Here is a 57,671-nt window from a genome sequence, read left to right as displayed (position 1 = left end):
AGCTTGAAGGCGCCGGCCGCCACCGTGGTCTTGGTGAGCGTCACGTTCTTGCGGTCTGGCGTCACCGTGAAGTCCGACTCCAGCGTGGTGCTGTCGCCGAACACGAAGCCGTCGAGCTCCGGCGGGTGCGGAGGGACGAAGCCCTGGAGCTTGGCCAACAGGTGCCCGCTGATGGGCTTCGGCTCCACCGCGCGCTCGAACACCAGATGCGCCTTGCCGCTGGCAACCACGTCCTTGATGGGGAGCTTCACGCCGAAGGGGCCGGCGAGCTTGTCCAGATCCACGGGCGCAAGCTCCACGTCCGCCGTGGGCGCGGGCAGCGCGTGCTGCACCCGGATGCGCACCGGCGCGTTGCCCACGTCGTCTTCGCCGAAGCCCAAGGCCACGTCGGCGTCGTTGGCGGTGAAGGCGGCGCCCACCTTGCCCACGTCGAAGCCCAGGGCCTTGGCCGCGTCCGCGTGGAACGTGGCGCCGCCGGTGGTGGGCGTGAGGCTGCCGCCTTTCAACGTGAGCCACGGGTCCTGTCCCGCTGCCGGGCGCCAGCTGACGTTCACTTCCTGTGCCTGCGTCGGCAGGCGGTACGCCTCCGGAAAGCGTTTGGTCCATTCGGTGACGGCCAGGGCCAGCATTGGCGCGGAGCCCACGGCCTCCACGCTGACGCCTCGCGTCTCCACGCGCTTCGGCGTGAGGAAGTCGAGGAACACCTCCGTGCTCTCGGCGGTGCCGCTCACGCCGGGCACACCGATCAAGCGAAAGCTCGAGCGGTCCACGCTGACGTGACCGAAGGCCACGTTGACCTCGCCGGGCTCGAGCACGACGCCGCGGCGCGCGGCCTCGTCGATCACGTGCTGGCGCAAGAATGGCTTCGCCAAGATCGCTCCCGCCACCAGCGCCGCGACGAGGCAGCCCGCGACGAAGAACACAACGAGCTTCAGCACTCGGCGCCGTTTCTCACCCATCGACACCTTTCTACCGCCCCGGTACGCCCGTTGCACGTTCTCGAAGCATGAGCATTCCCGTCACTCATCCGTTTTGGCTCGCCCTCGCGGTAGCCGTGCCGGTGGCGGTGATTTCGGGCTTGGTCGTTTACTTCCAGGCCTGGCGCGCCATCACGCGGGTGCCGGAGGCTCGCGATCGCCTAGAGTCCGTGCGTTCCACCGCCGGCCTCGCTGCTGCCTTCCTCGCGCTGCTCGTGGGCGTGGGCGTAGGTCTCGGCTACGGCGCGTTGGATCGCCTCACCAGTGGCTACGCCGCGGGGCTCTACCTCGCCGTGGGCGCCGTCGTGTTCTTGGTGCTCTCCGCTTGGGCCATCGGCGGGCGGGCGCGCCGCGGTGCCGCGTTCGCCACGGTCGCGCTCAACGCGGTGTGGGCCATCGCCTACGGCTATGTGCTTCCGCTGATGATGCACTCCGCCTGATGCGCAGCGAATGCGCTCTGTGCGCGACCGAGCGCATCCGTGGCGCGAGCTTCAGGCGTGGGGTCGCCGCGAATCGTAGAGGCCGGCCAGATCCGGCGCCTTGGTCCACGTCTCATGCGTGTGGTCGTAGGCGCCGCCACGTGCGATGGCGCAGTCGTAGCAGAGCAACTCTTCTCCGAACACGAAAGGTCGCCCCGTCGAGACGTCCAATTCGGCTCCACAGCTGATGCAACGCTCCAGGTCGGCTTCTTGTCGATGCACGCGGGACCTCCTTCCAGCTCCGTCACAGGCAAGCGCCGTTCCCGCGCCGCGCCAACAGAAAACGAACGAAGCCGGTCGAGGCTTCTGCTATTTCTTCGGCGCCCATGCCCATCTACCTGACGCCCGAGGGCGCCAAGCGCCTCGCCCAGGAGCTGAACCAGCTCGCCTCGGTGGAGCGTCCGCGGGTGGTGCAGGAGGTGAGCGACGCCGCCGCCCAGGGGGACCGCAGCGAGAACGCCGAGTACATCTACGGCAAGAAGCGCCTGCGGGAGATCGATCGGCGCATCCGCTTCATCACCAAGCGGCTCGACAACGCAGTGGTCGTGCGCGACGGCGAGCGCAAGAAGGAGGGCGTGTTCTTCGGCGCCACCGTGGAGGTGGAGGACGAAGACGGCCAGCGCAAGAGCTACACCATCGTGGGGCCCGACGAAGCCGATCCCGGCAAGGGCATGGTCAGCTTCCGTTCGCCCATGGGGCAGGCGTTGATGAAGAAGCGCGTGGGGGACGTGGTCGTGGTGCGGCGCCCAGCCGGGGAAATCGAGCTGGAAATCGTTTCGATCCGCTACTGACGAGGGATGTTGGTGCGGCGCGATCCCCGTCGCGCGTAGGATACGTCGATGCGAAGCGTGGTCTCGGTGCTGGCCGTCGGCATGGCGATCGCCATGGGCGGCTGCGGAAGTGACGACGAGCCCGGCGGCGCCACCGGCGGGTCGGCGGCGCCGCTGGCAGCGGCGCGGCGTCGAGTGGCGGCGCGGGCGGCACGGGCGGAAGCAGCGGCGGCGGCAGTGGCGGCGCGACGGGCGGCGCCGGGGGCAGCGCGGGCAGCGACGGCGGCGTGGACGCCGGGCCGCCCGACCCGTGTGGCGGCGCGCTGTTCTGCGAGACCTTCGACGACTACCCCGCCGTCTCCGACATCAGCGACAAGCAGCTGTTCGGCCCGTGGCGCGCGGCGCTGACCGCCGGCGCCACCATGAAGCTCGACGGCACGCACACCAGCAGCGGCGCGAGCGCGCTCCACGTCCACGTGGACGACGTCGTCAAGGCCGGCGGGCGGCTGTTTGCCGACGGAAACGAGCCCATTTTCAAGGACACGCCGACGCACGTGTACGGCCGGCTCAGGATGTACATCGACCCGAACGGCACCAGCGTGCACTGGACCTTCTTCGGCGTGAGCGGCGACGCCGAGCCGAGCTCACCCGCCGTCGGGCGCAACGCCCAGTACATCTTGAGCTCCCTCGCCGGCAACAGCCCCAACACCTACAGCTTCGTGTACGGACTGCAGGCTCAAGGCAGCGACGGCTACCACGACTGTTCGTCCAAGAGCAAAACCGAGATGCCCACCGGCTGGGCGTGCATCTCCTTCGAGCTCGACTCCGTCGCGCGCAAGCTCCGCATGTACAAGGACGGCGCGACGGATCCGATCCTTTCGGTGGACGACCACGGCAACGGCTGCGTGGCGCCCACCGACAAGACGTCCCCCTGGTACGGCCCCGCGGTGAGCCGACTGTTCGTGGGAGCCTGGAGCTTCCACGAGATGAAGGGCCCGCTGGACGTGTGGATCGACGACCTGGTCGTCGACACGAAACCCGTTGCCTGCCCCGCGCCCTAGCGGTTGCGTTCCGCGAGCAAGCGCTCGAGCTCGGCCACGCGCGCTTCCGCCGCATCGCGGGCGGCGCGCTCGGCTTCCTTCTCGTGGCGTTCGGCTTCCATCTCACGGCGCGCGGCTTCCATCTCGCGGCGCGCGACTTCCATCTCGCGGCGCGCGGCTTCCTTCGCGCGGCGTTCGGTCTCCTCCCGGGTGAGCCAAACGCGGGCGCCCTCGGGGTCGTCGGAAATGCGAATCGGGTCGCTCCACAGCCACGCCCCGATGGCATCTGAATGCACGGGACCGGCGCCGAAGTGTACGCGCTCGAGCCGGCTTGCGCTCCGCACCCACTGCTGGACGGCCACCGGGCCTCCGTGCGAAGCAGGGCCGTAGAGCTCCGGGTCGAGCACCCACAGCTCGCCCGCGCCGCTGGCGGCGTAGCGCTCTTGGATCTCGTCGTAGTCCTTGTAGGGATGGTTCGGGCTGACGATCTCGACGGCCAGGCGCGGCGGCGCGTGCCCCGGCTTCCAGGTGCACAAGCTCGTGAGCTCACTTGGACTCGCCGGAGCGGGCGTGACGAGCATCACATCCGGGTCGATACCAACGCTGGGTCGAGCCGGGTCCCATCGCAGCGCCAGATTGCACGTGACCAGCGCGTCCAGTGCGGAGCGCTGTACCCACGCCTCGAGCAAGGCTGCAAGAAAGCGAGCGAGCTGGTTGTGTGCGTAGGACTCGGGCACGGAGATCTCCGGCAAGACCCACGCGTCGGTCCTCGGCTCCATCGCGACGACATGTCGAGATCCGCTCATTGGCTTCAGTGTACCTCGCAGGGACTTGGTTCGCCTGCTGCCACTGCACCCGCTGTACCAGCGGAAAACCGCGCGTTTCGCGAGAATTCGGGCTGGCGAAACGCGTGGCCGCCGGCGGCGGGTCGCCACGCGACGGGGTTCGCGCCGCGCCCCAAGCTCTCGGATACCTGCGACGAGATCTGGCGCAGCACAGCAAGCTCCGCTACTCCTGCGACAGGATCTGGCGCAGGGGGTCCTACCTGCGCGCCACCGCTGTCGTGGCCGCAACTATCGGAATACGTTCACAACTCGAGTTGCGTTCCGCCAAGTGCGTGGAGCAGCGCTCGTACAGTCACCCACAAAAGTGATCGCGGGAGCCATTCCGTCCTCGCTCTCGCGACGAGAATTGGCGAAACTTGATTCCGGCGGAGGGCGAAGGGCGCGAGCCGGGAGGGCAACAGATGACACAGCAGACGCACGCACGCACGCACGCAACTCGTAGGCCAGTTGTTCATGGTGGCGGGGCTGGCCGTCGCGCTTGGCGCGGGATGCGCCGCTGAGCAAGAACCGTCGCCGCCGGAGGAACCCACCACAACCGCATCGCAGGCCATCAGCAACGGCGATCCGGCGCCCAACGCTTCCAATGTGGTGTTTCTCAACTTCGCATCCACTTCAAACGGCGCCACCTGCAGCGGCGTGCTCATTACGCCTGCCCATGTCCTGACTGCCGCGCACTGCTTCAACGGCTCGTACAACTGGCCGCTGGCAACCAGCGACTTCGGTTTGTTTCCGGGCGCATCGGTGCGCATTCAGTTTTCGCACCTACCCAATACAGGGAGCTACTATCCGCAACCGGGCGATGTGACGTCGTACACGCCGAGTCCAGGACACCAGATCAGTGTGCTGACATCGGTAAGTCCCATGAACTTCGATCTGCCGATGATGTCGACTGACGACCTCGCCATCGTCCCGCTGGACAAACGAGTTCCGGGCTTCGTCGCGGTCCCCGCCAAGCTGCCATTCGGCCCCACTCTCGCGAGCTTGACGGCGTGCTCCTCGACCTTCAACGGCACGTACCTGGGCTTCGGTGGCGGTGGGCTTTGGGCCGACCCCGGTGCCGGCACCCGTCGGTCGGGCTCCCGTGAGGTGTATCGCAACGGCACGACATCTTCCTTCTTCGGCGACGTCTACGTTGGAGAGTTCACGCTCTACTCACAGTTCTTTGACGGCCTTCCCGTCGTTGGCGACGTGGTCAACTTCTTCCTGGGCGACGGCGACAACCAGACGCTCCAAGGCGGCGACTCGGGTGGTCCCTTGTTCCAGAGCGGAACCCTTTGCGGCATCAACTCGTCGCTCCTGCCACTCGTGCCGAGCTGCAGCTTCAACATCAACCCGCTGGACGGACCCATCGGGTACACCTGCGACCTGACGGTGCAGAACCACCACACCCGCGTGGACACCACGGGCCACGCTGCTTGGATCTTGGATCACATCGTCGACAGCCGCGGGCACTTCGTCGGTACCTGCGGCGGGGAGGGCGAGCCTGCCTTCCAGGACGTCGACAGCGACGGCGACTTCATTCCGGATGCCTGCGACCCGTGTCCAAGCGTGCCCGATGACGGCTACCGGGACACGCACGTGGTGCAGACCGAGCCAGACTTCGACAAGGACGGCATCCTGGACTTCTGCGACAACTGTCCCGATCGAAAGAACCCCTTCGAGGCCAGCGGCTTGGTCTTGTGGCAGCCCGACGTGGATCACGATGGCGTGGGCGACGCTTGCGACTCCTGCCCCCGGAGCGAAGCAAGGGGGGTAAAGGACTTCGCCTGCTGCAACTCGCACGCGGACTGCGGCAATCCGTACGGCAACCCGATCTACTCTCGCTGCTTCCCCATCGATCTCGGACCGGACGAGCCGCCCCCTTGCCCTGGCTTCGCCGGTCGCTGCTCCCTCGGCGTGGACTCGGACCGCGACCTCATCGCCGACAACTGCGACAATTGCCGGGAGGACGACAATCACAACCAGGAGGACGCAGACGACGACGGCGTGGGGGACGTGTGTGACAACTGCCCCGGCCTTGCGTGCGAAAACTGCAGTGAAGCCGGCGGCCCTCACCCTCAAGACAAGAACGACATCCCTGCCCTCGAGTGCACCACGGATGCCGAGTGCGTGTCGATCACGGGGAATCCCGAGAGCATCTGCGTTCCGGGCAAACTCGTCGATCCCCCGGGCGTCGTACTCCCATCCCACTGCAGCAAGATGGCAGATCCGGACCAGGACGGCATCGGCAGCGCCTGCGACAGCTGCGCGCTGACGGCCAATCCAGTGCGCTACGTCGGCGGCGTGAACGGCCAACCCAACTGCAACCTGGACACCGAGATTGTCAGAGGCGAACCGTACCCGTACGTCGGCGATGCGTGTGATCCCAACCCCTGTACGCGGACGTTCGAAGCCTTCGTAGATCTCGTGCAGACGGACCACACATGGGTTTCCATGTCGTACAACCCGCAGCTGCTGCCCCCGAGCTACCCGGGGGTATTCGCGACTGGACAGGCTTCGTTCGATCGGACCTACACCGGAACGCCCGCCGCGACAGTGGGCGGGAGGTTCTGCGACTGCATCGACGCGCTGAATCCATCCAACGTCCTGAGCGCGCTTGAATGCAACAACCGCGGGCTGTGCTCGATTGACGCGAACCAGTATGGACAGTCAGCAGCCGATTTCTACGGAGTCAGTCTGGTGCCACTGCCCTCGGCCGGCGCTACGCCACCAACAGCACCAACCTCAGCCGACTACGCGCCCGGCTCCGAGCTCCCCGCTCTCGCCATGGAAGCGCCTTGGGACGTGACGCCGTTCGCCTTTGAGAACCTGGCGCCCATCCATGAAGCGCCGAGCTTCCTCGCCTGGGATATCACGGCGGACGGTGCGGGCCTGGTACCCGGATTCCCGCTGACCTTCGGCAAGCTCGGCGTGTACTGGGCTGCAGTGCGGGACATCCCGCAGATGCAGCCCGCGTCGGTGCAGTCGTTCACTGCACTGTCCAACCACTACCAGTCGGCCTTCTTCGGCAAGCCGACGCAGAACGTCTTTGGAGGCAAGGCCATCAGCCAGTGCAAGATCTGCGACATCGAGCCCTGCGCGGTGTGCAAGATGCTGCTGGACGCAAAGTCCCTGGTCATCGATCCGACGAACCTGGTCGTCAGCGCCCTGAACAAGGACCAGCTCACGGACGTGACGGCCGGCTTCTCGGCGTCTGCCATCCAGTCCTTCACACTCACCAACGTGCGCTGGCTCGGTGTGGCGGAAGGCGGCGGCTGGTTGCGCTCAGGGGACGTCGGCTTCGCGGCCCTCTCGAGCGACGGCGCCGTGGTCCGAGAAGTCCTGGCCCGCCGCGGCCCGCAGATCCAATCGCTGCTTCGCCGCAGCGGCCCCGTTGGTGCCGCGGCAGCGCCGGCAGCCACGGATCCTGACACCGGCGGTCCCGCCCCTCGGACCGACTTCGGTGCGGTGTTGAGCGCTCGCGAATCCGCCATCTTCGTGACCGGGGGTAGGAGCACCGCCGACGGCAAGCTGACCCGCGACCTCTGGCGCTACGATATTGGCGAAGATCGCTGGTATCCGCAGCTCATCGTCGGCCCCAAGCCGCGGCGCGTGCTGGCTGCCACGTACCGACCCGAAGACCGCTCGATCCTCATGATCGACACGCGCAAGCTGGGTCCCATCCACCAGGCGCGGCTCTTGCGCTACGACATCCGGACGGACACGATGAGTGTCATGGGAACGTGGCTTCGCACGGGCCTGATGGACCGCGTCGACCTGTCCGCCGGGCCGGACGGCGAGCTCGTGATCAGTGGCTCCTCGTCCAAGCTGAACCGCACCTTCGGCGTGATCGTCACCTTCAGCGGTAACAGTCCGAAGGTCATCGGCGGTTTCGTGGAGCAGGGCGTGCTCGGTCTCGAGCCCACCCTCACCTTGCGCGGACTCACCCTGCCGCTCCTTAGCCAGCCCGATGGCCTCCATCACGTGTTCCTGAGGAACGATCAGCTCTTCCCCGCTGCGCACGATCACGGCAAGCACCACGGCAAGTGGGGCAAGGGCGACAAGGACAAGGACAAGGACAAGGGCAAGGCCGACGACAAGGGCAAAGGGAACGGGAACAGCAACGGTGGCGGCTCGAGCGAGCCCACCGTCCCCGGGATCGGAGAATGTCTGTAGCTCGGCTTGCCATCTTCGCGCTCGCGCTCGCTGCCCTGCAGTGCACGAGCAACGACGCCGCGAAACCGGACGCCAGTGCCGCGGCCGGCGGCACTGGCGCCAGCGGCGGCGCGGGCGGCACCGGTGGCAATGCGGCCAGTGGCGGCAGCTCCGGAACGGGAGCTGCCGCCGGCTCCGGCGGCAGCGCGAGCGATTGGGGCGCACTGCCTACCTGGACGCCGATCCCCGGCACTGTCGCCGGCTGCTCCCTCGAGCGGCTCGCCAATCCCGGAAAGGTCCGCCTGTTCAAGTGGAATGCGTGCTCGTTCGCTGCGAACTGTGAGGAGGCGGAGTTCGGACCAGCGATGAAGTGGCTCGGTTTCAATCCCACGAGCATGGTGCAAGACGACGGGACCACGGTACGAGTCGCACTCTCATTCTCAGCGGCGGTGTTCGTGACGGGCCCGGATGGTGTCGTTGTCGATGGCTTCCAAACACACACACCGGACTGCTCTCTGAGCTCCGCATCTGTTCGGAGCGCGCGATTTGCCGTCCATGTCGCGAGCCAGGGCGCAACCGTATTCGGGGGAGTGCTTGCGGAGATTGGCACGGAATCCGTCGAGACTGTCACCCTGACCACCCCTCCGCCCGGTGTACCCGGACCGTGGTATCCACTCGGACCAGAACGCTGGGTCTGGGGTTGGGCGCCGAACAACCGTCTCTCTTCTACCGACCTGTCTGGCGGTGACTTCCAACTGTTTGCACCGGTGCCGCTCTCTGGTCCCGCCCTTGCTTTTCTAAGTCCGGTCTCTGCAGGCTCGATCTTTCTTTTCCAGGAGTACGATACGAAGGACGGCGGGACGTTTCAGGGCAAGATCGCTTGGTCGGATGGAATCAAAGCTCCAGAGAGCTACCTGGTGCCACCGTCGTCAAACGACGATTACGGATTCCCCGCCTACGCCCACACCCGCGTCGGCTTCCTGAAAGGCATCGGGCGAAAGGACGTCAACTCCTTCGATAGTGTCGAGCTCTGGTCGACACCTTTCAGCGAGGATCCAGCTCAGCTCGCTCCACAGCTCGTCACCAAGCTGCCCGCAATCAACACGAGCATGAACGACACCATTGGCGGCTTCGGACGAATCAGCATGCCAATCCTCGTCGCACCCAAACAGATCGCCATTGGCAGCTGGGATCTCAAGACCGGAGACTCGACCACGTTCCAGCTACCAGACGACCACAAGTTCAAGTTCCTCGCCGGGCTCACCCGAACCCACCTCTGGATTGGGGCCGCGAAGCCCAACCTTGGAATCGTGTCCTATCTCGTACGCTTGCCCGTGAAGTAGTGGCACATGTGCCGACGGCGTTTGCGATGCGCCCCGCTCGTTGGCAAGGGCCGAACCGGGGCGCCACGCGACGGGGTTCGCGCCGCGCCAACAAACCCATGTAGAGGGCGAGTCAGCGCGGGGCGGTGGGAGCGAAGCTGGTGCGTCGCTTTTCGAACAGCTTCGTGCCGTCGAGGCTACCTTCGACCAGCTCGTAGCCGAGCAGCGCTACGATGCGGTTCTTGAAGAAGAGCGGGCGCGCGTTGCCGTACCAGTCGACGCAGGACGCTCGACAGCCATCGTCCTGTCCCACTCCGGCGTGCGCCTGCAGCGTGCCCAGCTCGCTGAAGCTCAGCCCGACGTTCTTCAAGAACAACACGGAGGCCGAGCCTTCGTGCAGCTGGCGGTAGCCCGGACGACCTGCGCCCACGATGGGCAGGCCGAGCAGGCCCTGGCCTTCGCTCTGGGATTTGTAGAAGAACCCGTGACTGCGCGTTTCTCCCTGGCTGGCCCCGGCCCGCTTGTAGGCCGGGCGCAGCGCCGGGGTCTCACCGAGGGCTACGGGAGTGAAGTAGAGATCGGTGCCGTCCGAGCCTACGGCTACGGCATCGCGACCCACGGCTTCGATGCGATCCACGCCGTGGGGTAGCGGCAGCGCCGCCGTGGGCCCGCCGCCGGCGTAGCGGTAGACGTAAAGGCTGCTGTCCCTAGGCGTGGTCGGTCGTCCCCAGGTGCTGCCCGTCCCGTACAACACGTAGTCCCCGACGAAGCGGTTTTGCATGGCGTAGCCCTGGGGCCGCGGCAAGGTCGCGTAGCTCTCCGAAGGCGCTTCCGCGTCGCCGCCTCCGAAGGATGAGAGCGGTACGCGCAAGAGCGCCATGTCGCCGGACTTCACCTCCGCACGCCACATGGTGTCGCCGCCGCCATCGGCCCGCACCACCACGTTCAGGAAACCGTCACTCCCTTCCAGGAACGACATCTGATCGATGGGGGTGCCCTTCACGCGCAACGCCGAGGGCGCGCTGCCGTCCAGCGGCATGCGATACACCAGGGAGCGGGGCGCGCGACCTTCTGGGTCGCGTTCCCAGTGCGTCATCCAGACGTAGACGGCACTCGGCGAAACGTAGAACACGCGCCCGGCCGGGCCCATGACGCTGGTCGCGGCGCAGGAGAGCTCGGGCGTTCCCAGATCGCAGGTGGTCACCGTGTGCAGCGCCAGGAACGAAGACTCGATCAACGGCCGGTAGATGCGCTGGGGCGTCACGATGCGCTTGAAATCGGCGGCCGTGGCGCCAGTGTGCCAGCGACGCAGGGCGGGGAAGGAGTCCCGCTTGTTGTCCAAGTGCAGGTAGAGCGGCGAGTAGAAGATCAGCTTCTTGCCCACCAAGCGGCTCGCGTAGTTGCGGGACGAGTAGTAGTCGTTGGAGCGCAGGTGGTAGGTCGCGCGGTAGCTGAGCTTGCCGTCGCTCGCCATGTCGAAGATGCCGAGCTCGGTCCCGCCGCGCTGGTAGCTGTAGCCCACCACCACGATGGTGCCGTCGCTCACCAACATCTCGTCGTACCAAGCGCCTCCTGGCGAGATATCCGGTCCGAAGGCGTCGATCTGACTGACGGGAGTCAACGTGTCGTCGTCCATCCGAATCGTGAACAGGCGGCCGCGGCGCAACACCACCAGGTGCCCGCGGTGCAGCTTGACGATCCCGCCTTCGTCGACGCCGGCGTGCTGCACGTTGGTGACCGATTCGTCCGACTTCGCCTCGGCCTCCGCTGCCGGCTCTTCTGCGGGCGATGGTGCGGGCTGTGCGCCGGCGGCCCGCGGGCGGCGCGCTGCCTTTTGCTGCTCGCGGAGATGCGCGAGGAATGCGTCCAGGTCCGCCTGGTCCTTGAATGCCGTGAGTGTGCGCGGCGCGTCGCCGGCGACGACGTGGTTCGAGCTGCTGCTCGCCGTCGTTCCAGGGTCCGCCTTGGTCTTGCTGCAGGAAGAGCAGGCGGAGCAAAGCGGTAGCAAACACAGCAGAAGGGCGCGGAGGAGCTTGGTCATGGCCACCCCAGACTACGCTTCAGGGGGCCGGAAGATCTGGAGCAGGGGCTCACCATGGGGCACTTTTCAGTGCGCGCGGCGCCAGCGAGCGAGCGCTTGCAGCGCCGCCGGGTAGAGCCCCAGCTGGGCGCAGTGATCGGCCTTGGCACCGCCGGCGTAGCCGCGCACGTGGAGGGAGCCCCGGCTGAAAGCGTGAATCAACGGAATGCCGGGTGGATCGCGGCGCTCCACCTGGATGGCGCGAGTCGACAGCGCCGAGAGCCAGCGATGGGTGCTCTCCGTCGTCGAGGCGTAGCCGTCCGGCACTACCGACGAGTGCGTGGCGAACACGAACACCTCGCCGGCCAGGGCGCGCTTGGCGAGCTCGACGAAGGGGCGCAGCTGGAAGTCCGACACCTGCTCTCGCCGCGCGACGTGGACGCCGTCGAGCAGGATCACGGCGTCGGCGTCGACGTCCTTGCTCTGTTCCAGCAGCGTGGAGATGGCTTCGTAGCCTCCGCTCCAGGATCCGAGCGCGACGTGGCGGGCGTGGACCTCGCGCCCTTCGGCTCGGCCCAGCGTCTGTTCCATGGCTTCCACCAGGTGGCGGTAGGCATCGGGGCCGCCGAGCTGGCTACGCCAACCCATGCCCCGCTCGCTGCGTACTCCGAGCATCACCATGGGCACGTCGGCCTGCACGAACTGAAGCCAGGCCAGGTCGTGCCCCTGGAAGTGGATGAGCAAATCGAAGTTGCCGTCGGCGTCGACGGCGCCCGCTCTGGGCTGGCTGTAGAACCCCGCGGGGGAGGCGGACTTCCAGGTCGTGAAGTTACCCGGGCCGGTGTCCTTGGGCGCGCATGGTTCGCCGCTCGCTTCCGTGATCACGAAGCCGCGTGCACGATGCGCCTCGGTGGGAGGAGCCGGCGCGAGCTCTCCGTTGGGCGCCGCGTACAGGCCCTTCGGTCGCTGCCGGAGCTTCTCGCGCACTCGGAGAGGCCGCCGAGCGTCGAGGGGATCGGCGAGCTCGGCGATTCGAATCTCGGGCACGCGGGCGTCGCCCAGACCGAGGCCCAGGACGCGCACCGGTCCCGAGCGCAGGTACCCGTATCCCGAAAGCGCCAGAGCTACCGTGCTGCCCGCCAGGAGCTGAAGCTGGCGGCGCGTGAATCGGGGGATCGCCATGGGATGCGACGCGCCGTCGCCGGCGGAGTTTGCGTCGTTCGACGAGCCGAGTCAAAAGCGCGACCGCGCGTTGACCCCAACGCCCTTGGCTTGCATGGTCGCCCCGATGCGAACGCGCTTCAATCTCCTGCCCGTCCTGCTCGCCTGTGGCTGTGCTTCCGCGGCGGCGCCGGCTACCAAGGTGCCCGAGTGTCCGAGCTCCGAGAGCGCGGTGGAGCCCGTCGCTCCGCCGGCCGCGGAAGCCTCGACGAAGCTCGTGCTGCCGAAAGCCGTGGCGAGCTTCCAGCAGTTGCTCGCCCGCCTCGAGAAGCGCGAGTGCGACGCCATCTATGCGTCGTTCAACGACAACATGCAGAAGGCGCTGGGCCCCGACAAGACCAAGAAGATCTGCACGGACCTGTCCAAGCTCGCCCCCTTCCAGAGCTTCTCGCTGACCAAGAGCTCGAGGACCACCTCGGAGTTCGAGGTGACCCACGAGAGCGGCAAGCTCGAGGCCAGTCTCACCCTCGACGATGCGGGCAAGATCGGCGGCCTGTGGTTTCGTCCTGCCGCCCCGCCGCCGGCGCCCGTTGCCGAGTCCAAGACGCTCTTGCGCTTGCCCTTCGAGGGCAAGTGGCTGGTGTTCTGGGGTGGCGACAACCTGACGGACAACAAGCACATCACCAACAAGAACCAGCAGCGTGCGGCAGATCTCGTCGTCGTCGACGAGAGTGGGAAGTCCCACGCGGGGGACGGCAAGCAGAACAAGGACTACTATGCCTACGGCAAGAAGGTTCTCGCGGCTGCGGATGGCGTCGTCGTCAGCGTCATCGACGGCGTGCCCGAGAACGTGCCCGGGGTGATGAACCCGTATTCCGCCGTCGGCAACGCAGTCATCGTGAAGCACTCCGACACCGAGTTTTCGGTCTATGCGCACTTCCAGCCGGGGAGCATCCGCGTCAAGCCCAAGGTCCGGGTGAAGGCGGGGCAGGTCTTGGGCCTGTGCGGCAACAGCGGCAACTCCAGCGAGCCACACATCCACTTCCACATGCAGGATCGCGCTGACCTCGCCACTGCCGTCGGCGTTGAGCCCATCTTCGCCAAGGTCGAGCGTGAACGTGCGGGAAGCAGCGCGGAAGCCGAGGGTTATCGCTTCCAGAAGGGCGACCAGATAGCGCCGCCCTGATGCGTCAGGCCATCGCCTGACTGGGGTCGGCCATGCCCTCCTTCACGCCGTAGTGGATGAGCAACACGTTGACCGGGTACGCGGCCATCAAGCCGATGGTCAGGGAGGTGAGCATGGATGCCCAGAAGATGGGCTCGCGAAACGTGGCCGAGCCGGCCAGCAGCTGATCCACCGCAATGGCCACGGCTTCCATCACCACGATGGACGCGCTCTCGCTGATCACGGCGTCCTTGAATGCGCTCGGCAACGCTTCGCCGTCTTGCATCAGCGGGACCACCGTGAGCGCAAGCCCGAAGCAATAGGCGAACGCGAAGGTGACCAGACTCACCCCCAGCTGTCCGGCCGCAAGCACCACGGCCGCGACCAAGATCCCGACGATCTCCCCCGCGCCGCAGCCGGAGTAGCAGTGCGCGACGGAGCGCACGCCACGCCGCCAAAGGCTGTCGTGGTCGATCTGCTCGCGCCCGGACGAGTAGTAGAGCAAGAGGCCGAGCGGCCCCGAGTAGGCCACCGTGAGGCCCCACACCCATTTCATCATCGGCATGATGGGCTGGCGTCGGACGTCTCGGACCAGCAGCCCCACGGACACCGCCGAGACGGCGACCCAGGTGAACACCACGGACCAATGGTTCAATGCGTCGTGAACGCTCTGCAGCATGCCCATCGCTACAGCAATTGGCGTGCCGCCATTCCGACGTGCGGCGGCCTCACCACTGGTGCAAAACGCCTCAGGTGAGCGGCTACGCGACGCTCAATCCGTGCCGGGTCGCTCTTAACCCCAGTGCTCACCTGAGTCGGTCCTCTCTCACAAGCTGCGGCCCGGCGTCCGTTCGGCGCGGAATCAGCCCGCGCGCATCGCGCCTACCGCGGAACGAGCAATGCCAGTGCACGACGGAGCAGCTCTTCCAGCGAGAGGCTGCGGGCTTCGGCAGCGAGCTTCTCCGTCGCCTTCGTGGCTTCGGCCTTCTTGAAGCCTTGGCTCGTCAGCGCCAAGAGGAGCTTGTCTTGCTTCTCCCGCGCCTCCGCATCCGCAGCGTCCTCGGTGTCTGAACGCCTTCGCTGACGAAGGCGAATCTTCTCTTCGACGTACTCGCGGCCGAAGGTCTTCTTGGCCGCATTCAAATTGTGGCTCCTGCAGTACACCCGACCATTGGAGGCGCCATCGCCACCACCGATGCCGGTGGCTTCGATGTGGTCGTACTGGAGAAACGCCGTCGCCGTGCAGCGCACACCGGACTCCGACACGAAGCAGCACTGGGCCCCGTCGCGTTCGTACACCTCGCGCCGGGCCGCACGGCCGGGCTCGCCCGGCTTCGTTCCGCGGGAGCGGCGCGGCTTGTCCGTAACGCCCCAGCGCTTGTTCGAAAGCTCGCGAATCAGCGCATCCAGCGCACGTTCGACCACGACCTCCAGCTCGCGGCTCACGTGGCTCATCAGGTTCTGGGCGTGCTCGAGCTTCGCTTTCATGCTCTCGCTGGCGCTGAAATGTACCTCGAAGCGCCCTTCCGAGAGCGGCTCCACGCCCGGCGCCGGACCTTTTCCGCCAGTGCGCAGCGGCTTCACCTGGTCCGGAACGTCCGGCTTGGGGAACCAGCGCGCGAGCACGACGCGAATCCCCGCGCTGGTCTTGCCGGCGGCTTCTTCCAGGAGCGCACTGTGATTTTCCTGCGTGAGCCGCGGAGCCAAGAGCGAAAGCCCGGAAAGGTGCAGATCTCCGCTCGCGAGCAGCGTGAGCACGACCGGAAACGAGCGCGCTGCCCGCGCCCCGGCGATGCTCCGATACGCCGTGCCCTCGCTCATCCCGAGGCCACGCACGCAGAAGTCGTACATGGACGAGTATCCCTCGTCGAACACGAGCTCGCGCCGGTCGATTTCGGCGAGGTGGGCGACCAAGTGCGCGGTGGCTTTGCGCCGACCGGCGTTGGCCACGACCGCGCTGGACCAGAGATCGCGATTGGAGAGGTCTTGAAGTGCGGAGAGCGCAGTGCGCTCGGTGGCAGACGGTTCTACGGAAATGGCTTTGGACGATGACATGACAAACCCCCGTGGTTTCCCCGGGCATACCATGGGAAATTTCGCCTTCTTCAGCGCCCTCTCGAGACGCTTTCGCAGACGCGGACAGCTCGAAGAGCGATTTGCTTTCGAACGCGCGCCCAGTGGGCGCACGTGTGCTGCGCAGGCACTGTGCGAACGAGAGCGACGAAGTGAGAGCGCGGAGCGTCCGAAATCTCGTCAACTGAAATCGTCTTCGCGGTGTCGAATTCTGTCGTCCGCTTCGCACTCGTCTCGGATCGCCATCGTTGCAGACATTCCGGCCGCTTGGTCCGCCATCGAGCGACGCGCGGCAGCGGCGGCACCTGTCCGTCGCTCTCGCCGGAGTGGCACCGATGGTGGTCAACCCAGGTGAACAGTGGGTCTAGAGGAAGCGCGGGCTCGCCGTTGGAGCTCGAGCCGCAAGCCACGCACAGCAACAGCACGCCGCCGATGAGCCATCGCATTCCGACAGCTGTCCGGTTTTTGGGTGTTGGCCCGGCGCGATGCCCGTCAGGGACGGGTATCGCGCCGCGGAAAACAAAAGGAAACGTCAGGCGGCGCGGACGGCGGGCGCTGGGGGTTTCGCTTTGGCGAGCTCATAGTCCTGCTGATACTCGGGCAAGACTTCGCCAGCTTCGTCGAGCAACCAGTCCGGCGCGTGGCGGCGCGGTACCCGGATCTTCCCCGGCTCCTGATACGTGCCGAACACGAGATCCCACACCGGGCTGGTGACGCCGTGGTTCAGCTTCGGGTTGCCGAAGTGATGGTAGAGGTGGTGGCGTCGGGCCCAGCGTGAGAACGCACCCCGCGGGGCGTGGGTGTGGGTGCGGCGGTGCAAGATCTCGTAGCTCGCGTAGGTGACGCCGAAGCCCAGCACGTAGGACAGACCGCGGCGCGGGCCGAAGGCGAGGGACGTGGCGGTGCCCAGCACCGAGAGGGCCACCGCGGCGGCCTTCACCTTGCGCGGCGTGGGCGTGAAGTAGCGCGTGTCGGCGTGGTGGGCGAGGTGCTCGGAGCCGAAGTCGCCGTCGAACAGCCGCGGTTTCGCTTGGCTCTTGGGCGGCTTGGGGGCGTGGCCCGCGAAGCGATGCAGGGCGTACTCCGCGAAGCTCCAAGTGGCGGCGCCGGCGGCAAAAGCGGTGGGGGATAGGAAGAGCATTCAGGACCTCCGAGAGCGCGGCTTCGAGCCGCGGCGAGCGAGAGCCGCCGGGGCGGAGACGTTCCGCTCCAGGCGATCGAGAGTTTCGGGCCGGGCACCGAAGCCCAGGAGCAGTGCCCGAGCTGCGGACTTGCCGATGCGCACGGCATCGAAGTACTCACTGTCGAAGCGCGCGAGCTTGTCGAGCTGTGCGGCTCCCTGCAGCGTGGACCACAAAGCGAGGGTGCGATCCGTCGCGCTGCCGGGGGTGAGGGCGCCGCTGTCTTCCGCTGCGGCGAGCAGCGAGCGAACCTCCCCGAGGAAAGCCATGAGCACCGGCGCGCTCTTCAACGCTTCGGCGCCGTCTACCAGGGGCCGCGGATCGGTGAGCATGACGCCGACCAGTCGAAAGCGCTCTGGCGCGGTCTGCGGCAGGGCGAGGTAGAAGCCGACGCCCGCCCATAGCTCCGCCAGCGGCTCCTCTTGCTTGCTGAAGCCCTGCTCGCGCCAGGCCTGGGCGGCGGCCTTGCGTTCCTGCTCGAAGCCCGCCGACAGCTCCTGGATGGTGCGGCGCTGCAGCTCCGCGAGCAGCGCCTCCTTCGAGTCGAAGTAGCGGTACAGGGCCGCGGCCACGTAGCCGAGCTCGCTGGCCACGCGGGCCAGGGTCAGCGCGGGTAGCCCCTCGCTCGCGAGCAGCCCCGCCGCCGCGTCGAGGATTTCTGCCCGCCGCGCGGCCCGCCGCCGGGAGCGGCCGGTTTCGTGAACGCCATTCACAAAGTGAACGATATTCACGAATCAGCGCCCGTCAAGCAATTCCGCATTTCTTCGGCATTTTCGTGTGGTTTTTTCCCGCCGCTCCCCGTCAACGCCGCGGGAAAGATGCTGTAGCGTCGTCGCCCCGAGGCGCGTGCCTCCACCCCAAGATTTTTCCAAACAGGGAGACTGCTCATGGCGGACATCCGTTTCGACAACCGAGTCGCAATCGTCACTGGCGCCGGCGGAGGCCTTGGTCGCGCCCACGCGCTGCTGCTCGCCTCACGCGGCGCGAAGGTCGTGGTGAACGACCTCGGTGGTGCCGTGGATGGCTCTGGCTCCGACAAGAAGTCCGCCGACAAGGTGGTGGACGAGATCAAGGCAGCCGGTGGCGAGGCCGTGGCCAACTACGATGGCGTGGACACTCCGGAGGGCGCCGCCAAGCTCGTGGCCACCGCGAAGGACGCCTTCGGCAAGCTCGACATCGTGATCAACAACGCCGGCATCTTGCGGGACGTGTCGTTCATGAAGATGACCCAGGAGGACTGGGACAAGGTGCTCGCGGTTCACCTCACCGGAACCATGAACGTGAGCAAGGCCGCGTGGCCGCTCTTGCGCGAGAACTCCTACGGCCGCGTGGTGAACACCACCAGCGCCGCTGGGCTGTACGGCAACTTCGGCCAGGCCAACTACAGCGCAGCGAAGCTCGGCATCGTCGGTCTCAGCAAGACGCTCGCGCACGAAGGCGCGAAGTACGACATCAAGTGCAACGTGATCGCGCCCATCGCCAAGAGCCGCATGACGGAGACGATCATGCCGCCGAACGTGCTGGAGAAGCTGCTTCCGGAGTACGTTTCTCCGCTGGTGGCGTACCTCTGCTCCGAGGGCCTCGCAGAAACGGCGCAGGTGTACGCCGTGGGCGGCGGCTACTTCTCGCGGGTCGCCGTGGTGGAAGGCGAGGGCGTCGGCATCGCGGTCGAGAAGGTCTCGCCGGAAACCGTGGCCGAGCAGTGGGCAGCCATCAACGATCTTTCCAAGGCGAAGCCTTACGGCAACGCGATGGAAGCCGCCGGCGCGGCGATGAAGTTCGCGATGAGCTGATGGCCGACGAGGGCGGGGGTGACGCTTTCGAGCGTCGCCCCGCCGCTCCCACATGGAGGGGACGCCGTGGATCCCTACCGCGACAAGCAAGCCCAGCAGGCGATACCTCAGCCGGAGACGGGATTCGTCGCGGAGATGGTCCGGCAGTTCGCCGACCCGTACGCGTTCTGGCGCGAGCTCGTTCAGAACTCGATAGACGCGGGCGCGACCGAGCTCCGCGTGACGCTCCACCGTTCCGCCGACGGCGTGGTGCGCTCCGCTCTCGCGGACGACGGCTGTGGAATGACCCCCGAGGTCGTCGAGGGCAACTTGCTCACGCTGTTCTCGTCCACCAAGGAGGGCGACGAGAGCAAGGTCGGCAAGTACGGCGTGGGTTTCGTCTCCGTGTTCTCCCTGGACCCCGGTCGCGTGGTGGTGGAAACCTGGAGGGACGGCCACTGCTACCGCCTGGAGCTCGGGCGGGACCACAGCTACGAGCTCCTGGAGGTCGAGCCGCGCCAGGGTAGCGGCACCGTGGTCGCGCTGGAGAACACCTTCGACGTGGAAGCGTTCCAACGCCACGTGGAGGCCTCGCGGGCGGCGCTCACGCGCTGGTGCCGGCACGCCCGCGTCCCCATCACCCTGTTCGCCAGCGACGAGACCGGTTTCGGTGACAGCAAGCCCGAGCGTATCGACGTTCCCTTCGGCCTGCCCGCGCTGGTGACGCTGACCCACGAGGCTCTGGGCGAGCGCTTCGTCGTCGGCGCTGGCAGCGTTCCGGAGGCGCCGCCGAGTCTCGAGGCGCACGAGCACTTTTCCGGTTTCTACAAGCGTGGACTCACCCTGTACGAGAGCGATACGGAGCTGTTCAGCGGCATCGAGGGCGTGCGCTTCAAAGTGGAGAGCGAAAAGCTGTCCCACACCCTGAGTCGGGACAACGTGCGGCGCGACGACGAGCTGGTTCGCGTCCTCGAGATGGTGAAGCAGCTGTCGCGGGGGCCGCTTCGAGAGCGACTGGTGGAGCGCCTCGCCGTCGCAGCCCGGGAGCGCGACCGCGCGAGCTACCTGGCGCTGCTCACCGCCTCGTCGCTGCCAGGGTTCGGGCTCGGAGCCGCGGAGGTGACCATCGCCCTCACGGATGCCGTTGGCGGCGCCACGGCGATGACGGTGCGGGAGCTGGAGGCGGCCACGCCATGGCGCAAGCCGGTGCTCACGGCGACGGCACCCGACGCGCTCACCGCGGCGCTGGCGGCGCAGGGACGCCCAGTGGTGTGGACGCCGAGCGGCGAAGTGGAGAGGCGACTGGCGAGCTTCTTCGACCCGCGGGCGCTGCTCAATCCGCGGAGCTGTCGTCCGGCGCACCAAGAGCTCGTGCTGCTCGAGGCGCTGCCGGACGTGCCGCTGTGCCAGCACCTGGCGGCGATCTTGGCAGCGACGTCCCTCGGCATCCGCCGCGCTCGCTTGGCGCGTGTGTGCGGCGAGCTGGACGGTCGCTGCGCGCTGGCGGTGCCTTCCGGCGCGACGCTCCTCGCTCGCAACGACCTCGGTCGGGGCGGGCCCGAGCTGTGGCTCGACGCCAACGCTCCGGCGGTGGTTTTGGCCCTTCGCAAATACGACGCGCAGCCTGCGGAGGTCGCGCAGCTGGTCGCTCGTCTGGTGTTGCTCGAGCTGGGCGGCGCGCTGAGCGAACGCGACGCAGACCATCTGCTGCACGCCAGTATTCGGGAGCTCGGCTGATGGCCCGGGCCATCGCTCGCGGCAAGATCCGCGTCGACGCGCGCCGGGCGCTTTCCAAGCTGCGCGAGCACATGCTCGCCGACCCGTACTCGTATCTCTCGGAGTTGTGCCGCGGTGGCGTGGCCAGCGGCGCCACGGCGCTCCGGGTGGTGACGGACGCGGACGACGTGATTCTCTCTTGGGCGGGCGGTACGCCGCCCGTCGGTCGCGTGCTTCGCCTGTTCGACTACCTGCTGTCGGACGTCGCCAGCGCCGAGGAGCGGCGCATGCGGCTCTTGGCGATCGGCGTGAACGCCGCCCTGGGGCTCGACCCGCGCTTCGTGGATGTGACGTTGCCGGAGCCCGGCGGCCACGTGCGTGTTCGTTTCTCCGCCGCGCAGCTCAGTGGCAGCCCCGACGCCCCGCCGCCTCCGCCGCAGGTCACGCGGGTGCCGCCGCCTCGGGGCGCCTTCGACGACGGCGCGGTGATTCAGGTGCGCAAGCGCGTCGGTCTGGGTGTGGTGAGCCGGGCGCTGTTCGGCGGCGCGCATCCCGAGGTGCGCGCGCTCGCGGAGCGCATCGGCGACTTGCCCATCCCCTGCGAAATGGAGCATGCCGTGCCCGCCCCGCCACGAACGCTGGTGCGCGCCGCCGTCAGCATGGCCGGAGTGCGCTGCGCGTACGTCGAGCTGCTCCCGGCCGGCAATGCGCCGGTTCAGGACGTCTCGGAGCAGGGCGTGCAACTGATTCGTTCCACGTGGCGGCCACTGGAGCTCGAGCCAGATACGCTGATCGGGCTTCCGGCGCGCCTGTACGTGGACGCCGAGGCGCTACCGACGAACGCATCGCGTTCCGTCTTGCGTGAAGACTCGGCCTTCGTCCACGAGCTGGCCGACGCCGGAGCGACCGCGCTGTTCGCGGCGCTCTCGGCGGCGGCATTCGAGGTGACTGGCCGCGGCGAGGTCGCCGATGGCGTGGAGGTGCTGGAACGGGGCGAGATCTTGGAAGACGCCTTGGGCGCCGTGGTGTGTACCTTGGCGTCCGCGGCCCGGCGCGGGCGTTCCCTCGAGCCGCGGCTGGAGAAGTTGCTCGAGCTCGAGCTCTTGGAGGACGCCACCGGTCGCCGTCGGTCGGTCCTCGAGTTCCTCACGGCGCCGCGGGCGTTCGTGCTCCGCGGAGCAGACCCGGTTCCCCCGGAGCTGGCCATGTGGATGGGCGACGTGCTCCGGCTCCGCGGGAGGGTGGTGGAGAGTGCGCTTGCGGGTGTCGAGCTGGCCGACGGCGAGGCGATCCTCGAACGCGCCAAGATGGGCGCCCAGCGATGGCAGCGATGGCTCGGGCACGAGACGAGCGGGCCCGTGGTGCCCGAAAGCGACGATGAGCTGTTCCGTGAGGCCATCGCAGACGAGTGCGGGCTCACGGGACACGTCGCCGTGCGTGACCCCGAGACGGCGCCCCTCGCGTCGGTGGTCCGCGTGTTCCTGCAAGAGCGCCCCCTGGAGCATCTGCGGCTCGACAGGAGTCAGCTGCCGCTGCCCGTCGATGCAGCATTCGCTTGGGACGATCGCCTTCGTCCCACCTTCGACTTCGATGGGGTGGAGCGCAGCGACGACCTGACCGAGGCGACGGTCAACGTGATCCTCGTAGCCCTTCGGGGCGTGGAACACCGCGCCCGGGAGCTCGCCGCCGACGAGCGCGGGCGCCGCGTCTTGTGCGCGGCCCTCTCGACCCTCGCGCGCTTGCCGCAGAGCTTCGGAACGGAAGTGTCGTCGGCCGACTTTCCCGAGCTGTGGCGGGCTCGGGTGTGGTCCGGAACGGATCCCGGTCGGCGCTTGAGCTTGGATCAGCTCGCCCGCTGGGCGGCAAAGCGGCAGGCGCTGTGCTTCGTGGTCGAGTCGTCCGCTGCCCAGGGTGCGGCGCCGGACGGGCGTCCCGTACTGAAGGTGGCGGAAGCCGAGCTCGACGACATCTGTCGCCTGCTCGGCGGAGACATCGAGCGGGTGCCTTACGAACGCGCTTTCGCGGTCACCAAGGACGAACGACGTGCCGCCGTGCGGGAAGTCTTTCGACACGAGCTCGAGGAGCTGAAGCTCAGCGGGGCGCCCACAGTAACGCTCGAGCAAGACCACTTCGTCGCGCTGATCGCGCCATCCCCCGTCAATCGCATGGTGGAAATGCACGCGGGCGTGGTGCTCGCTCGGTTGCCCAAGCACGGGGGGCTGGGCTCCTCGCTGCGCGTGGTGGACGACATGGAGAGCGTGCCCCGCGAAGGGTGGGATGGCATTCGACACAGCCCCACGCGCTTCTGGTGGCTCGAGGCGGAATCCGCCCTGTGCGAGGAGCTGATGACCGCCGCGGGGCGAGGGTCGCTCGCTCCCGTGGCTCGCGTGTTCCTGCTGTCCGCCGCCGCGGAGCTCGCCTCTCGCGTGGAGAGCGCCGAGCGGCGAGGAAGAAAGGGCCGCTGGGAGCAGCAAACCGCCGAGCTCCATCAACGCCTGTGGGAGCTGCCCTTCGTCGAGCGGGTCGGCGCCAACGGAAAGCCCGAGCGCGTGAGCTTGGGTGAGATCTCTTCGCGGGGCCCGATCTACTTCTTGGCGGCTGCTCCGGGTTTCGAGACCGACGGAGCGCGGCCAGTGTTGCTCTCGACGGCCGAGGAACGAGAGGCCCTTCGTCGCGTGTTCCCCAACGCCGTGGACGGTGAGCCGATGCTTGCGGACTGGCGTCAGCGTGCCCTCGCTGCTGAACGTCGCCGAGCCTTTCTTGCTCGAGCCACCCTCGCTCCGGATCGACCCGGACCGGCCGCGGACCCCGACAGCCCCGTCGTCCAGGTTCAGCGCAGCGGTGCGGGAAGCGGAGCCGTGGCCCTCGCCAAGTCCGTTGCGGTGGAAGACCCGGTGGAGGTCACGCATCAAGGGCGGTTGGTGGTGCGGGTGCGCGCCGTGGATCTCAAGATCCCCGTGGCGGCACGGGTGGAGCTGCCGGAAGAGCGTCACTTCGAGATGCTGTCGTCGCTCACGGAGGGCGGCATCGAGGCCTTTTGGCGAGTGTTGGAGAAGGGAGCGCGCGCCCTGGCCCTGGTGCTCATGAAGCGCGGCGACTGGATGGAGGACGCACGAAGCGTCGCGTTGGTCGCGGCCCTTTCGCGCCGGGATCCCCAAGGCGAGGTAGCTGCTGCTGCTCGGGAGTCGCTGCCGGGCTTCCCCACGATTCGCGGCGAACGCGCGCCCATCGCCGCCCTCGCGCGCCAGAACCTGGAGATCTGGTTGTCCCACACCATGGTCGCGAGCTGGCCGAGCACGAGCCGCGACTCCGATCTCGATCGCCCGGTGCTGGCACTTCCGATGGAGCATTCGAGCGCGTGGCAGGAGCTGCTCGTCGCCCTCGGCTACTCCCTCCGAGACGTGAGCGATGCGGTGGCCAAGCTACTCTCGCTCCGGACTTCGGAAGAACGCCCGCCGGCCACGTTGCCCGGGGCGCCCGCGCATCCACTGCTGCGGCGTACGCTGGCGGAGCTCGGCGTGCGAGTGGTGGAAGGCGAAGCAGAGATTGTCGAAGGGCCCGAGTCCGAGGTCACCCTGATGACCCTGGATGGCGGTCTGAGGTCGATCCCCGCAGAGCTCGTTCTGCCCATGCGCTTGATGCTGCGTTGGGACCGCTTGGACAGCTCGCGGGACGCGCAGAAGACGGTGCTCAAGGCGGTGGTGCGTGCTGCGTACCAGTACCTTGCGAGCATTTCGGATCGACTCGACGAGCTTCCGGGGTGGGTGCGGCACCACCTGCGAGGACATTTGCTCCACCGCCAGAAGCGCGGCAAACGGCTGGGCGAGGCCGAGCGAAAGTGGCCAGTGTTCGTGGACATTCGTGGCGCGTGGCATTCCATGGACGATCTCGGGGACGGGCCCTGGCGCTTCACCAGCCTCGGCCCGCCCTATCCCGCCCGAAAGTACCGCTACCCCATCGTCGTGCTCCGGGCCGATGAGGTTCCGCTCTTGTCGTCGCGGGAGAGCCGCGACGTGCACACGATGCTGGTCGGGGACCTGCGCGGCGAGGAGCGCGCGCACGCGGCGCCCCGGGAAACGGTGGCGCTGTCGGCCGAGCAGCGCGCGCGTTGCATGGGAGTGACCTCGTTCTCCGACGGCACGACCCAGGGCGAGGTCGGCCTCGTGCATCCGAGCGCCTTCGACGGTGAGACCGGCGTCGAGCTGCTGACGGGTCGCCGGCCCTTGTGCCGTCTCACGTCGAGCCTCGGCTGGCCCATCGTCGCCGTCGTGGACGACTCGAGCGTCTCGCCCAATCGTTGGTTCTCGAAGCCGCGGCGCAAGAAGGACGGGGAAGTCGTGTTGGCCCGCGTCGAGACGGCGGCGCGACGATTGCTTCGGGAGCTCTTGCCCGCCAGCGGCGACGTATTGGTCAGCACCTGGCTCGATGGCGAGGCCACGCCGGGGGGCCTTCGTCTCACCGGCCGTGTGTGGCTGCCCAAAGAATGGCCACGCACGCCGCGAGTGGATCTGGCCGTCCCGGGCATGGCGCACCTGCTGCAGGGGGGCCTCTCGGTACGTCAGGGCGTGGTCCCCGTCGCCGGCAGCTTGCTCGTGGCACCCGCCAGCGGAGGGAGCGGCGCACTGGCTTTGAACCTGACGCAAGTGACGGGCTCCCTGCTGCTGCCGGCCGTCGTGATGGACGATCTCGGGGCGGCGGTGTTGGCACAAGCGATGAAGCTCACGGAATCGGCCAAGGTACCGATGGAGTATCTTTGGGACTTGGCGCTGTTGGGCGCGGACGTCGCGCCGGAGACCACGACCGTCGACGGCCAGCCCTTCGACGCGGCCCGCTTGCGTGCCGAGTTGTTGGCGGAGGGCGTGTGGCTCACGCGGCACGCGGGCAGCGCGGAGGGGGCGTTCCCGGAGCGCTTCTCCGGAAAGATCCTCGCCTACGACGATCCCCTCGCAAACGTGCTTCGAGCACGCGCGCCGGACAAGGTCCACGAGCTTGGAGGCGCCGCCGCTCCGCGTGCCAATCCGCTGCCGGCGGCGATGCTCCCGCGCCGGGTGAAGACCGCCGACAAGCGCGTGGGTCTTTCGGATCGTGTTCTCGCCGAGCTCTCCCGCCTCGCACTCGCGGGCGCGCCGGCGAAGTCGGTGGAGCTCGGCTCCGGGCGTCGCCCCGTCACCTATCGCGAAGGACACGTGGCGCTGGATCCCGCTCGCCTCGCGGGGCTCGTCCCCCGTGCCGAGCGCGAGCCGTCGGCGCTCACGTTGTTGGTCGCGGCGGCCGTATCGGAGATCAACCGGGAGCTGGGTCCGGTGACGGACGAGGAAGAACGCCGAGCGCTGCTCGAGCTGCTTGCTTCCTTGTGACTCACGGGTTGCAGGACGGGTGGTACCAGCAGTCCTGGCAACCGCAACCTTCGTAGAACGGATTGCAGACCCCGTCGTTCTCGCAGTAGTCGTAGCAGTAGGCCTCGTTCCAGCACGAGGGACAGGTGCAGTCGGATACTGGATCGCCGTTCGCCGGGTCGTAGCAGTAGGTATTGTCGCAGCCGAGGCAAGAGCAGGACGCCTGATCCTGCGCCCAGCACTTCACCTGGAACTCGCCGGGGATGGTGTTGACGTCCACGCACGTAAAGGCGGGGGCTCCGCCGGTGCCGCCGCCGGTGCCTCCCGACAGACCCGCGCCGCCGGTGCCGCCACCCGAGGTGCCGCCACTCGGGGTGCCCCCGGTGTTGCTGCAGCCAATGGTCGTGCAACCCGCATCCACCAGCCCGCCCACGGCGGCCGTACCCCCACTGCCCCCCCCGGCTGGAGGGGGTTTCTTCTCCTCCAAGGGGGCGAGCTCGAAGGTACAACCTCCGACCACGATGGTGATGAACAGCCAGCGCCAGTGCATCGAAGCCCACAATGCCGCGCCGCGGCGCGAGGCCAAAATTCTAGCACGCTGCGCGCGGCCGAAAAATCCAGGCTGAAATGTCGGGCCTCGCGGCCGTATGCTTCGCTGAGTGACGGCCCGTTACGCGCACAACGACCCGTCGCTGCCCTTCCCGGAGCGCGTCGGCCGCTACGAGCTGCTCATGCCCATCGCGAGCGGTGGCATGGCCACGGTGTATCTCGCGCGCGTCACGGGGCTCGCAGGCTTCGAACGCGAGGTCGCCGTGAAGCTGACTCACGAGCACCTCCGGGACGAGCCCGGCTTCATGACCGCGCTGATCGACGAAGCACGCTTCGCTGGACGCATTCACCATCCGAACGTGGTGAGCGTTCACGACGTCGGCGAGTGCAAGGACGGCGTGTTCGTCGTCATGGACTACATCGAGGGAGACTCCCTCGCCGGAATCGTCCACAAGCTGAGCGCCACGGGGAGCCGCATTCCCATCGAGATCTCGCTTCGGATCTTGGACGAGATGCTTGCGGGGCTGCACGCGGCGCACGAGCTTCGCGACCCCACCAACATGCCGCTGCGCCTGGTTCACCGCGACGTGACCCCGCACAACGTACTGCTCGGCATCGATGGCGTGACGCGCCTCACGGACTTCGGCGTGGCCACCGCTGCACGTCGGCTGTCGAAGACCCAGACGGGTCTGGTGAAGGGCAAGCTCGCCTACATGTCACCGGAGCAGGTGCGCGCACGGCCGCTCGACCGTACTTGCGACGTGTGGGCAGCCGGTGTCGTTGCCTGGGAGCTGTTCTGCGGTCAACGCCTGTACGAAGGCTTCAACGACGCAGCGCTCCTGCTCAAGATCGCCAACGATGCACCCACGCCGCTCCGCTACGTACGGCCGGAGCTGCCGGTGGAGATCGAGCAGGCCGTCGCCGGTGCGCTCACGCTGTCCAAGTCCGAGCGCTACCCGTCCGCCGAGGTTTTCGCCGACGTACTGGCCGCCGCAGCGCGCCGGGCGGGCATCACCGCCGCGGACGTGCGAGAGGTCCGCCAGTTCGTCGCGCCCGTGGTGGAAGGCGTCATCACCTCGCGGCGGCAAAAGCTCGCCAAGGTGTACTCGGATCGTCATGGAATTCGTCCCGCGCCGCCGCCTCCGGTGAGCGCGGACGGCCCGGTGACCATGGCGCTGCCGCCGCCGCCCACCTTGCCGCCGCCGCCGTCCCGTCCCCGCAGCGTGCGGCCGAGCTCGGGATCCATCACCGAGACGGATCGTGTTTCCGCGCCTCCGGAGCCGACCTCTGCGGAGACGGTGAACTATGGACCTGTCGTCGAGGCGGAGCAGACGTCCACGCACGGTACCGGCGTGGAGCTGTCCGAGCCGCGGCCCAGCGTGGCTCCGCCGGGCAGCACCGGCCGCGCGCTGACGCAGAATCCGCTGGTGTGGGTGGCGGCCGGCGCCGTCGTCACCTTGGTGTCCGTTACCGGTGTGTACGTGGTGTTGCGTGGCGGGGAGCCGGAGCCCGTGACGCCCGGTGCGGACGACAAGACCCTGGTGATTGCGGCGCCCAGCGCGCCCGCACCGGTCGCCTCCACGCCCCGCGCCGCGAGCGACGCGGCGGACATTCCCGTCGTCGATCCCAATGCGCTCCCCGTTGCTGACGACGAGCCCGACGCCGGCAGGAAACGCACTCCGAGCTGGCGCCCGCCCCGCGCGCCCGCGCGCCCGCCGCCCGAAGAACAGACGAAGCCCGTCGAGCCCACGCCGCTGGGCAATCCATACTGAGCCGGGTATCGCGCCGAGCCGACATTCAAATGAAAATGTCGGTGCGGCGCGGAACCTCATGGCGCGCAACCCATCGCGATCATTTGTCCCAACGCTTGGGACGGGGCGCCACGGCACTCGCGAGAAAACGCCGGGAACCGTTGGGGAACGGAGGTTGCACGACACGGCGCCGAGATGTGCGAGGTCCGGAGTGTGGTGTGTTGGCTCGTGCCGTTGATTGTGTTGCTCCCGGGCGTCGCACGAGCCCAGGAGCGCGAGGTGAGCATCTCCATCGAAGACGCGATCCGCCGCGCGGCCCCCGTGAGCGAGGAAGTGGACATCGCCACGCATGCCGTGCGGCGAGCGAAATCCGAGGCCACCAAGGCTGACAGCGGCTGGTACCCACAGGTGACGGCATCGGCGTCCTACACACACACCTTCAAGTCCGAGTACGACGGACTGTTCGACAACGCGCCCGGCGGTGCGGGTTTGTCGAACCTTCCATTCGGTAGGGACAACACTTGGCGCTTCGGCATTGCCATCCGCCAGAACGTCTTCGGCGGAGGACGGACCCTGGCCGCCGGCAGGAGCGCCGACGCTGCTCGGAGCGCTGCGGCGATTCAGCTCTCGTCCGCGCGCGCTCAGGCTGTTCTCCGCGCAACGGAGGCCTACTACGACGCGCTGTTGGCAGACCGGCGAGTGAAGATCGCGTCGGAAACGCTGGCTCAAGCCGAGCGGAGCCGAGATCAGACCGACGAAGGCTACCGGGAAGGTCGTCTGTCCGAATTCGATCTGCTGCGAGCACGCGTCGCGGTTCAAACCCAGGAGCCGGTGGTGACTCAGCGAAAGGCAGAGCGCCGTCTCGCCTTCTTGCACCTCAAACAGGTGCTCGACATCCCCACCTGGAAGTCCGTTGAGCTCACGAGCGACCTCGCGACGCCGCCGCCGATCGAGTCGGCGGGCAAGAGCACCACGCTCGAGCGTGCGTCGGTACGGCAAGCCCGCGCCCAAGTCCGAATGAGCCGCGCCGCCGTGGATGTGGCCCAGGCAGAGCACTACCCGAGCGTCGATCTGACGATGGATTGGGGGCGTGTTGCATATCCGAAAGGCACATTCCCGACCTGGGACGACTTTCGAACGAACTGGACCGGCGGCGTAATGGTGACGGTGCCGCTGTTCACGGGCTTTCGCATCTCCAAGCAAGTGAGCTCTGCCGAGGAATCGTTGGCTCAATCGCGGGCCAAGCTACGCCAGGCGAAGAAGGCGGCGCGCTACGATTCGGAGAAGGCATCGAGTGACATTTCCACCGCCAAGGCGCTCATGGACAAGAGCAGCGCGGCATTGGTGCAAGCGGAGAAGGCCCATCGGATTGCCGCGCTTCGATATCGAGAGGGCGTCTCCACTGAGCTGGAAGTGAACGACGCGCGCCTGGCGGTAGAGCGCGCCAAGCTGAGCCAGGCTCAGGCCGCACGGGATCTGCGTGTCGCCAAGGTGCGGATGGCACTGCTCGGACAATTGCCGCTCGCAGCGAGAGGTGCGCCGTGAGTCGGATTCTCCTGCTGTTACTCACGGCGCTACTTCTCGGCGCATGTCAGGAAGAACCCAAGGCGGAGCCACGGCGAAAAGCCCCGCTGGAGGTCGGCAAGGAGGTGCTCGCCACCGCTGAAAAGACGACCGTGGAGGCCGGACCCGAGCTGTCAGGCTCACTCGAGCCTCGCGAGCGAGCGGAGCTTCGCTCCGAGCTTTCGGGGTCCGTTCGCGACGTGCGCGTGGACGTGGGCGAGCAGGTGAAGAAGCACCAGCTTCTCGTACGCATCGAGACCAGCGACCTTGGCGAAGCCTACGCTTCCGCGAAGGCGGCGGTGACTGCGGCGGAGCGAAACCGGCGCTTGGCCCAGCGGGATCTGGAGCGAACCCGGCGCTTGCTGACGGCGGGCGCAGTGCCGAGCCGAGACCTCGACGCCGCGGAGAATGCGCTGAAGAGTGCGGAGTCGCAGGTGGAGTCTGCACGCTCGCGCCGTGCAACGGCCGCGAAGCAGTTGGACCGAACCACCGTACGCTCTCCCATCGACGGGACCGTCAGCGCGCGCCCTGCGCACGAAGGGGACGTGGTGAGCCCAGGTAGCCCTCTCGTCACCGTCATCGATCCATCCAGCCTGCGGCTGCGAGCGAGCGTGCCGTCCGACGCGCTGCCGGACATCGACGTTGGCACGCCGGTTCGCTTCCGCGTGCGAGGCCACCCGCACGAGACCTACGACGGCAAGATCCAACGCATCGCGCCGACGGTGAACCCGGTGACACGGCAACTCGACATCCTGGCCACGCTTCCCAACCCGAACGGCAAGTTGCTCAGCGGGCTCTACGCCGAGGGACGCGTAGCGAGCAAGGAGCGGCAGGCCGTCGTCGTACCCGCGAGTGCCGTGATTCGCGAGGGGGCTGGCGAGAGCGCCTTACGCGTCGTCGAGGGCAAGGTAGAGCGAGTGCAGATTGAGACGGGCGTTCGCGACGGTCAGCGCGTCGAGGTCGACACCGGGCTCGAGCCAGGGGATCGCGTGCTCATTGGCCCCGCCCGAGATATCGCCCCGGGGCGCCGCATTCGAGTGACGGATCGCTGAATCATGTGGGTCAGCAACTTCGCCATAGACAATCCCGTCGTCACCACCGTGCTGATGCTCGCGCTGGTGGTTTTCGGTGCCACGGCCCTGGTGGTGTTGGATACGGACGAGTTCCCGGAAGTGAACCCGCCGGTGGTCACCATTTCCGTGCCGTACCCGGGCGCGTCTCCAGAGAACGTGGAAAGAGAGGTCACCGACCCGCTAGAGGAGTCGTTTGCGTCCATCAGTGGCGTGGACAAGATCCACTCGCAATCTCGCGACGGCTACGCGCTCATCATCATCGAGTTTCTGTTCCAAAAGGACCTGGACCAAGCCACGCAGGACGTGCGGGACAAGATTTCCGAGACGCGGCGAGACTTGCCTCCCGAGATGAAGGAGCCCGTGGTCGAGCGTTTCGATCCGAACGATCTCCCGATTGTCTCGCTGACGCTCTCCTCCGACTCACTACCGCCCGACCAGCTCACTCGTCTGGCGGATCCGGGTCTAACGAGCGAGCTGAGAAGCATAGCGGGTGTCGCCGACGTGAAGCTCGTGGGCGGAGTTGAACGCGATCTCTCGGTGGAGCTACACCCCGACGCTCTGGCAGCGAGCGGGACTTCGGTACACCAAGTGGTGCAGGCGGTGGAGGCGCAGAATCTAGCGGCGCCAGTGGGCAACGTGAAGACGAAGCTCGAGGAGCACAGCATCCGACTGATGGGTCGCTTGGAGGGCCCGAAAGACTTCGAGGACATCGTCGTCGGCCATTCCGACGGATCCGTGGTGCGCCTGGGCGATGTGGCCACGGTCAAAGACGGCCACGAGGAAGCGCGCTCCTTGGCGCTGTTCGATGGAAAACCTGCGGTGGGCATCGACATCTTGAAGTCCAAGGGATACAGCACCACCAGCGTCAGCAACGACATCAAGGGGCGTCTTTCCGAGCTGCGCAGCACGCTGCCGAAGGCGACGCGCCTCGACCTTGTGCGCGACGCCGGCGATCGGGTGTCCCATTCGGTGTTCGACGTTCAGCTTGCGCTGCTGGCAGGGGCGATCTTGACGGTGCTCGTCGTGTTCGTGTTCCTGCGTTCCTGGCGTTCTACCGTGATCACGGGATTGGCGCTGCCCGTGAGCGTACTGGCGTCCTTCATCGCGGTATGGGCGTTTGGCTTCACTCTGAATACGATGTCGCTACTGGGCCTTTCACTGGCCATCGGCATCCTCATCGACGACGCCATCGTGGTTCGCGAGAACATCGTGCGTCACATGGAGCTGGGCAAGGACCACCTGACGGCGGCCCGGGAAGGAACCGCGGAAATCGGACTTGCGGTGGCGGCAACCACCTTCTCGATCGTCGTCGTGTTCGTGCCGGTCGCGTTCATGGGTGGCGTCGCGCAGCAGTGGTTCGCCCCATTTGCTCTGACCATCGCTTGCTCGGTCCTGGTCTCGCTGTTGGTTTCGTTCTCCCTCGACCCCATGCTCTCGGCGCACTGGCCGGATCCATCCCTGGAGTCCAAGCAGCAGGGGTTCTTCGCCCGGCGTCTGGAGGGCTTCAACCGCATGCTGGATCGCCAGACGCAGCGATACCAACACGTGATCGCCTGGGCGCTGCGCCATCGCCTAGTCACTGGATTGATTGCCGTGGCGACGTTCGCGCTGGCGCTGGCGGTTCCCGCCACTGGGCTCGTCGGCAGTGAGTTCTTGCCGCCGCAAGATCGCTCGGAGTTCACGCTGAAGCTCGAGACGCCACCGGGATCGTCGCTCGACTTCACCAAGAGCATCGCCGAGCGGGCTGCGCGGATGGCGCGTGAGCGTGACGACGTCAAGTACACCTATACGTCCGTCGGCAGCGAAGGAAACGTCATCGACGAGGCGAGCGTGTACGTGCGCCTGGTTCCCAAGGGTGAGCGCAGTCTTTCGCAGCGCGAGGTCGCGCGGCAGCTTCGAAACCGGATGCAGACGCTCGGCGCTACGGACGTCGCCTTGTCCACCGCCATGTTCGGAGATCAGAAGGCCATCCAACTACAGGTGCGAGGCGCCAACGTCGACGTTCTGTCCAAGCTCGCCTTGAACATCGAGAAGGCGGTCAAGCGAGTGCCAGGGGCCGTGGACGTGGGACTGTCCACCAAGGGTGAGAAGCCCGAGCTCGAGATCGAGGTGGACCGTCGCTTGGCCTCGGACATGGGCCTCAGCGTGGGACAGGTGGCACAGGCCTTGCGCCCGGCGTTCGCGGGTATCGATGCTGGAGATTGGGTGGACCCGAGCGGCGAGACCCGCGACGTGTGGGTGCGGCTTTCGCCCGAGGCTCGCGCCACGGAACAGGATCTAAGGACCTTGCCCTTGGTCGTCCCCAGCCCGAACGGGACACCGGAAACGCTACCGCTGTCCCAAGTAGCTCGCATCGAGCTCGGCAAGGGACCCGCGCAAGTGAGCCACCTGGATCGAAAGCGCGTCATCACCGTTGGGGCCAACACCGAACAGCGACCGCTCAGCGCCGTGGTTGGTGACATCAACGCCCGGGTGAAGCGGATAGACAAGCCCGCCGGCTATACCGTGCGCCAGGGCGGCGAGACGGAGAGCCAGCACGAGGTGTTCGGGCGTCTGGCGCTCGCCCTCGCCGTGGCCATCGTGCTCATGTACCTGGTGCTCGTGATCCAGTTTCGTTCGTTCCTGGATCCGATCGCCATCATGGCGTCCCTGCCGCTCTCTCTCATCGGGGTCATGCTGGCGCTGTTGATCACGGGCACCACGGTCAACCTGATGAGCTTGATCGGCGTGATCTTGCTGATGGGCATCGTAGCCAAGAACGCCATCCTGCTGATCGACTTTGCCAAGTGGCGCGAGGAGGGGGGCATGGACCGAGAGCAGGCCATCATCGAAGCCGGCGCCACACGCCTCAGGCCCATCTTGATGACGACCTTCGCCGTGGTTGCCGGCATGCTGCCGGTCGCTCTGGGCTATGGAGAGGGCGCGGATTTTCGTGCGCCCCTGGGCCGCGCCGTGATCGGTGGCGTGGTCACCAGCACGCTCTTGACCCTGCTGGTGATCCCGACCCTGTACGACGTGCTCGCCGGGCTGCGAGACCGTTTTCGAGCCTTCGTGGTACGCCACACGAAGCACGGTTCGGCTCCCGACGTCGCGGCTGCCGAGTGACCGGGATGGCGATCTGAGCCCCCAGGCCCCACACATGGCCCATGAATGAACTCCCGAGTTGGGCACGCCGAGGCCGCGCGCAGTGGGAGCACACGGGGGAACGGCGGCCGGCCTTCGCCGACACGCCGGGGCCGGGACAGGAGTCGGTGTGGGACTATCCGCGGCCGCCGCGCCTGGAGCCGGATGCCCGCCGCGTGTTGGTGCGCCTGGGCGGCGTGGTGTTGGTGGACAGCACTCGCGCGGTGCGCGTGCTCGAGACGTCGCATCCACCGAGTTTCTACGTTCCGCGAGCGGACGTGCGCATGGACCTGTTGGTCGAGAGCGGGCCCCGCTCGCGCTGCGAGTGGAAGGGCGAGGCGACGCACTGGGACGTGCGTTCGGGGGAGCGCCGGGTGAGCCCCGCCGCGTGGTCGTACGATCACCCCTTCCAGGAGTTTTCGGCGATCGCCGGCTACCTGGCGTTCTACCCGGCGCCCTTCGCTTGCTCCGTCGGCGGCGAACGCGTGCGCCCCCAGGCCGGCGGCTTCTACGGCGGTTGGATCACGCCGGAGCTCGCCGGCCCGTTCAAGGGCGACTACTGAATCAAAGCCCTTCGAGCTGACCCGCGAGCTGCAGGTTCAGCTTCCGCAGCCGCGCGAGAGAAGCGCCATGATTCACGGCGGACTTGGAGTGCAGCGCGCTGGAAAGCTGCTTCCCTGCCGTCTTCAGCTGGACGGAGCTGGCCTTCAGCTTTCCGACGGATCCGGAGAGCTTTCCGATGCTCGCGACGAGGCCGTCTTCGCCGATCAGACCCTCTTCGCCAATCAGACCCTCTTCGCCGATCAGGCCGTCTTCACCGACCAAGGCCATGGCCCCGCCCTTCTTGGCGGCGGGCTGCATGCCGTCTTCGCCGATCAGTCCGTTCGCCACCATGCCGTCTTCGCCGATCAGCGCATTCAACGCTGCGACCTGCGCCTTCAGCACGGCTCGTGAATCCAGTTTGCTGGCGAGCGTGCTTGCCGACTGGAGCGCGCTCTCCACCGCCTGATGGAGCTTCAGTGCTCTCGCCTTCGTGGGGGCGGCCTTCGCCGCCTTCAAGAGTGCGCTGGCCTTGGCGATGCGCGCGCGGGCGACCGCCAGCTGCGAGTGCTTGCTCGACACTCCGTGAGCCTTGGTCAAGGCTTGTTGAAGCAGGTTCAAGGCTCGCGCGCGAGTCTTTGGGGACTGCTTGTACGCCGCCAGCTGCCGGCTGAGCAGGCGAGCCACGTACAGGTCCGAGAGCACGTGGACGGCGGGTCCCGCCGCTGCCTTGGCGGCGGTCGCCTGCGTGGTCGCCACCTTCTTGGACTTGGGTGCAGAAAGGACCGGGCTGCTCACGAGCAGCGCGGTGGGTAGGAACAACCAGCCGGGAAATCTCATCGCTCTCCTCACGAGAAAGGAGTCACCATAACACATGCGAGCCTCTCTTTTAGGGGGATGTCGCTGCGGCGCGGAACCTCACTGCCGCGTGCGGAGGATGCGATACACCGTGGAGCGGGCGACGCCGAGCATGCGGGCGGCGGCACTGACGTTCCCCGACGACGCGTCCAGCGCCTGGCGTACGGCTTCTTCCAGGATCTCCTCGCGGGTGTGCCCTTCAACTTCCACGGTGCGCGACGCGGGCGCCAGCGGCTCGGGAAAATGCTCGCGCCGAAGGGTGGAGCCATCGCACAGCGCCAACGCGTGGCAGAGGGCGCTCTTCAGCTCGCGCACGTTGCCCGGCCATGTATGAGATTCGAGCCAGGAAACGGCGTCGTCCGCCAACGCGGGCGCGCTTCGCCCTTGTTCCTTGGCCGCGGCGGCGAGCAGCGCCCGGGACAGCTCCACGCGGTCCGTGCGATCGCGCAGGGCCGGCAGGCGCAGGCAGGCGCCATGAATGCGATAGAACAGATCCGAGCGGAACTTGCCGCTGTGGACGAGGTCCGGCAGGTCCCGGCAGGTGGCGCACACCAGCCGCAAGCTCACGTGTCGCGCGCGGCTCTCGCCCACACGGAAGTAGCTACCGTCGTCCAGCGCCCGCAGCAGCGCGGCTTGGAAGCCGCTCGAAGTCTCGGCGATCTCGTCCAGGAACAGCGTGCCGCCATCCGCGGCGGCGAGCTTGCCCTCCGAGCCCCGCCGCGCCGCGCCGGTGAAGGCGCCCGGCGCAAAGCCGAACAGCTCGCTCTCGAGCAGGCTCTCGGGTACGGCGCCGCAGTTCATCGCCACGAAGGGACCCGCCGCCCGAGGGCTGGCCTCGTGGATCGCGCGGGCGAACAGCTCCTTGCCGGTCCCAGTTTCGGAGAGCAGCACCACCGGCAGCGGCGTGGCCGCGAAACGCGCAGCGAGGCTCTTGGCTCGGAGCAGCTCCGGATCGCTGCCCAGCACGCGATCGAAGGCCGGATGATGGGGCGCTTGCGGAGGCCGCGAGCGCGGGCGCTCGATGACCCGGGACGCTCTCTGCTTGCTGCTCTGCTCGAGGTACACGACCACCGCCAAGAAGCGATGGTCCGCTCCCAGCACCGGATCCAGCTCCACGCCGAAGGTCTGCCAAGGGGTCTCGAAACGGGCCCGCTGCCCCGTTCGCGCCAGCTCGGAAAGCTCCGCGTAGCTGAGGCCGAAGACGTGCTGGCAGTCGAGCCCAGGATCTCCTTCGCTCACGCCGAGCAACGTGCGCGCCGGTCGATTGGCGACGCGGATGGCGCCGTCCGCTTCCACCACCAGCGCTGCGCCGGAAGAACGGTGCACCAACCGCTGGATGACCGAGAACGCACCTCCCGACGACAGCGCCTGGCGCCGAAGCGCGGCCGTCAGTGCATTCGCCATCAGCGCGACGGTGGCGCCAATGGACGGATCGTGGCGTTCCAGCCTTCCCGTCACGTCCAGCACGCAAGCGAGCTCGCCATGGGCGTCGAACACCGGGCTCGCGAAGCAGAACAGTCCGGCGTTGCGCCGCTCGAAGTGCGCCGGCCCGATCACCCCCACCGCCGCGCGCTCCGCGATGGCCGTGCCGATCGCGTTGGTCCCGCGGGTGCCTTCGTCCCAGCAGGCTCCCGGCACCAACCGCACGCGGGCGGCGCCATCGGCAAAGTCTCCACCCCCGTGATCCATCACGATCACGCCATCGGGATCGGCAACGATGGACACCAGCCCGCGGTCGGCGAAGGCCGGCGTGTCCACCAAGCCGCGGGCCTCGTGCAGCACCGCGTCCAGGCGCGCGCGACGATCCGATAGATCCGACGACCCCGTGCCCGCCGGAAACGCCGACGAGCTCGGGTCCACGCCGAGCGCAGCGGACCGCGTCCAGCGGCTGATGACCGGGTACTCCCGTGCGCCGCCGACGGTGCCGGCTTGAAATCTTTCGCCCAGCTCGAGCGGCGCTTCGAGGAGCAGCACCCGAAGAGTGTCGCACCAACCCCCGAGCGGGTCACGCCACGCGTATCGCCGCGTCGCGTCGTGTTGCAGGACGCTACACGACGCGACGCATCCGAAGCAGCGAGGACGCGAGATCACGACGCTTTTTCTTGGTGTGCTTTCTGCTTCAGCTGCTCCGGCCAACGCACAGGAGGAGCCATGATCTACGCCAAGCCGAATCAAACGGACTCGAAAATCAGCTTCAAGAGCCGCTACGGCAATCTGATTGGAGGGGAATGGTCACCTCCCATGAAGGGGAACTACTTCGAGAACATCTCGCCGGTCACCGGCAAACCGTTCTGCGAGATCCCGCGCTCCACGTCGGAAGACATCGAGCGCGCGTTGGACGCAGCGCACGCCGCCAAGGGGCGCTGGGGCAAGACCAGCGTGACGGAACGCGCCAACATCTTGAACAAGATCGCCGATCGCATGGAAGCGAACCTGGAGCTCTTGGCCGTCGCCGAAACCTGGGACAACGGCAAGCCCGTGCGCGAGACGCTGGCCGCGGACATGCCCTTGGCCATCGATCACTTCCGCTACTTCGCGGGTTGCATTCGCGGGCAAGAGGGCGCCATCTCGGAGCTCGACGAGAACACGGTCGCCTATCACTTCCACGAGCCGCTCGGTGTGGTGGGCCAGATCATCCCGTGGAACTTCCCCATCTTGATGGCTGCCTGGAAGCTCGCGCCGGCCTTGGCTGCGGGCAACTGCGTGGTGCTCAAGCCTGCGGAGCAGACGCCGGCGTCCATCTTGGTGCTCATGGAGCTGGTAGGTGATCTGTTGCCCCCCGGCGTGCTCAACGTGGTCAACGGTTTCGGCGTGGAGGCCGGCAAACCGCTCGCCCAGAACCCACGCATCCGCAAGGTGGCGTTTACCGGCGAGACCACCACTGGGCGACTGATCATGCAGTACGCCTCCGAGAACATCATCCCGGTGACGCTGGAGCTCGGCGGCAAGTCGCCCAACATCTTCTTCGCCGACGTGTTCGCCAAGCAGGACGACTTCGCGGAAAAGGCCCTGGAGGGCTTCGGCATGTTCGCCCTGAACCAGGGCGAGGTGTGCACCTGTCCGTCCCGCGCGCTGATCGACAAGAGCTTCTACCAGGAGTTCCTCGGTCGCGCCGTGGAGCGCGCCAAGACGCACGTACCCGGTAACCCACTGGACACCGCTACTACCGTCGGCGCGCAGGCTTCCAACGACCAGCTCGAGAAGATCTTGAGCTACATGGACATCGGCAAGAAGGAAGGCGCCAAGGTGCTGATGGGCGGCGAGCAGGCCAAGCTCTCCGGCGACCTTTCGGGCGGTTATTACGTGATGCCCACGGTGTTCGAGGGCAAGAACGAGATGCGCATCTTCCAGGAGGAGATCTTCGGTCCCGTGCTCAGCGTGACCTCTTTCGACGGCTACGACGACGCCATTCGCATCGCCAACGACACGCTGTATGGCCTGGGCGCCGGCGTGTGGACCCGCGACACCAACATGGCCTTCCGAGCCGGTCGCGCCATCGAGGCTGGCCGCGTGTGGACCAACTGCTACCACCTGTATCCCGCGCACGCGGCCTTCGGGGGCTACAAGCAGTCCGGTATCGGCCGCGAGACCCACAAGATGATGCTGGACCACTACCAGCAGACCAAGAACCTGCTCGTGAGCTATGACCCGAAGCCCATGGGCTTCTTCTGATCTCGTGGCCAAGCCCAACAGAGTCGAGATCACGGACGCTGCTCGCGAAGTCGTCAAAGAGCTTCGCGAGCAGCACGGGCCGCTCTTGTTTCATCAGTCCGGAGGCTGCTGCGACGGGAGCGCGCCCATGTGCTACCCGGAGGGCGACTTCCGCACCGGGGCTCAGGACGTGCACCTGGGCGAGGTGGAAGGCTGCCCGGTGTACATGGGCCGGGCGCAGTTCGAATACTGGAAGCACACCCAGCTGATCATCGACGTGGTTCCCGGCCGCGGCGCGGGCTTCTCCCTGGAGGCTCCCATGGGAGTGCGCTTCTTGACGCGATCGCGGGTGTTCGACGACGCCGAGATCGCGGCGCTGGAAGCGACGTGACGAGACGGGCTTCGCGCCGCACCAACATCATTCTTTTCATGTTGGTGCGGCGCGCTGGCCTCAAGGGATGGCGGGCTTGACGCCCATTTCCTGGAGCAGCGCGTCGGCGCCGCCCACCGCGTCCATCACCCACAGCACGTAGCGCAGGTCCACGTGGATGGAGCGCGTGATGTCGGGCATGAACAACCAGTCCGACGCCATGGCCTCGTAGTTGCCGTCGAAGGCGAGCCCCACGAGCTCACCGCGGGCATTGAGGGTGGGGGAGCCGCTGTTGCCTCCGGTGATGTCGAGATCTGCCAGGAAGTCCACGGGCACCGAGCCCAGCGCAGGGTCGGTGTAGGGGCCGAACTTCTTCTCCTTCACCAGGGTCAGGAGCTTTTCCGGAGCGTCGAAGGGATCCTTGCCGGTCGCCTTTTTCACGATGCCCTCCACTCGAGTGAAGGGCTCGTACGTCTTCGCGCTCGGCGTGGGCTTGTAGCCGCGCACGGTGCCGTAGGTGACGCGCAGCGTGCCGTTGGCGTCCGGCGCCAGCGGTCCCGGCGTCTTCTCCTTCAGGGCGGCGACGTACAGCGGGCGTACCAGCGCCAGCGCGCCATCCCGGGCGTGCTCTCGCTTGTCCATGTCCAGCAAGAGCGGCGTGAGCTTTGCCGCGGCCTGCAGCAGCGGGTCCCGGCTGGCCTTGATCTGCGCCGGGGTCGCCGTCTTCAGGAGCTTCACCCGCGCCTTGGCGTCGGAGAGCTTGGTCTTGGCCAGAGCGCCCTGAACGGCCTTGTCGATGTCTTCCTGGGTCGGGTTCTTCTTCTCGACGAAGGCGCCCAGGATCTGATCGCGCATCTTCGCGTCGGAGAGCTTCGTCGCGCGCTCCAGGGCCAGGCTGATGAGCCCGGCCTCGAGCTTGGCCGAATAGCGCTTGTCCAGGGCCTCTTGCGCTTGCTCCAGGTTCTTCCAGTTGCGCTCCTGGTAGCGAGGATCGCGCTCGGCGTCGGGCTTTTTGCGTTCGCTCGCCATGCGCGCGATGGTGGTCGCGGCGTCCGCCAGGCCGCTCAAGCGCACCAGCTCCCACAGAGCGAAGTCCGCATCCCGCGTGCGACGCCGTTCTTCGAACACACGCTCGAGATCCGAGAACACCTTGCCGTAGTGTTGCTTGCGCCCAGTCTCGCCCTCGATCCACTGCTCGAGCTCTTGGTCGCGCTTCTCGCGCTCTGCCAGCGCGCCGCCCTTGGTCAGCCCTTCCAATGCGCCCTTGGTGTAGGTGAGGGCGTTGGAGAGCCCGCGGCTCAAGGGCGTGGCCTTGATCTTCACGTCCGGGTCGTCCTTGCCCAGCGCTTCCAGCATGGCCAGGTACTGCTCGAACAGGGCGATGCGCTTCGGGTAGTGCCACTCCACCGCTTCCTTCGTCTCCTCCGCGGTGTACAGGCGATAGGTGCGGCCGGGGTAGCCCGCCACGAACACCAGGTCCCCCGCGGAGAGCGGGCTCGTGGCGAGCTTCAAGTGCATCCGCGGCTTGAAGGGCACGTTGTCCGCCGCGTGGTCCGCCGGTTTGCCGTCCTTGCCCACATAGGCGCGCAAGAAGGAGAAGTCCCCCGCGTGGCGTGGCCAGCGCCAGTTGTCGATCTCGCCGCCGAAGTTACCGACGCCCGAGGGCGGCGCGTACACCAGGCGCACGTCGCGGATCTCCAGGCGCTCGATCAGCAGGAACTGACCGCCGCCGAACATCTCCGCGACCTCGCAGCGCACGTTTGGTTTCTTCTCACACTCGGCGATGAGCTCCTTTTCGCGCTTCTCGATGGCGTCGTAGCGGGCCTCGTCGGTCTTTATGGCTTCGAGACCCTTGCGCACGCGCTCGGTGACGTCGGTGAAGGCCTGCGTGACGAACACCCGAGCCGAGGGGCCGTTCCATTTCTCGTCGGAGCGGGTCTTGGCCAGATAGCCCTTCTCGAGCAAGTTCTCCTTGGGCGTGGAGCTGTACTGCAGCGCGCCGGTGGCGCAGTGATGGTTGGTCACGATCAATCCGTCGGGCGAGACGAAGGACGCCGAGCAGCCGCCCAGGCTCACCACGGCGCCCAGCGGGTACGCCATCGGGTCCGCCAACGCCGCGGGGTCGATGGCGAGGCCGAGCTTCTTCAGTTGATCGGACTGCTCGAGGAGCTGTCGGGGCACCCACATGCCCCCAGGATCTTCGTATCCGGCCTTCGCCTCCGGCGCAGGGGCAGGGGCGGGAGCTGGGACGGCCGGTGCGGCCGGCGGGGGCGCGGCGCTCGGGCCGCAGCTCGCGAGCAACAGGGAAAGAGAAAGGAGAGTTCGGCGCGACAGCATGGCTCCGCGCATATCACGGTGGGAACGTGTCGCGGAGGCGCCCGCGCTGGGGTAGGGTCCGGTTCCGCCTCGGAAGGAGCACGAGATGCCGAATCTCCAGGGAAAGACGCTGTTCATCACCGGCGCCAGCCGAGGGATCGGGCTCGCCATCGCGCTCAGAGCGGCCAAAGATGGCGCCAACGTCGCGGTGGTCGCCAAGACCGCGGAGCCGAATCCCAAGTTGCCGGGCACGGTGTACAGCGCTGTGGAAGAGATCGAGAAAGCCGGCGGCAAGGGCCTCGCCTGCATCTGCGACATTCGCTTCGAGGAGCAGGTCCTCGAGGCGGTCAAGAAGACCGTCGACACCTTCGGTGGCATCGACGTCTTGGTGAACAACGCCAGCGCCATCAGCCTCACGGGCACGCTGTCCACGCCGATGAAGCGCTATGATCTGATGCACCAAATCAACACCCGCGGCACCTTCCTGTGCTCGCAAGCGTGCATCCCGCACCTGAAGAAGAGCGCCACCCCCCACATCCTCAACCTCTCGCCGCCGCTCAACATGGAGGCGCGCTGGTTCGGCCCTCACGTGGCGTACACCATGGCCAAGTTCGGCATGAGCATGTGCGTGCTGGGGATGGCGGACGAGTTCAAGGGGGAGATCGCCGTGAACGCCTTGTGGCCGCGCACCGCCATCGCCACCGCTGCCGTGCAGAACCTCTTGGGTGGAGAAGACGCGATGGAGCGCTGTCGCAAGCCCGAGATCATGGCGGACGCCGCCTACGCGATCCTGACCAAGGGCGTGGACTACAGCGGCAACTTCTGCATCGACGAGACCGTCTTGAGGGAGGCTGGGGTCACGGACTTCGACCAGTACGCCAATGTTCCGGGGCAGGAGCTGCTCCCGGACTTCTTCGTGTGACCCGGCCCTCGCTGCTCCGAATCTTCTGCGTGTTTGCCGTGCTTTGTCTGCTCGGCGAGCCGGCGCGCGCGAAAAAGCCCGACCCGGGCGAGAAGTTCAACGAGGGCCTCTCGCTGTTCCAGGCCGGGCAGCACGAAGAGGCGGCGGACGCGTTCTACGAGGCATACCGCGCTCGCCCCCACGCGGCCGCGCTGTACAACGCGGGGCTTGCCTGGCAGCTCGCGGGGGATCTCGGTCGTGCGGCGACGGCGTACTCGCTGGCGCTCGAGATGAAGCTCGGGGACAGCGCCCGAGCGGACGCGCGCAAGCGGCTGGACGAGCTCGGTTCCTCCGTGGGCCGTATCGAGGTGGGCGCGCCGGAGGGCGCCACCATCCGCTCGGCGCCCTTCTTGGTGCACGACTCTTCCGCGGTGTTCTACCTGAGCCCGGGCAAGCATCGCATCGACGTGAAGCTCGTGAGCGGCGTGTGGGTGGTGCGGCGGGTGGTGGCCGAAGCCGGGCAGACCACGGTGGTGCTGGTGGAAGCGAACAGCTCGGAGCGCGATCCCGAGGCGGTGCCCCAGCACACGGTCAGCAAGCCCAAGGACCGCGCCGGCGAGCCGCCGGATCGCACGCTCGGCTACCTAGCCCTGGGCGGTGCCGCCCTGGCCGCGGGCACGGCCACCGTTCTCGGCATCGAGGCGCTCAGGGCGCGGGACAAGTTCGACGCCTCCGGGCACACCAGCGAGAGCGCCCGCGACCGCGCGGCGAAATACCGGTTGTGGACCAATATCGCTTGGGTCAGCGCGGCGGCCCTCGGCGCTTCCGGCGCCGTGTACCTCATCATGATCGACGACGACACCAGTGGAGCGACTACCGAGATCGGCGTGACTGGGCGCTTCTGACGTCTGCTACTCGAGTGACCTCGGACGTCGTGCTGGACGCTGCTTCCAAGACTTCTCCCCGGTCTTCGCTCCAGCTGTCGGAAAGCTGGTCCAAGAGGCGCAGCAGCGAGGAGTTCTTGGTGGGTTCTAGCCACTCGGACGCCTTTGCGCGGGCGACCTCGAAGGCGAGGGAGTCTCCAGACTCCCGGGCGATTCGCGCGCGCGCCACGTGTAGCGCGCCGGCCAGCGGGGGGATCTCGCGCTCCTCCGCCATGCGAAGACCACGATCGATGACCTCCAGCGCGCGCTCCGGTTCTCCCGCCTTGGCCAAGCACAGGCCCAGCACACGGTGGACGCGGAGGTAGGGAAGCACCACTCGTTGCCCTGGCGCATCCCCGCGCCGGAGGACCTCCCGCGCGGCGGCTTCCGCCTCCCCCAAGTGGCCCGCCGCGAAGGCGCACTCCGCCAAGGCCGAGCGGGCCCACTGCTGCATCAGGGCATCGCGCTCTTGGAGCTCGTCACACAGTTGGCGCAGAGCCTCCAAACCGCGCTCTGGACGACCTCTCGCCCGTTGATACTCCGCGCGGGTGACCACGATGCGGGCTTCGAAGCTGAAGCCTTCACGCGACCAGTGCGTGAGCGCTGCCAGGCTCCGCTTGAGGCCCAACACGTCGTTGCACAGGGCGTAGGCGGGATGAGCGAAGAGCAACGCCTGAACGTCGGTGGACCAAGACCCGAGCTCCAGGCACTGTGTCTCGATCGCTTCCTCCAGCTCGGTCGCCTTTGATTCTTCCCCCCGATAGCGGTAGGCCACGATACGCGTGGTATTGGCGACGAGCTGGTAGTAGCGGAAGCCCATCTCGTCCAGGCGAGTGAGATCCTCCTCGAGGCGCGGCTCGAACTGGTTCACGTCGACCAGCGCACGCAGACCGCGCACAGCGGTCTCGGCGAAGCGCCGCTGGGTCTCGGTGGCCGGCGACAGGTGATCCTCCTGGATGATGCCCAGGCAGGTGGTGAGATTGCGCGCGGCGTGCTCCAGATGCCCGAGGAGGATCTGGGGGAAGGCGTGGGCCGCGAGGTAGGTCGCGTAGGGAACTCGCTTCTTGAAGATGCCCAGGGGCTCCGACAACGCGACCAACGATTCCAGCTCCTCCAAACGGTTCTTGGCGTTGGCCAGGCCGCACGCATACCCCAGCGTGAAGGCGAATGTGGTGAGCGCGGCCAGCGGGTTGGGTCCCCGCGCTCCAGTGAGCAACCAGCGCAGCACGGCGAGGGTCACCCCGAAGCTGAGCGCCAAGTGCTTGCCGAGTAGCGGCCGGAGGCGTGCTGCCATCGATAGTCCGGCCTGGCGGCTGTAGGCGATCATGGCCGGTGCCGCCCAACGTCCCCCGACACGATGATCCACCACCCACCCCGCCGACAGGAGCATCACCTGCAAGTGCATCATGCGTGTGATCGGTGCACCGGAGCGCTGCAGGGCTCGTAGCGCGGATTCCAGTGGCTCGAGGCAATCCGCGAGGGCCTGGGCGTCGTAGAGCTCCGTGCCCACTTCTTCGAGCAGAGCGGCGCTGCGCGCGTCGTCTCCCGCGGCGTACAGGTGGAAGCCGGCTTCCCGCCGCCGCCCAGCAGACAGGAAATACTCTCCGATGCGAAGATGCAGCGTGCGCTTCTCGCTCTCCGAGAGACTGCGGATCAGTGCTTCACGCCAGGCATCGTGCCGGAATCGGTAGCTTTGCCCGTCGCCCACGAGCGTGCCTTGACGCGACAGCGCATCGAGGGCTTCGAAAGCCTCGCCCTCGTTCGCGCCGGCCTGAACGCACAGCTCGAGGGGCATCTCGCCACCTACTACCGCGAGCACCTCTGCCACCCGGCGGGTGGGCTCATCGAGCTGATTCAGTCGTGTCTCGATGGTCTGAGCCAAGCCCGACGGCAGCTCGTCGAGGTCGATCTCAGCGTCGAGCAGCCACTGGCCATCGGAGTAGTGGAGCGCGTCCGTGTCCACCAAGTGGCGAAGCAGCTCGGTACAGAACAGTGGGCTGCCGCCAGTCTTTTCGTAGAGCAGTGCAGCGAGGCGCTTTTCGTGAGGCACCTTGCCGAAGGTGGACTCCACCAGCTCGAGGATGGTGCCTTCGTCGAAGCCGCGCACGGCAAGCTGCTGGCTGCTCGCCTCGAGCAGCGCCTCCACCGCCAATGGGGCGCGGACTCGCTCTCCGCTCCGCTTGGAGATCACCAAGAACAGCCGACTCTCGTCGCTGGACCGAGCCAACGCGGCCAGGGCCATGGTGCTCGCTTCATCCGCCCGCTGGACGTCGTCCACGAACAGCGCTACCGGCTCGCCGCGAGATAGCTCTTGGATCAGGTCGAAGATCGCAGCGAGCACTCGCATGCGCTCCTCTGCAGGATCCACGGCGGGGCGCCCTTTGCCCAGACGACCCGCAAGGCCCGGGAGCACGCGACAGAGCTCGTCCGCGCGCCTTTCCAGTAGCGGGCGCACCGTCTGCGGACGCGCCGTCGCGAGGGCTGCGAGCAGATCCGCGGCGACGCCGAACGCTCGCGGCGTGGTCAGCTCCGCGGAGGCGGTGGCCACCAAGAAGCCGTCGAGTTGCGCCTGCAGCGCGATCTCCCGCAGCAAGCGAGACTTGCCGGCGCCGGTCTCGGCCTCCATGAACAGCGCAGCCCCGTGCCCGCGGGAGGCAGCTCCAGCGTACTGCCGCGCCTGGGCCATTTCCTGCTCGCGACCGACGAGCGCGGCGGTGTGCAGATAGCCGCGCGCCTCGAAGCGGGCCACGACGTCGGACAGCGGTGTGATCGCCGAAAGCCGCTCTAGCAGCTCGGCCGCGCTCGATGGCCGAGCGCGGGCCTCCAAACGAAGACACTGTCCGATCAGATCCTCGAGAGCTTTTGGTACGTCCGGGCGCAGCTTGGACAAGCGCTCGGGTGCCGTGCGCATGGCATCGACCTGCTCTTCGAAGCTGCGGCAGGGGAACGGCAGCTGATGGGTCAGCGCGAAGTACGCGAGCACACCGAAGCCGAACAGGTCCGAGCGTCCATCCAAGGGCAATCCGTAGAGCGCTTCTGGTGCCACGTAGCCCGGCGTGCCCGCGAGATCGCCGGCGTAGCCCGCGTCTACCACCACGCCGAAGTCGAGCAGCTTGGCGCGACCATCTTTGGTGCAGCGCACGTTGCGTGGTGCCACGTCACGATGGACGACACCGCGGTCGTGCAGGAACGCGAGAGCAGACGCCACGTCCGCGAACAGTTTCACCGCGTCACCGACGGCCAGATCTCGCACGTGTCGTAGATCCTCACCGTCCATCAGCTCCATCGTGTAATAAGGGCCCTCCGGGTCGACTCCGAAGCCGAAGACCTCGACGATGCGCGGGTGACGATGCGCCGTCAGCGTGGCGAACTCGCGCCGGAACCGTAGCTCGCTTCGGGCCTGTCGTTCGTCGTCCTTGGCGTGTTCCAGTAGCTTGAGGGCAACCGTGCGCTTCCGGCTGGTGTCGAAGGCGCGATACACCGAGCCCATGCCCCCGCGGCCAAGGCGCTCGTCGAGACGGTAACGACCGCCGATGAGCTGTTTGCGCTGCCGAGCCACGCCAACGATCCAGCATAGCGGAGCCGGCTTTGCTACAGTGGGCGAAAGTGTCGCTCGTCCACACCTGGGCAGACCAAGCCGCCATGCAGCTTCTGCCGCGGATCAAGCTGTATCGCTCGGGTTTCGGGGACCGCACACGGCTTGGACGCTGGGTCGACGAGATTGCGGAGTACGACCGCGACGTGGAGTTGCCGGAGCTATCGGAGCTCCTCGGCCAGCGCGAGCGTGTCCATGGGCTGTTGCGTCGGCGTAGGCTTCGGTTCGCATCCCCAGCTGCGCGGCGCTTGCCTCGGGAGAGCGCGTTCATCGAAGCAGAGCTGCTCTCCCCTGTGCGCCATGCTCCGCGTGGCGCTTGTGTGCTGCTGGCCGCGACCGGAGAGGAAGGATTCGCGCGCCGACGGCGGTTTGCCGCCCCGCTGGTGCGCGCAGGGATCGCCGTGCTGTCACTAGAAAACCCATTCTACGGATCGCGTCGACCTCGCGGGCAGATCGGCCCGGTCCTAAGAACCGTGGAAGAGCAGTTCGCCATGAATCTCTCTACGGTGGACGAAGCTCGGGCGCTGCTCGCCTGGCTCCAGCGCCAGGGCCATTCGCGGCTCGGCGTCAGCGGCTACAGTCAGGGCGGGATGATGGCTGCGTTCGTCGGAGCGCTTTCGAACGCGCCCGTCGCGTGCGTACCCCGCGGCGCGGGAGATCGCGCGCGCGCCGTATTCATGGAGTCCGCCCTCAGCCGCTCGGTGGATTGGGCCGCGTTGGCGCGAGATGCCGGAAGCGCCGCGGAAGCGCGCGCTCACTTCGATCGCTGTCTCGAGCCCGTACGTTTGTCACGCCACGTGGCGCCGCTTTCCCCGCGCTCCGCGATCGTGGTGGCTGCGCGTCACGATGGGTTCGTCCCTGCAGCCGAGAGCGAAGCGCTCCACGCTCACTGGCCGGGGTCCGAGCTGCGCATGCTCGAGTCCGGTCACGTGACGGCGGCGTTGTTTCAGGCGCGCGAACACCGCCACGCGATCGTGGACGCTTTCGAGCGTCTCAACGCGTCGTCGTGATCTGCGCGTCCGCCGTGCCGTCGTCGGCGGTCGTCACGCTGATGGTCACGTCGAGACCATCGCTCGCCGTGAGGCTGAGCATGTGGGTCTTGCCCAGCGCCAGGTCCGACTCGATCTTGAAGCCCTTGGCCTTCTTGTAGAAGTCGATCACCTCGCTGGGCTTGGCCTTGGTGTCGATCGTGACCATGTAGGCGTCCTTGCGGGAGCCCATGCTCACCACCGCGATGACCTTGGCGCCGGGATAGATGGGGACGCTCTTCGGGAAGTCCGCGGGCAGCGTGGTGCCTTCGCCGAACTGCACCTGCGTCTGGCTGCCGGCGTCGTCCGTGGCCTTGAGGTTCACGCGGCCCTTCTCGTCCACCGTGACCTCGCTGCCCGCCGCCTCCGAGGCCTTCTTCTCGAACAGCTTCTTGCGCAGGCCGTCGCAGCCGGAGGTGACCACGAGCAGGCTGAAGAGCACGATGACGGTGCGGGTCATGGGCTCGGGGATGTGGCACGGGGAGGCGCGGTTTTCAACACGCTGTCCAGCCGGCCGAGCTCGTGCTCGCCGAGCACCGCGTGGAGCGCCACCGCGTGCTGGCCGTACACCTGAGCCACGGGCTCCGGCACGCCGCCGTCCGGCGGTGCGCTCTCGTCCGGCACGCTGAGCAGGAACACGAAGGTGTCGCCCTCGCGGCACATGAGCTGCTCCAGCGGGCTGGCCGCGTTCACCGGCGCCCACAGCGGCAGCTCTTCCGCGAGCTTGGGCCCTGCGCTGGCCAGGCTGCCCTGCAACACCTCCACCACGTCCGCGATGGCATAACGGTAGCGCGCGCCGTTGGATTCCAGCGTGCCAGTGAACGAGAGCCGCGCCCGCACCACCTGCGTGCTCGCCTGCGCCGCCGCGACCAGCTCCGCGTCGCTCACCGGCTTCAACGCCTGGGTGGAATCCCCCTCGCACACGGCTGGATGTTGGGTGTCGGTCCGCCGCGGCATACACGCGGACAGAAGCAGCAGGGCCGTGAAAAGTCCGGCTCGGAACCACATGACGCGAGCATAGAGCGGATCTCGGAGCCGAGGTTGCGGAAGATTACCAGAGCAACCATGTTACGGCCGAGCGCGAAATCGCGTCCAAAGCCGTGACCACGTTCCCCACACCGCTCTCGCGATGGCGCTACGCGCTGAAACCGGCGAGCTGGCCCAAGCTCCTGGTTCCAGCGCTGCTCGGTGTCGCCATCGGCGCCCTCGATGCCGCGCACGTCAGCGGTCGCGGCGTCGCGTTCGGTGCGCTGTTCGTCGTCTTCGATCTGTGCGCCATCGTGCTGCTGAACGACTGGGCGGATCGCGACGTGGATCGCATCAAGCGTCAGATGTTCCCCAAGGGTTGTTCGCCGAAGACCATCCCGGACGGCATCTTGCCGGCGCACCATGTGTTGTTCGCCGGCATCGCCGCTGCCCTTGCCGCGCTGATCGTGGGCGTGGTTGGCGCCGTGTGGCTGGGGCTCCCGGGGGCCGCGGTCGGGGGCGTCATCGGCGTCGGCATCTTCATCGCGTACTCCCTGCCGCCCTTGCGCCTCAACTACCGCGGCGGGGGCGAGCTCCTGGAGATGGCAGGCGTGGGCGTGGCGCTGCCCTGGCTCGAGGCACACTTCGTGAGCGGCCGCTTGCTCACGCCCGCAGACGCGCTCCTGATCGGCTTCGTGCCGTTGTGTCTCGCCAGCGCCATCGCCAGCGGTCTCAGCGACGAGGTGAGCGATCGTCGGGGTGGCAAGCGCACCGTGGCCAGCGTCTTCGGCAACCGCCTGGCGCGCCGGATGGTGGAGACGCTGGTGCTCGTGGGCGTCGTGCTGTGGGGCCTCACGGCGGTGGCGCTGCCCAGCGTGCTGCCCGCCTGGATCGCCGCGCCGGTGCTGGTCGTCGTGCTGTGGAGCTTTCGCAAGCTCCGCCAGGAGAGCGGGCAGGCGACGACCAACGCCTTCACTCCGCAAGCGCGCTACAAGGCGCATCTCCACCACGCGATCTGGCGGGGTGCCACGCTGCTTGCCGTCCTCACTCTCGCGCGGCCCTGGCTACCGCTCTGATTTTGTCGCTGCGGCGCGGAACCCCGCGGCGGACCATGCAGAATGCCTCGGTGTGTCAGGTCGCCGCGGCCTCCGCAGACGGTCAGCGCCTGCAACGGAGTGGTCTGGAGTTTGCTCCGACTTCTTGACCATGCACGAGCTCGACACGGCGCTGGCTTTGCTGGGGCTGGTGATGCTGCTCCTCGGTGCGACCTCTGGACTCGTCAAGAGCCGCTGGTACGTTTCGGAGCCAGTGTTGGCCTTGGCCGTTGGCATCGTTGCAGGTCCGTGCACGGGCCTGTTGCGAGTGCCGCCGGACGCCTTCGGCTTTCTGGAGCAGGCCTGCCGCCTTACTCTTGCTGTCGCGGTGCTGGCGACCGCTCTCCGCTTGCCGGCGGGATTCATTTGGCGCCGTCGGCGCAGCGTGGGCGTGATGATCGGACTCTTGATGCCCGGCATGTGGCTAGTCACCTCCCTGCTGGCGTACCTGATCGTCGGCCTTTCCCTACCGGAGGCCGCAGTGGTCGGTGCCGTCTTGACGCCAACGGACCCCGTGATTGCCAGCTCAATCCTGACCGGCGCGCTCGCGGAGGAGAACCTGCCAGCTCGGCTGCGACACACGCTCTCGGCGGAGGCCGGCGCCAACGACGCTCTCGCCAGTCCGCTGGTGCTTCTTCCGCTCATCTTTGTCGCAGATGCGGGCTCCTCGTCACTGACAAGTTGGTGCTTCGACGCCTTGGTGAAGGGAGTCGTCGTCGGCGGCGTCATGGGCGGGCTCGTCGGATACGCGACGGGTCGGGCCGTGTTGTGGGTTCGCGGTCGCTTCGAGAGCGAGCCGGTTTCTCACCTGAGCGTGTCCTTGGCGATGGCCGCGCTGCTGGTCGGTAGTCTGTCTTTGGTGGGCTCGAACGAGCTGTGGGGGGTGTTCGTGGCTGGCATCGCGTTTCGCTCGGTCACCCACGATGCTCCCGAGCTGCGGGCGGAGAACATTCACCAGACGCTGGAGCGCATGTTCCTGCTTCCGGTGTTCGTGTTGTTTGGTGCCTTGCTACCCTATGCTTCGTGGCTGAAGTTGGGCTCCTTGGGGCTCCTGTTCGCGGTCAGCGTGCTGCTGCTGCGGAGGCTGCCACTGATGCTGCTGCTTCACCGCACGGCAGCGACGATTTCGACCCCTCGCGAAGCGCGCTTCGCTGGCTGGTTCGGCCCGATTGGCATCGCCGCGCTCTATTATGCCACTCTGATCGCGCGGCGTGCCGAGCGCCCAGAGCTGTTCGCGCTGGCAAGTCTGGTAGTGACCGGATCGGTCTTCGCACACGGCGTCAGCGCTACGTGGCTGGTCAAGCGTTTCGGTCAGAGGCAGCCGGGTAGCGCCCAAGGCCCTGTCCGGACGAACCGAGGGACGCGGCAAGCGGAGACCGGGTCGGCTCCCTCTCGAGCTTCTCCGTTCTCGTGACTAGCGGCGGGACGGGGATCGCGCCGGACCAACATACCTGCGGCCAAATACGGGTGAGGAGAGGGCGGCGTCGGCGGTGGGAAGCGGAGCCTCGATGACAGGGCGTTTCGCGGGTGTGAACGGCGGTGGGAAGCGGAGCTTCGGGGGCAGGGCCTTTCGCGGGTGTGAACGGCGTGTTAGCGCTGTGATGTGGACGGAAAAGCCAAGAAATCGAAGAAGAAGAAGGACGCAAGGCGCGTCGTCGTGCGGACCCTGAAGCTGAGCGATTACCAGGCCGTGTGCGACCTGCAGATCAAGTGCTTTCCGGGAATGAAGCCGTGGAAGCAGGACCAATTCGAGAGCCAGATCGAGCAGTTTCCGGAGGGGCAGATCTGCATCGAGATGGACGGCAAGATCGTCGCCTCGTCCAGCAGCCTGATCGTCGACTTCGACCTGTACGACGAGTGGCAGAACTGGGCGGTCATCGCCGACAACGGCTACATCCGCAATCACGACCCGGACGGCAACACCATGTACGGCATCGAGATCATGGTCGACCCGGACTACCGCGGGTTTCGCCTCTCGCGCCGGCTGTACGACGCGCGCAAGCACATCGCGCGGGACAAGAACCTGCAGCGCATCATCATCGGCGGCCGCATCCCGGGCTATCACCGGCACGCCGCCGAGCTGACGGCGCGGGAGTACGTCGACAAGGTGATCGCCAAGGAGCTGGTGGACCCGGTGCTCACGGCCCAGCTCGCCAATGGCTTCATGCTCGAGAGTCTGATTCCCGAGTATTTGCCGGTGGACAAGGAGTCCATGGGCTTTGCCACGTTCTTGGAGTGGGTGAACTTCGACTACCGGCAGGATCGGCGTCGGCGCTGGCGCGCGGTGGAGATCGTGCGCGTGGCGGTGGTGCAGTACCAGATGCGTCCGGTCTCCTCCTTCGACGAGTTCGTGCAGGGGCTCGGCTACTTCGTGGACGTAGCCGCGGATGCGCAGTCGGACTTCGTGGTGTTTCCGGAGCTCATCACCACGCAGCTCCTGGGACTCTATCCGGGGCTCCGACCGGGGCTCGCGGTGCGCAAGCTCGACGAGCATACGCAAGCGTTCGTGGAGCACTTTCGGAGGCTCGCGATCCGCTACAACGTGAACATCGTGGCCGGCTCTCACTTCACGGTGGAAGACGGCAACCTGTACAACACGGGCTACCTCTTCCACCGCGATGGCCGCATGCAACGCCAGCAAAAGCTGCACATCACGCCGGCGGAGCGGCGCTGGTGGGGCGTGAGCCCGGGCAAGAACCTGGCAGTGTTCGACACGGACAGCGGCAAGGTGGCGATCTTGCTCTGCTACGACGTGCAGTTCCCGGAGCTCGGGCGCATCGCGGCCAAGAAGGGCGCGCACATCCTGTTCGTGCCTTTCAACACGGACGACCGCAACGGGTACCTGCGGGTGCGGAACTGTGCTCGCGCGCGCTGCATCGAGAACCACGTTTATGCGGTGCTCTCCGGCGCCACGGGCAACCTGCCGTTCATCGAGAACGCCGACACCCACTACGCCCAATCCGGCGTGTTCACGCCCCACGACTATCCCTTCAGCCGTGACGGCATCGCCGGGGAGTGCTCGCCGGACGAGGAGACCGTGATGATCCACGATCTGGACATCGAGCTCTTGCGCCGGCACCGCTACCGCGGCACCACCACGAACCTCTCGGATCGGCGTTTGGACCTCTACACCGTCCGCTACAAGGACGGCGAGGAGACGAAAGAGCTGTGAGCCGCGTACGCGTCTGCTTCGTGTGCCTGGGCAACATCTGTCGTTCTCCAACCGCCGAGGGCGTGATGCGTCACGTGGCGGAGGAGCGCGGTCTCTCACACCTGCTCGAGATCGACAGCGCGGGCACGGCGGCCTACCACGCCGGGGAGCCGCCGGACCGCCGCGCCACGGCTGCGGCGAAGAAGCGCGGCATCACCCTCTCGGGGCGGGCGAGGCAGTTCCGACGGGAGGACTTCGAGCGCTTCGATTGGGTGTTGGCCATGGACGCCGAGAACCTCGCGGACCTCGAGGCGATCCAGCCCGCGGGGTCGGGGGCGAAGCTGATGTTGTTTCGCAAGCGCGATCCCGAGGCGGCGCCCGGCGTCGGCGTTCCGGATCCCTACTACGGCGGCGCTCACGGTTTCGACGAGGTGCTCGACATCTGTGAGCGCACCTGCCGAGCGTGGCTCGACACCTTCGCCAAAGAGTGATGGACCGGCGCGCGCAGCGGGTGCTCGAGGCGGCGTTGGGCGCGCGCGTGGAGCATGCAGCGCGGCTCGGCGGTGGCGATATCAACGACGCGTTTCGGGTTTCCATGAGCGACGGCCGCGTGGTGTTCGTGAAGACGAACCAGCGCGCGGATCCCGCGATGTTTCCCGCAGAAGCCCGGGGCCTCGAGTGGCTCCGGCGCGCCAATGCCCTACGCGTGCCGGAAGTGATCAGCGCGGCGCCGGAGCTCTTGGCGTTGGAGCACATCGAGGCCGGACGCCCAGCGCCGGATCACGACGAGCGCTTGGGGCAGGGGCTGGCGGACCTTCATCGTTTCGGCGCGCCGAGCTTTGGTCTCGACCACGACAACTTCATCGGCCGCTTGGCCCAGCGGAACGCCCCGGCGGAGAGCTGGCCGGAGTTCTACCGAACCCGGCGCCTCGAGCCCCAGCTCCGGGCAGCGGAGCGCGCAGGACTCGCTCCCAGGAGCCTGCTGACGAGCTTCGAGCGGCTGTTCGGCGTGCTCTCCGAGCGCGTGGGGCCGCCGGAGCCGCCGGCGCGGCTGCACGGCGATCTGTGGGGAGGCAATCTGCACACTGCGGCGAGCGGCGAGCCGTGCCTGATCGATCCCGCCGTGTACGGCGGCCACCGGGAGATGGACCTGGCGATGATGCTGCTGTTCGGTGGCTTCGGGTCACGGGTGTTCGATGCCTACGAAGAGGCCTACCCCCTGGCTCCGGGCCACGAAGAGCGCGTTGCGCTCTATCAGCTCTACCCCCTGTTGGTGCACGTGAACCTGTTCGGTCAGAGCTACGTGGGTTCCGTCGCACGCGCGCTGGCTCAGCTGATTTGATGCACTGAGCTTTCGAGATAGGGTCCCGATCATGTCACTGAACGTGGTGCCGCCCGGGAAGGACCTGATGGCCGCGCTCTCCACGCTGCTCTCGGGCGCGGAGGGTTGGATCTCGGCCACCGGGATCGTGGAAGAGGTGCAGCTCAGGGTCGCCGGAGCAGAAGGCGCGCGCCCGCTGGCGGGTCGCTTCACCCTCGCGTCCCTCGGAGGTCCTGCCGGCGGACCCTACGGCGTGGTGCTGAGCCGCGTGGGAGACATCGGCGTCGACGTCGTTGCCGGGGAGCTCTCCGCGGCGCGCTCGCTGGGCGTCACCGTGTGGCTCATGGGCAGCGCTCGCCCCGCGGAGCGCACGCAGGCGCCACGCGCGGAGGAGTCATCCGGCTGGGCGGCAGAGGCGAGCGCCCACGCGGAAGCCCAAGCGGACGACCCGTACGAAGACGAGCCTCCGCTGCCCGAGGCGGGAGACTTGGTACAGCACTTCGCGTTCGGGCTGTGCGAGGTGCTCATGGCGGCGGACGAGCGGCTGAAGATCCGAGATCTCAAGGGCCCTGGACGCATTCGCGAGATCCGCCTCGAGATGCTGATCGTGCACGGCCCCACGGAGAAGGACGGCAAGAAGCTGTTCCGTCTCGAGCGCAAGAACTGATGATCCGCAAGTAGCGTGCAAGCTGCAGAGCTGCGGCAGTGTGGCATTGGTGTTAGCGTTCTTGCATGCGGCGTATTTCCGGCGCGCTGGAGCTGCTTCGAGCGGCTGACGCTCGTCTGGATGCCGTGCTGATCGAGCGGCGTTCGCTTGGCCCGGGGCGGACGCGGGCGACGTCGCTCGAGGACATTGGCCACGCGCTTCTCGGCTCGGTGGCGGAGCCGGACGCCCTGGCTCGCGACCTCGTGCGCATCGCCGAGGCCGTGCACAGGGCGTTCCCCGGCAACCTGTTCTGGGACTTCGACTTCCTCGCTGCCTGCTTGGCGAAGGCCGAGGCCGGCGTGCGTGGGGAGATGACGGAACGGATCGTCGCGCTGCAAGATCGCTTCGGCCTCAGCTCGCCGATCTGCTTCCGCTACGTGCACGACTTCATGTACGGCTTCGACTGGGCGCGCTGGGTGCAGAAGGCGCCCGACAGCCGGCGTGGCGTGGGTCCTTTCGATCTGGTGTTCCTGAGCTATCTAGATCGGCGAGGGGGTGAGCTCGTGAAGCTGATCTCCGAGAACGATGCGAAGTACCCTCGGCTCGAGGCCGGCGTGATGCGCAATCCCTTCGAGTTTCCGCGAGAGCCCGAAGACGAAGCGCGCTTGCACGAGGATCTCGCGCGTCGTGGTCTGATTCCGGTGGAGGCGTGGCGCTTCGACGCGGTGCCCCGCTTTTCCGAGCCGTTTTCGGATTTGCGTCGCGAGCGCGCGCTTTCTTTGGGCTGACAAAACGACGGCGGGACCGAAGCAGACCTTCGATCCCGCCGACGCCGTCAGCCAACACTAGTGCTGCGTCCCAGAAGTCGCAATCGCAACCGGGGGGAAGAGTGAGGTGGCGACTTGCGTAGGAAACGCACTAGGCATCCGCGAAGCGGATGGGGGGAGAAAACGGCGAAGCCGATTTTCCGGGGGCGAAGCCCCCGAGGAATGGCTAGTGGGCGCGCCGCTGGCGGCGCGGCTGGGCGAAGCCCAGCGCGTAAGTAGCAATCCATGGATTGCTACTTACGAGACAGCCCACTAGTGCAGCGGATTGTTCGCGAAACGCTGGGCCAGGGCGTCGAGGGCCGCCACCGTTCGCGCGTCCGCGCCTTGGCGGGCGGCTTGGATGAGCTGGGGCGTGGACGAGTGCTTCACGACCAAGAGCCCCGTCTCCGCCTTGGTGCGGAGCTCGCCGCGGAACTTCACGAACATTTCCATCAGCGCCTGAGCGGCGATGGCCCGCACCTGATCGCCTTCGCCGGATTGCTTCACCGCGGGCGTCTCCCAGGCCCAGGAGTTGCCGACGTCTTGCAGTGACGCGACGATGGCCCGTGCCTCCACCGGCGTGGCAGCGTGTACCGAGCGCGCTAGCTCCTTTGCCGCGCCGATCCGGCGACACTCTCCCAATCCGGAAAGCACGGCGACGCGCTCTGGTCCGGGCTTCTTGGCGAGGCGCACCAGGAACTTGGTGGCGGCGTCGTCCCCGAGCTGGCCGAGGGCCTCGGTCGCTGCGCGCATTACCTCGAAGTCGCCCCCTTTCTTGAGGACGCCTTCCAGCACGGGGCGGGCTTCCTTCGAGCGCAGGGCGCCGACGGCTTCCAGCAGCCCCACCCGCAGCGTGGTCCACGCGGAGTCGCTCATGTTGCCGCGAGCCGGGGCGTCCACGGCGAGCATCTCGAGCATGGGGTAGAGGCCGTCCGGTCCGAGCGACCGGAGCGCCTGGGTAATGGTGGCAGCCCGGCCCCGCTTTTCCTGGTCGCGCTTGACGGCCAGATCCGGCGCCTGGGCGACCAGCTTGAACGCGTCCGGGTGCTGCGCCTTGGCCTTCGCGATGCGCTGCACCAGGCTCGAGCGGTGTTTCGTGGACAGCTCCGCCTTGCTGAGCACGAGGCCACCGGCGAACGCGGGAGACGTCATCATCAGGGCCGCGCCGACGAACGCGGCGCCGAAGAACAACTTCATCGTTTTCATAGTCCGCTCTCCCACCACTTGGCCGTTACGGCGCGGTCCGCGTTGCTGCCACAGTGAACTTCACCCAACAGGCGATGGTAGAGGTCCCAGTCCTCCACCCACTTCACCGTGACGCCGTACGGTGCGAGCGCCTGCGTCATCTGGGTCTTCATCACGTCCTGGCCGTTGATGACCGGGCCGTGGGGATCCGGCGCGGCGAAGACGTTGGGGCCGACGTATACGCCGTTCACCGTGCCCGGCTGATACGCG

General features: G+C 67.2%; 44 protein-coding genes (2 of these 44 only partly in view). 26 read left to right on the top strand and 18 right to left on the bottom strand.

What is annotated here, in order from left to right; all coding sequences use genetic code 11:
* Positions 1–938 carry the 5' portion of a hypothetical protein gene (locus H6717_16850; protein ID MCB9578699.1) on the bottom strand. 397 nt of this gene lie to the left of the window's left edge, so 938 of the gene's 1,335 nt are visible here — the first part of the coding sequence; its start codon is at positions 936–938; its stop codon lies beyond the left edge, outside the window.
* Positions 939–1,006: 68 nt separating this feature from the next.
* On the opposite strand from H6717_16850, the gene H6717_16845 reads away from it, so the two are divergent.
* Positions 1,007–1,417 (top strand): hypothetical protein, encoded by a 411-nt coding sequence (locus H6717_16845; GenBank protein ID MCB9578698.1) that lies wholly within the window; start codon positions 1,007–1,009, stop codon positions 1,415–1,417.
* A 51-nt stretch (positions 1,418–1,468) separates the two neighbouring features.
* Here H6717_16845 and H6717_16840 read toward each other — a convergent pair whose 3' ends face one another.
* On the bottom strand, positions 1,469–1,678 hold the full coding sequence (locus H6717_16840) for a hypothetical protein (GenBank protein MCB9578697.1): 210 nt from the start codon (positions 1,676–1,678) through the stop codon (positions 1,469–1,471).
* Positions 1,679–1,782: 104 nt separating this feature from the next.
* Between H6717_16840 and greB the strand changes: the two genes are divergently transcribed.
* Positions 1,783–2,247 (top strand): transcription elongation factor GreB, encoded by a 465-nt coding sequence (greB, locus tag H6717_16835; protein ID MCB9578696.1) that lies wholly within the window; start codon positions 1,783–1,785, stop codon positions 2,245–2,247.
* A gap of 266 nt (positions 2,248–2,513) precedes the next feature.
* Entirely contained in the window at positions 2,514–3,287 is a 774-nt protein-coding gene (locus tag H6717_16830; GenBank protein MCB9578695.1) for a hypothetical protein, read from the top strand.
* Here the strand turns inward: H6717_16830 and H6717_16825 are convergent.
* On the bottom strand, positions 3,284–4,072 hold the full coding sequence (locus H6717_16825; protein MCB9578694.1) for a Uma2 family endonuclease: 789 nt from the start codon (positions 4,070–4,072) through the stop codon (positions 3,284–3,286). The genes H6717_16830 and H6717_16825 overlap by 4 nt on opposite strands.
* 492 nt (positions 4,073–4,564) lie before the next feature.
* Between H6717_16825 and H6717_16820 the strand changes: the two genes are divergently transcribed.
* Both H6717_16820 and H6717_16815 read left to right on the top strand, forming a co-directional pair.
* A complete protein-coding gene (locus H6717_16820) occupies positions 4,565–8,266 on the top strand; it encodes a trypsin-like serine protease (GenBank protein ID MCB9578693.1) in 3,702 nt (1,233 codons plus the stop codon).
* Positions 8,267–8,610: 344 nt separating this feature from the next.
* On the top strand, positions 8,611–9,588 hold the full coding sequence (locus tag H6717_16815; GenBank protein ID MCB9578692.1) for a hypothetical protein: 978 nt from the start codon (positions 8,611–8,613) through the stop codon (positions 9,586–9,588).
* A 112-nt stretch (positions 9,589–9,700) separates the two neighbouring features.
* On the opposite strand, the gene H6717_16810 is transcribed toward H6717_16815, so the two are convergent.
* Entirely contained in the window at positions 9,701–11,608 is a 1,908-nt protein-coding gene (locus H6717_16810) for a beta-propeller domain-containing protein (protein MCB9578691.1), read from the bottom strand.
* A 66-nt stretch (positions 11,609–11,674) separates the two neighbouring features.
* Entirely contained in the window at positions 11,675–12,769 is a 1,095-nt protein-coding gene (locus tag H6717_16805) for a hypothetical protein (GenBank protein MCB9578690.1), read from the bottom strand.
* A 106-nt stretch (positions 12,770–12,875) separates the two neighbouring features.
* On the opposite strand from H6717_16805, the gene H6717_16800 reads away from it, so the two are divergent.
* On the top strand, positions 12,876–13,934 hold the full coding sequence (locus H6717_16800) for a peptidoglycan DD-metalloendopeptidase family protein (protein ID MCB9578689.1): 1,059 nt from the start codon (positions 12,876–12,878) through the stop codon (positions 13,932–13,934).
* A gap of 4 nt (positions 13,935–13,938) precedes the next feature.
* On the opposite strand, the gene H6717_16795 is transcribed toward H6717_16800, so the two are convergent.
* From H6717_16795 to H6717_16780, 4 genes are all read right to left on the bottom strand, one after another.
* Positions 13,939–14,592, bottom strand: a complete 654-nt coding sequence (locus tag H6717_16795) for a DUF4396 domain-containing protein (protein MCB9578688.1) — start codon at positions 14,590–14,592, stop codon at positions 13,939–13,941.
* A gap of 203 nt (positions 14,593–14,795) precedes the next feature.
* The gene (locus tag H6717_16790) at positions 14,796–15,968 is read right to left on the bottom strand and encodes a hypothetical protein (GenBank protein ID MCB9578687.1); all 1,173 of its coding nucleotides are present in this window, start codon (positions 15,966–15,968) and stop codon (positions 14,796–14,798) included.
* Positions 15,969–16,518: 550 nt separating this feature from the next.
* Positions 16,519–17,127 carry a sterol desaturase family protein gene (locus H6717_16785; GenBank protein ID MCB9578686.1) on the bottom strand — a complete coding sequence of 203 codons (609 nt, stop codon included), beginning with the start codon at positions 17,125–17,127 and terminating at the stop codon, positions 16,519–16,521.
* On the bottom strand, positions 17,128–17,898 hold the full coding sequence (locus tag H6717_16780) for a helix-turn-helix transcriptional regulator (protein ID MCB9578685.1): 771 nt from the start codon (positions 17,896–17,898) through the stop codon (positions 17,128–17,130).
* Between the two features lie 156 nt (positions 17,899–18,054).
* Between H6717_16780 and H6717_16775 the strand changes: the two genes are divergently transcribed.
* From H6717_16775 to H6717_16765, 3 genes are all read left to right on the top strand, one after another.
* Positions 18,055–18,960 (top strand): SDR family oxidoreductase, encoded by a 906-nt coding sequence (locus H6717_16775; GenBank protein ID MCB9578684.1) that lies wholly within the window; start codon positions 18,055–18,057, stop codon positions 18,958–18,960.
* Between the two features lie 66 nt (positions 18,961–19,026).
* Positions 19,027–20,676: an ATP-binding protein gene (locus H6717_16770; protein MCB9578683.1), complete on the top strand. Its 1,650-nt coding sequence runs from the start codon at positions 19,027–19,029 to the stop codon at positions 20,674–20,676.
* A complete protein-coding gene (locus tag H6717_16765; protein ID MCB9578682.1) occupies positions 20,676–26,012 on the top strand; it encodes a hypothetical protein in 5,337 nt (1,778 codons plus the stop codon). The genes H6717_16770 and H6717_16765 overlap by 1 nt, the downstream gene beginning before the upstream one ends.
* 1 nt (position 26,013) lies before the next feature.
* Here H6717_16765 and H6717_16760 read toward each other — a convergent pair whose 3' ends face one another.
* Complete coding sequence (locus H6717_16760; protein MCB9578681.1) at positions 26,014–26,541, bottom strand: hypothetical protein; 528 nt, start codon at positions 26,539–26,541, stop codon at positions 26,014–26,016.
* A 109-nt stretch (positions 26,542–26,650) separates the two neighbouring features.
* Between H6717_16760 and H6717_16755 the strand changes: the two genes are divergently transcribed.
* The 5 genes from H6717_16755 to H6717_16735 all read left to right on the top strand — a co-directional run bounded on the left by H6717_16755 (position 26,651) and on the right by H6717_16735 (position 34,613).
* Positions 26,651–28,312: a serine/threonine protein kinase gene (locus tag H6717_16755; protein MCB9578680.1), complete on the top strand. Its 1,662-nt coding sequence runs from the start codon at positions 26,651–26,653 to the stop codon at positions 28,310–28,312.
* 258 nt (positions 28,313–28,570) lie between these two features.
* Positions 28,571–29,836, top strand: coding sequence for a TolC family protein (locus H6717_16750; protein ID MCB9578679.1), 1,266 nt, complete (start codon positions 28,571–28,573; stop codon positions 29,834–29,836).
* Positions 29,833–30,906: an efflux RND transporter periplasmic adaptor subunit gene (locus H6717_16745; GenBank protein ID MCB9578678.1), complete on the top strand. Its 1,074-nt coding sequence runs from the start codon at positions 29,833–29,835 to the stop codon at positions 30,904–30,906. The genes H6717_16750 and H6717_16745 overlap by 4 nt, the downstream gene beginning before the upstream one ends.
* Before the next feature lie 3 nt (positions 30,907–30,909).
* The gene (locus H6717_16740; GenBank protein MCB9578677.1) at positions 30,910–34,032 is read left to right on the top strand and encodes an efflux RND transporter permease subunit; all 3,123 of its coding nucleotides are present in this window, start codon (positions 30,910–30,912) and stop codon (positions 34,030–34,032) included.
* Between the two features lie 41 nt (positions 34,033–34,073).
* Complete coding sequence (locus H6717_16735; GenBank protein MCB9578676.1) at positions 34,074–34,613, top strand: DUF427 domain-containing protein; 540 nt, start codon at positions 34,074–34,076, stop codon at positions 34,611–34,613.
* A 1-nt stretch (position 34,614) separates the two neighbouring features.
* Here the strand turns inward: H6717_16735 and H6717_16730 are convergent, their stop codons facing one another.
* Both H6717_16730 and H6717_16725 read right to left on the bottom strand, forming a co-directional pair.
* Positions 34,615–35,430, bottom strand: coding sequence for a hypothetical protein (locus H6717_16730; protein MCB9578675.1), 816 nt, complete (start codon positions 35,428–35,430; stop codon positions 34,615–34,617).
* 78 nt (positions 35,431–35,508) lie between these two features.
* Positions 35,509–37,422: a sigma-54-dependent Fis family transcriptional regulator gene (locus H6717_16725; protein MCB9578674.1), complete on the bottom strand. Its 1,914-nt coding sequence runs from the start codon at positions 37,420–37,422 to the stop codon at positions 35,509–35,511.
* A gap of 177 nt (positions 37,423–37,599) precedes the next feature.
* Between H6717_16725 and H6717_16720 the strand changes: the two genes are divergently transcribed.
* Positions 37,600–39,120, top strand: a complete 1,521-nt coding sequence (locus tag H6717_16720) for an aldehyde dehydrogenase family protein (GenBank protein MCB9578673.1) — start codon at positions 37,600–37,602, stop codon at positions 39,118–39,120.
* Positions 39,092–39,490 (top strand): DUF779 domain-containing protein, encoded by a 399-nt coding sequence (locus tag H6717_16715; GenBank protein MCB9578672.1) that lies wholly within the window; start codon positions 39,092–39,094, stop codon positions 39,488–39,490. The genes H6717_16720 and H6717_16715 overlap by 29 nt, the downstream gene beginning before the upstream one ends.
* Positions 39,491–39,550: 60 nt before the next feature.
* Here H6717_16715 and H6717_16710 read toward each other — a convergent pair whose 3' ends face one another.
* The gene (locus H6717_16710; protein MCB9578671.1) at positions 39,551–41,806 is read right to left on the bottom strand and encodes a S46 family peptidase; all 2,256 of its coding nucleotides are present in this window, start codon (positions 41,804–41,806) and stop codon (positions 39,551–39,553) included.
* An 85-nt stretch (positions 41,807–41,891) separates the two neighbouring features.
* Between H6717_16710 and H6717_16705 the strand changes: the two genes are divergently transcribed.
* On the top strand, positions 41,892–42,707 hold the full coding sequence (locus H6717_16705; GenBank protein MCB9578670.1) for an NAD(P)-dependent oxidoreductase: 816 nt from the start codon (positions 41,892–41,894) through the stop codon (positions 42,705–42,707).
* On the top strand, positions 42,704–43,591 hold the full coding sequence (locus H6717_16700; GenBank protein ID MCB9578669.1) for a tetratricopeptide repeat protein: 888 nt from the start codon (positions 42,704–42,706) through the stop codon (positions 43,589–43,591). Before H6717_16705 ends, H6717_16700 begins: the two co-directional genes overlap by 4 nt.
* On the opposite strand, the gene H6717_16695 is transcribed toward H6717_16700, so the two are convergent.
* Positions 43,560–47,168, bottom strand: coding sequence for a protein kinase (locus tag H6717_16695; protein MCB9578668.1), 3,609 nt, complete (start codon positions 47,166–47,168; stop codon positions 43,560–43,562). The genes H6717_16700 and H6717_16695 overlap by 32 nt on opposite strands.
* 47 nt (positions 47,169–47,215) lie before the next feature.
* Here H6717_16695 and H6717_16690 point away from each other — a divergent pair, with 47 nt between their 5' ends.
* Positions 47,216–48,214: an alpha/beta hydrolase family protein gene (locus H6717_16690; protein ID MCB9578667.1), complete on the top strand. Its 999-nt coding sequence runs from the start codon at positions 47,216–47,218 to the stop codon at positions 48,212–48,214.
* On the opposite strand, the gene H6717_16685 is transcribed toward H6717_16690, so the two are convergent.
* Positions 48,198–48,692, bottom strand: coding sequence for a hypothetical protein (locus H6717_16685; GenBank protein ID MCB9578666.1), 495 nt, complete (start codon positions 48,690–48,692; stop codon positions 48,198–48,200). The two genes, H6717_16690 and H6717_16685, sit on opposite strands and share 17 nt — an antisense overlap.
* Positions 48,689–49,240: a hypothetical protein gene (locus tag H6717_16680; GenBank protein ID MCB9578665.1), complete on the bottom strand. Its 552-nt coding sequence runs from the start codon at positions 49,238–49,240 to the stop codon at positions 48,689–48,691. Before H6717_16680 ends, H6717_16685 begins: the two co-directional genes overlap by 4 nt.
* A gap of 92 nt (positions 49,241–49,332) precedes the next feature.
* On the opposite strand from H6717_16680, the gene H6717_16675 reads away from it, so the two are divergent.
* The 7 genes from H6717_16675 (at position 49,333) to H6717_16645 (ending at position 56,198) form a co-directional block, all read left to right on the top strand.
* On the top strand, positions 49,333–50,274 hold the full coding sequence (locus tag H6717_16675; GenBank protein ID MCB9578664.1) for a prenyltransferase: 942 nt from the start codon (positions 49,333–49,335) through the stop codon (positions 50,272–50,274).
* A 130-nt stretch (positions 50,275–50,404) separates the two neighbouring features.
* A complete protein-coding gene (locus tag H6717_16670) occupies positions 50,405–51,706 on the top strand; it encodes a cation:proton antiporter (GenBank protein ID MCB9578663.1) in 1,302 nt (433 codons plus the stop codon).
* 309 nt (positions 51,707–52,015) lie between these two features.
* Positions 52,016–53,464, top strand: coding sequence for a bifunctional GNAT family N-acetyltransferase/carbon-nitrogen hydrolase family protein (locus tag H6717_16665; GenBank protein MCB9578662.1), 1,449 nt, complete (start codon positions 52,016–52,018; stop codon positions 53,462–53,464).
* The gene (locus H6717_16660; GenBank protein MCB9578661.1) at positions 53,461–53,934 is read left to right on the top strand and encodes a low molecular weight phosphotyrosine protein phosphatase; all 474 of its coding nucleotides are present in this window, start codon (positions 53,461–53,463) and stop codon (positions 53,932–53,934) included. The genes H6717_16665 and H6717_16660 overlap by 4 nt, the downstream gene beginning before the upstream one ends.
* Entirely contained in the window at positions 53,934–54,785 is an 852-nt protein-coding gene (locus H6717_16655; GenBank protein ID MCB9578660.1) for a fructosamine kinase family protein, read from the top strand. Before H6717_16660 ends, H6717_16655 begins: the two co-directional genes overlap by 1 nt.
* A 31-nt stretch (positions 54,786–54,816) precedes the next feature.
* The gene (locus tag H6717_16650; protein ID MCB9578659.1) at positions 54,817–55,431 is read left to right on the top strand and encodes a hypothetical protein; all 615 of its coding nucleotides are present in this window, start codon (positions 54,817–54,819) and stop codon (positions 55,429–55,431) included.
* A gap of 65 nt (positions 55,432–55,496) precedes the next feature.
* Positions 55,497–56,198, top strand: a complete 702-nt coding sequence (locus H6717_16645) for a ferrochelatase (protein ID MCB9578658.1) — start codon at positions 55,497–55,499, stop codon at positions 56,196–56,198.
* 291 nt (positions 56,199–56,489) lie between these two features.
* Here the strand turns inward: H6717_16645 and H6717_16640 are convergent, their stop codons facing one another.
* Complete coding sequence (locus tag H6717_16640; protein ID MCB9578657.1) at positions 56,490–57,422, bottom strand: HEAT repeat domain-containing protein; 933 nt, start codon at positions 57,420–57,422, stop codon at positions 56,490–56,492.
* Positions 57,419–57,671, bottom strand: partial view of a protein-arginine deiminase gene (locus H6717_16635; protein MCB9578656.1) — the 3' portion only. The gene runs 2,084 nt beyond the window's last position; 253 of the gene's 2,337 nt are visible here — the last part of the coding sequence; the start codon falls outside the window, past its right edge; the stop codon is at positions 57,419–57,421. The genes H6717_16640 and H6717_16635 overlap by 4 nt, the downstream gene beginning before the upstream one ends.

The sequence above is a fragment of the Polyangiaceae bacterium genome (assembly GCA_020633235.1).
Classification (GTDB): domain Bacteria; phylum Myxococcota_A; class Polyangia; order Polyangiales; family Polyangiaceae; genus JACKEA01.
Note: the sequence above shows the minus strand (reverse complement) of the source record. Positions and strands in the feature narration are given on the sequence as shown.

Excerpts from the sequence above, each read along its gene's own strand:
- H6717_16845 (MCB9578698.1), top strand. The coding sequence starts at position 1,007 with ATGAGCATTCCCGTCACTCATCCGTTTTGGCTCGCCCTCGCGGTAGCC.
- greB (MCB9578696.1), top strand. The coding sequence starts at position 1,783 with ATGCCCATCTACCTGACGCCCGAGGGCGCCAAGCGCCTCGCCCAGGAG.
- H6717_16825 (MCB9578694.1), bottom strand. The coding sequence starts at position 4,072 with ATGAGCGGATCTCGACATGTCGTCGCGATGGAGCCGAGGACCGACGCG.
- H6717_16820 (MCB9578693.1), top strand. The coding sequence starts at position 4,565 with ATGGTGGCGGGGCTGGCCGTCGCGCTTGGCGCGGGATGCGCCGCTGAG.
- H6717_16815 (MCB9578692.1), top strand. The coding sequence starts at position 8,611 with ATGAAGTGGCTCGGTTTCAATCCCACGAGCATGGTGCAAGACGACGGG.
- H6717_16810 (MCB9578691.1), bottom strand. The coding sequence starts at position 11,608 with ATGACCAAGCTCCTCCGCGCCCTTCTGCTGTGTTTGCTACCGCTTTGC.
- H6717_16805 (MCB9578690.1), bottom strand. The coding sequence starts at position 12,769 with ATGGCGATCCCCCGATTCACGCGCCGCCAGCTTCAGCTCCTGGCGGGC.
- H6717_16800 (MCB9578689.1), top strand. The coding sequence starts at position 12,876 with ATGCGAACGCGCTTCAATCTCCTGCCCGTCCTGCTCGCCTGTGGCTGT.
- H6717_16795 (MCB9578688.1), bottom strand. The coding sequence starts at position 14,592 with ATGCTGCAGAGCGTTCACGACGCATTGAACCATTGGTCCGTGGTGTTC.
- H6717_16790 (MCB9578687.1), bottom strand. The coding sequence starts at position 15,968 with ATGTCATCGTCCAAAGCCATTTCCGTAGAACCGTCTGCCACCGAGCGC.
- H6717_16785 (MCB9578686.1), bottom strand. The coding sequence starts at position 17,127 with ATGCTCTTCCTATCCCCCACCGCTTTTGCCGCCGGCGCCGCCACTTGG.
- H6717_16775 (MCB9578684.1), top strand. The coding sequence starts at position 18,055 with ATGGCGGACATCCGTTTCGACAACCGAGTCGCAATCGTCACTGGCGCC.
- H6717_16765 (MCB9578682.1), top strand. The coding sequence starts at position 20,676 with ATGGCCCGGGCCATCGCTCGCGGCAAGATCCGCGTCGACGCGCGCCGG.
- H6717_16760 (MCB9578681.1), bottom strand. The coding sequence starts at position 26,541 with ATGCACTGGCGCTGGCTGTTCATCACCATCGTGGTCGGAGGTTGTACC.
- H6717_16740 (MCB9578677.1), top strand. The coding sequence starts at position 30,910 with ATGTGGGTCAGCAACTTCGCCATAGACAATCCCGTCGTCACCACCGTG.
- H6717_16735 (MCB9578676.1), top strand. The coding sequence starts at position 34,074 with ATGAATGAACTCCCGAGTTGGGCACGCCGAGGCCGCGCGCAGTGGGAG.
- H6717_16730 (MCB9578675.1), bottom strand. The coding sequence starts at position 35,430 with ATGAGATTTCCCGGCTGGTTGTTCCTACCCACCGCGCTGCTCGTGAGC.
- H6717_16720 (MCB9578673.1), top strand. The coding sequence starts at position 37,600 with ATGATCTACGCCAAGCCGAATCAAACGGACTCGAAAATCAGCTTCAAG.
- H6717_16715 (MCB9578672.1), top strand. The coding sequence starts at position 39,092 with ATGACCCGAAGCCCATGGGCTTCTTCTGATCTCGTGGCCAAGCCCAAC.
- H6717_16710 (MCB9578671.1), bottom strand. The coding sequence starts at position 41,806 with ATGCTGTCGCGCCGAACTCTCCTTTCTCTTTCCCTGTTGCTCGCGAGC.
- H6717_16705 (MCB9578670.1), top strand. The coding sequence starts at position 41,892 with ATGCCGAATCTCCAGGGAAAGACGCTGTTCATCACCGGCGCCAGCCGA.
- H6717_16685 (MCB9578666.1), bottom strand. The coding sequence starts at position 48,692 with ATGACCCGCACCGTCATCGTGCTCTTCAGCCTGCTCGTGGTCACCTCC.
- H6717_16680 (MCB9578665.1), bottom strand. The coding sequence starts at position 49,240 with ATGTGGTTCCGAGCCGGACTTTTCACGGCCCTGCTGCTTCTGTCCGCG.
- H6717_16670 (MCB9578663.1), top strand. The coding sequence starts at position 50,405 with ATGCACGAGCTCGACACGGCGCTGGCTTTGCTGGGGCTGGTGATGCTG.
- H6717_16665 (MCB9578662.1), top strand. The coding sequence starts at position 52,016 with ATGAAGCCGTGGAAGCAGGACCAATTCGAGAGCCAGATCGAGCAGTTT.
- H6717_16655 (MCB9578660.1), top strand. The coding sequence starts at position 53,934 with ATGGACCGGCGCGCGCAGCGGGTGCTCGAGGCGGCGTTGGGCGCGCGC.
- H6717_16650 (MCB9578659.1), top strand. The coding sequence starts at position 54,817 with ATGTCACTGAACGTGGTGCCGCCCGGGAAGGACCTGATGGCCGCGCTC.
- H6717_16645 (MCB9578658.1), top strand. The coding sequence starts at position 55,497 with ATGCGGCGTATTTCCGGCGCGCTGGAGCTGCTTCGAGCGGCTGACGCT.
- H6717_16640 (MCB9578657.1), bottom strand. The coding sequence starts at position 57,422 with ATGAAAACGATGAAGTTGTTCTTCGGCGCCGCGTTCGTCGGCGCGGCC.